Annotated in this window: 47 protein-coding genes and 1 pseudogene (2 of these 48 running past the window's edge); 22 read left to right on the top strand and 26 right to left on the bottom strand. The window is 73.3% G+C overall.

Translation table 11 applies throughout. The annotated features are described in order from the left end of the window. The 3 genes in view from OH807_RS21675 to pdhA are tightly spaced (at most 13 nt apart) and all read right to left on the bottom strand, a layout consistent with a single transcriptional unit that may run on beyond the window. A protein-coding gene (locus OH807_RS21675) for a dihydrolipoamide acetyltransferase family protein (protein ID WP_406201392.1) crosses the window boundary here: on the bottom strand, positions 1–425 show its beginning. Its footprint begins 1,000 nt before the window's first position; the window shows 425 of its 1,425 coding nt (coding positions 1–425); the start codon lies at positions 423–425; its stop codon lies beyond the left edge, outside the window. 13 nt (positions 426–438) lie between these two features. Then, positions 439–1,413, bottom strand: a complete 975-nt coding sequence (locus OH807_RS21670) for an alpha-ketoacid dehydrogenase subunit beta (RefSeq protein ID WP_406201389.1) — start codon at positions 1,411–1,413, stop codon at positions 439–441. Then, positions 1,413–2,567, bottom strand: coding sequence for a pyruvate dehydrogenase (acetyl-transferring) E1 component subunit alpha (gene pdhA, locus OH807_RS21665; protein ID WP_406201386.1), 1,155 nt, complete (start codon positions 2,565–2,567; stop codon positions 1,413–1,415). The genes OH807_RS21670 and pdhA overlap by 1 nt, the downstream gene beginning before the upstream one ends. A gap of 425 nt (positions 2,568–2,992) precedes the next feature. Between pdhA and OH807_RS21660 the strand changes: the two genes are divergently transcribed. Together OH807_RS21660 and OH807_RS21655 are read left to right on the top strand one after the other, a co-directional pair. Next, entirely contained in the window at positions 2,993–3,652 is a 660-nt protein-coding gene (locus tag OH807_RS21660; protein ID WP_406201384.1) for a response regulator, read from the top strand. 78 nt (positions 3,653–3,730) lie between these two features. Continuing rightward, the gene (locus OH807_RS21655) at positions 3,731–4,819 is read left to right on the top strand and encodes a phosphotransferase (RefSeq protein ID WP_406201381.1); all 1,089 of its coding nucleotides are present in this window, start codon (positions 3,731–3,733) and stop codon (positions 4,817–4,819) included. Between the two features lie 9 nt (positions 4,820–4,828). Here OH807_RS21655 and OH807_RS21650 read toward each other — a convergent pair whose 3' ends face one another. From OH807_RS21650 to OH807_RS21625, 6 genes are all read right to left on the bottom strand, one after another. Further along, positions 4,829–6,580 (bottom strand): protein kinase domain-containing protein, encoded by a 1,752-nt coding sequence (locus OH807_RS21650; protein ID WP_406201378.1) that lies wholly within the window; start codon positions 6,578–6,580, stop codon positions 4,829–4,831. A gap of 111 nt (positions 6,581–6,691) precedes the next feature. Then, entirely contained in the window at positions 6,692–8,107 is a 1,416-nt protein-coding gene (locus OH807_RS21645) for a protein kinase domain-containing protein (protein WP_406201375.1), read from the bottom strand. 383 nt (positions 8,108–8,490) lie between these two features. Beyond that, a complete protein-coding gene (locus OH807_RS21640; protein WP_406201373.1) occupies positions 8,491–9,096 on the bottom strand; it encodes a bacterial proteasome activator family protein in 606 nt (201 codons plus the stop codon). Positions 9,097–9,306: 210 nt separating this feature from the next. Further along, a complete protein-coding gene (locus OH807_RS21635) occupies positions 9,307–10,497 on the bottom strand; it encodes a hypothetical protein (protein WP_406201370.1) in 1,191 nt (396 codons plus the stop codon). Positions 10,498–10,692: 195 nt separating this feature from the next. Beyond that, the gene (locus tag OH807_RS21630) at positions 10,693–11,670 is read right to left on the bottom strand and encodes an NAD(P)H-quinone oxidoreductase (RefSeq protein ID WP_406201367.1); all 978 of its coding nucleotides are present in this window, start codon (positions 11,668–11,670) and stop codon (positions 10,693–10,695) included. Between the two features lie 106 nt (positions 11,671–11,776). Next, complete coding sequence (locus OH807_RS21625) at positions 11,777–12,340, bottom strand: YbaK/EbsC family protein (protein ID WP_406201365.1); 564 nt, start codon at positions 12,338–12,340, stop codon at positions 11,777–11,779. Between the two features lie 229 nt (positions 12,341–12,569). Here OH807_RS21625 and OH807_RS21620 point away from each other — a divergent pair, with 229 nt between their 5' ends. Continuing rightward, entirely contained in the window at positions 12,570–13,568 is a 999-nt protein-coding gene (locus tag OH807_RS21620) for a potassium channel family protein (protein WP_406211107.1), read from the top strand. Positions 13,569–13,625: 57 nt separating this feature from the next. Here the strand turns inward: OH807_RS21620 and OH807_RS21615 are convergent, their stop codons facing one another. The 4 genes and pseudogenes from OH807_RS21615 to OH807_RS21600 form a co-directional block, all read right to left on the bottom strand. Beyond that, positions 13,626–14,831, bottom strand: a complete 1,206-nt coding sequence (locus OH807_RS21615; protein WP_406211105.1) for a molybdopterin molybdotransferase MoeA — start codon at positions 14,829–14,831, stop codon at positions 13,626–13,628. Between the two features lie 5 nt (positions 14,832–14,836). Further along, positions 14,837–15,780: pseudogene (locus OH807_RS21610) on the bottom strand (NTP transferase domain-containing protein). 25 nt (positions 15,781–15,805) lie between these two features. Beyond that, positions 15,806–16,747 (bottom strand): MBL fold metallo-hydrolase, encoded by a 942-nt coding sequence (locus OH807_RS21605; RefSeq protein ID WP_406201363.1) that lies wholly within the window; start codon positions 16,745–16,747, stop codon positions 15,806–15,808. A gap of 158 nt (positions 16,748–16,905) precedes the next feature. Continuing rightward, entirely contained in the window at positions 16,906–17,541 is a 636-nt protein-coding gene (locus OH807_RS21600) for an FMN-dependent NADH-azoreductase (RefSeq protein ID WP_406201360.1), read from the bottom strand. A gap of 154 nt (positions 17,542–17,695) precedes the next feature. Here OH807_RS21600 and OH807_RS21595 point away from each other — a divergent pair, with 154 nt between their 5' ends. Next, the gene (locus OH807_RS21595; protein ID WP_406211104.1) at positions 17,696–18,055 is read left to right on the top strand and encodes a winged helix-turn-helix transcriptional regulator; all 360 of its coding nucleotides are present in this window, start codon (positions 17,696–17,698) and stop codon (positions 18,053–18,055) included. A gap of 151 nt (positions 18,056–18,206) precedes the next feature. On the opposite strand, the gene OH807_RS21590 is transcribed toward OH807_RS21595, so the two are convergent. Further along, on the bottom strand, positions 18,207–18,968 hold the full coding sequence (locus tag OH807_RS21590; RefSeq protein ID WP_406201357.1) for a polyprenol monophosphomannose synthase: 762 nt from the start codon (positions 18,966–18,968) through the stop codon (positions 18,207–18,209). A gap of 328 nt (positions 18,969–19,296) precedes the next feature. Between OH807_RS21590 and manA the strand changes: the two genes are divergently transcribed. Next, positions 19,297–20,496 (top strand): mannose-6-phosphate isomerase, class I, encoded by a 1,200-nt coding sequence (gene manA, locus OH807_RS21585; protein WP_406201355.1) that lies wholly within the window; start codon positions 19,297–19,299, stop codon positions 20,494–20,496. A gap of 127 nt (positions 20,497–20,623) precedes the next feature. Then, complete coding sequence (locus OH807_RS21580; protein WP_406201353.1) at positions 20,624–21,190, top strand: dihydrofolate reductase family protein; 567 nt, start codon at positions 20,624–20,626, stop codon at positions 21,188–21,190. Between the two features lie 72 nt (positions 21,191–21,262). Here OH807_RS21580 and dnaB read toward each other — a convergent pair whose 3' ends face one another. Further along, positions 21,263–24,115, bottom strand: a complete 2,853-nt coding sequence (gene dnaB, locus OH807_RS21575) for a replicative DNA helicase (RefSeq protein WP_406201350.1) — start codon at positions 24,113–24,115, stop codon at positions 21,263–21,265. Positions 24,116–24,585: 470 nt separating this feature from the next. On the opposite strand from dnaB, the gene OH807_RS21570 reads away from it, so the two are divergent. Beyond that, a complete protein-coding gene (locus OH807_RS21570; RefSeq protein WP_406201347.1) occupies positions 24,586–25,914 on the top strand; it encodes an MATE family efflux transporter in 1,329 nt (442 codons plus the stop codon). Between the two features lie 125 nt (positions 25,915–26,039). Here OH807_RS21570 and rplI read toward each other — a convergent pair whose 3' ends face one another. The 4 genes from rplI to rpsF all read right to left on the bottom strand — a co-directional run bounded on the left by rplI (position 26,040) and on the right by rpsF (position 27,809). Then, positions 26,040–26,486 (bottom strand): 50S ribosomal protein L9, encoded by a 447-nt coding sequence (rplI, locus tag OH807_RS21565; protein ID WP_406201344.1) that lies wholly within the window; start codon positions 26,484–26,486, stop codon positions 26,040–26,042. Between the two features lie 17 nt (positions 26,487–26,503). After that, positions 26,504–26,740 (bottom strand): 30S ribosomal protein S18, encoded by a 237-nt coding sequence (gene rpsR, locus OH807_RS21560; RefSeq protein ID WP_030304537.1) that lies wholly within the window; start codon positions 26,738–26,740, stop codon positions 26,504–26,506. Between the two features lie 79 nt (positions 26,741–26,819). Next, a complete protein-coding gene (locus OH807_RS21555; RefSeq protein WP_406201341.1) occupies positions 26,820–27,422 on the bottom strand; it encodes a single-stranded DNA-binding protein in 603 nt (200 codons plus the stop codon). 96 nt (positions 27,423–27,518) lie between these two features. Next, positions 27,519–27,809: a 30S ribosomal protein S6 gene (gene rpsF, locus OH807_RS21550; protein WP_406201339.1), complete on the bottom strand. Its 291-nt coding sequence runs from the start codon at positions 27,807–27,809 to the stop codon at positions 27,519–27,521. A gap of 300 nt (positions 27,810–28,109) precedes the next feature. Between rpsF and OH807_RS21545 the strand changes: the two genes are divergently transcribed. From OH807_RS21545 to OH807_RS21535, 3 genes are all read left to right on the top strand, one after another. Then, positions 28,110–28,409, top strand: a complete 300-nt coding sequence (locus tag OH807_RS21545; protein ID WP_406201336.1) for a hypothetical protein — start codon at positions 28,110–28,112, stop codon at positions 28,407–28,409. 217 nt (positions 28,410–28,626) lie between these two features. Further along, positions 28,627–29,745 (top strand): lipid II:glycine glycyltransferase FemX, encoded by a 1,119-nt coding sequence (locus tag OH807_RS21540; protein ID WP_406201333.1) that lies wholly within the window; start codon positions 28,627–28,629, stop codon positions 29,743–29,745. Positions 29,746–29,800: 55 nt separating this feature from the next. Beyond that, on the top strand, positions 29,801–30,835 hold the full coding sequence (locus OH807_RS21535; RefSeq protein WP_406201331.1) for an alanine racemase: 1,035 nt from the start codon (positions 29,801–29,803) through the stop codon (positions 30,833–30,835). A 6-nt stretch (positions 30,836–30,841) separates the two neighbouring features. On the opposite strand, the gene OH807_RS21530 is transcribed toward OH807_RS21535, so the two are convergent. Together OH807_RS21530 and OH807_RS21525 are read right to left on the bottom strand one after the other, a co-directional pair. Beyond that, positions 30,842–32,437 (bottom strand): glycosyltransferase family 87 protein, encoded by a 1,596-nt coding sequence (locus OH807_RS21530; RefSeq protein WP_406201328.1) that lies wholly within the window; start codon positions 32,435–32,437, stop codon positions 30,842–30,844. A gap of 192 nt (positions 32,438–32,629) precedes the next feature. Next, positions 32,630–35,254 carry a transglycosylase domain-containing protein gene (locus OH807_RS21525; protein WP_406201325.1) on the bottom strand — a complete coding sequence of 875 codons (2,625 nt, stop codon included), beginning with the start codon at positions 35,252–35,254 and terminating at the stop codon, positions 32,630–32,632. Between the two features lie 353 nt (positions 35,255–35,607). Here OH807_RS21525 and OH807_RS21520 point away from each other — a divergent pair, with 353 nt between their 5' ends. The 5 genes from OH807_RS21520 (at position 35,608) to OH807_RS21500 (ending at position 40,968) form a co-directional block, all read left to right on the top strand. Beyond that, entirely contained in the window at positions 35,608–36,309 is a 702-nt protein-coding gene (locus OH807_RS21520) for a PadR family transcriptional regulator (protein WP_406201322.1), read from the top strand. Positions 36,310–36,437: 128 nt separating this feature from the next. After that, a complete protein-coding gene (locus OH807_RS21515; RefSeq protein WP_406201320.1) occupies positions 36,438–37,520 on the top strand; it encodes an inositol-3-phosphate synthase in 1,083 nt (360 codons plus the stop codon). 261 nt (positions 37,521–37,781) lie between these two features. After that, complete coding sequence (locus tag OH807_RS21510) at positions 37,782–39,119, top strand: MFS transporter (protein WP_406201317.1); 1,338 nt, start codon at positions 37,782–37,784, stop codon at positions 39,117–39,119. 98 nt (positions 39,120–39,217) lie between these two features. Continuing rightward, positions 39,218–39,889 (top strand): hypothetical protein, encoded by a 672-nt coding sequence (locus OH807_RS21505; protein WP_406201314.1) that lies wholly within the window; start codon positions 39,218–39,220, stop codon positions 39,887–39,889. A 59-nt stretch (positions 39,890–39,948) separates the two neighbouring features. Next, positions 39,949–40,968, top strand: coding sequence for a hypothetical protein (locus OH807_RS21500; protein WP_406201312.1), 1,020 nt, complete (start codon positions 39,949–39,951; stop codon positions 40,966–40,968). Positions 40,969–41,052: 84 nt separating this feature from the next. On the opposite strand, the gene OH807_RS21495 is transcribed toward OH807_RS21500, so the two are convergent. Then, the gene (locus tag OH807_RS21495; protein ID WP_406211102.1) at positions 41,053–42,477 is read right to left on the bottom strand and encodes a CCA tRNA nucleotidyltransferase; all 1,425 of its coding nucleotides are present in this window, start codon (positions 42,475–42,477) and stop codon (positions 41,053–41,055) included. Positions 42,478–42,833: 356 nt separating this feature from the next. Between OH807_RS21495 and OH807_RS21490 the strand changes: the two genes are divergently transcribed. The 7 genes from OH807_RS21490 to trxA all read left to right on the top strand — a co-directional run bounded on the left by OH807_RS21490 (position 42,834) and on the right by trxA (position 54,075). After that, a complete protein-coding gene (locus OH807_RS21490) occupies positions 42,834–45,377 on the top strand; it encodes a DUF6049 family protein (RefSeq protein WP_406201309.1) in 2,544 nt (847 codons plus the stop codon). Positions 45,378–45,435: 58 nt separating this feature from the next. After that, positions 45,436–48,042: a murein biosynthesis integral membrane protein MurJ gene (gene murJ / locus OH807_RS21485; RefSeq protein WP_406201307.1), complete on the top strand. Its 2,607-nt coding sequence runs from the start codon at positions 45,436–45,438 to the stop codon at positions 48,040–48,042. 308 nt (positions 48,043–48,350) lie between these two features. Further along, positions 48,351–50,366: a protein kinase family protein gene (locus OH807_RS21480; protein ID WP_406201304.1), complete on the top strand. Its 2,016-nt coding sequence runs from the start codon at positions 48,351–48,353 to the stop codon at positions 50,364–50,366. Positions 50,367–50,458: 92 nt separating this feature from the next. After that, complete coding sequence (sigM, locus tag OH807_RS21475; RefSeq protein ID WP_406201302.1) at positions 50,459–51,259, top strand: RNA polymerase sigma factor SigM; 801 nt, start codon at positions 50,459–50,461, stop codon at positions 51,257–51,259. Further along, on the top strand, positions 51,256–52,329 hold the full coding sequence (locus tag OH807_RS21470) for a hypothetical protein (protein WP_406201300.1): 1,074 nt from the start codon (positions 51,256–51,258) through the stop codon (positions 52,327–52,329). The genes sigM and OH807_RS21470 overlap by 4 nt, the downstream gene beginning before the upstream one ends. 304 nt (positions 52,330–52,633) lie before the next feature. Continuing rightward, positions 52,634–53,599: a thioredoxin-disulfide reductase gene (trxB, locus tag OH807_RS21465; protein WP_406201297.1), complete on the top strand. Its 966-nt coding sequence runs from the start codon at positions 52,634–52,636 to the stop codon at positions 53,597–53,599. Positions 53,600–53,748: 149 nt separating this feature from the next. After that, positions 53,749–54,075 carry a thioredoxin gene (gene trxA / locus OH807_RS21460; protein WP_406201295.1) on the top strand — a complete coding sequence of 109 codons (327 nt, stop codon included), beginning with the start codon at positions 53,749–53,751 and terminating at the stop codon, positions 54,073–54,075. A gap of 130 nt (positions 54,076–54,205) precedes the next feature. Here trxA and OH807_RS21455 read toward each other — a convergent pair whose 3' ends face one another. The 4 genes from OH807_RS21455 to rsmG all read right to left on the bottom strand — a co-directional run. Further along, complete coding sequence (locus tag OH807_RS21455; RefSeq protein WP_406201293.1) at positions 54,206–54,823, bottom strand: GNAT family N-acetyltransferase; 618 nt, start codon at positions 54,821–54,823, stop codon at positions 54,206–54,208. Between the two features lie 128 nt (positions 54,824–54,951). Beyond that, positions 54,952–56,040: a ParB/RepB/Spo0J family partition protein gene (locus tag OH807_RS21450; protein WP_406201290.1), complete on the bottom strand. Its 1,089-nt coding sequence runs from the start codon at positions 56,038–56,040 to the stop codon at positions 54,952–54,954. After that, on the bottom strand, positions 56,037–56,987 hold the full coding sequence (locus tag OH807_RS21445) for a ParA family protein (protein WP_406211100.1): 951 nt from the start codon (positions 56,985–56,987) through the stop codon (positions 56,037–56,039). Before OH807_RS21445 ends, OH807_RS21450 begins: the two co-directional genes overlap by 4 nt. A gap of 370 nt (positions 56,988–57,357) precedes the next feature. Continuing rightward, positions 57,358–57,671, bottom strand: the 3' end of a protein-coding gene (gene rsmG / locus OH807_RS21440) for a 16S rRNA (guanine(527)-N(7))-methyltransferase RsmG (RefSeq protein WP_406201287.1). It continues 556 nt past the right edge of the window; 314 of the gene's 870 nt are visible here — the last part of the coding sequence; the start codon falls outside the window, past its right edge; it ends in the stop codon at positions 57,358–57,360.

The raw sequence follows: 57,671 nt of genomic DNA, 5'->3' as shown, positions 1-57,671 counted from the left end.
GCCGCGACGACCGTGGTGGTGGTCGTGCGGCGGGCCCGGCGCTGGGTGCCGCCGGTCCGCGGGCCGTAGCCGACCAGCACCTCGCGCCGCTCCGGCACGGCCGGCTCGGCCTTGGCGGGAGCGGCCGCGGGAGCCGCGACGGGGGCGGCCGGAGCCGCCGGGGCGGCGCCCTCGACGGCGACCGTGATGATCACGGTGCCGACGTCGACCGTCGCGCCCTCCGGGAAGAACAGCTGGTCGACCACCCCGTTGAAGGGGATCGGCAGCTCCACGGCGGCCTTCGCGGTCTCCACCTCGCAGACGACCTGGCCGTCCGTGACGGTGTCGCCGGGCTTGACGTACCAGCTGAGGATCTCGGCCTCGGTGAGGCCCTCGCCGACGTCGGGCATCCTGAACTCGCGGAGCGAGCGAACTTCGGTGGTCATCTTCGCTCCCCGTTCAGTACGCGAGCGCGCGGTCGACGGCGTCGAGCACGCGGTCCAGGTCCGGCAGGAAGGCTTCCTCGACCCGGGACGGCGGGTACGGCGCGTGGTAGCCGCCGACCCGCAGGATCGGTGCCTCCAGGTGGTAGAAGCACCGCTCGGTCAGTCGGGCGGCCAGCTCGGCGCCCATGCCCAGGAAGACCGGCGCCTCGTGCACCACGATGCCGCGGCCGGTCCGCTTGACCGACTCCTCCAGGGCGGCGAAGTCCACCGGGGAGAGCGAGCGCAGGTCCACGACCTCCAGCCGGCGGCCGTCCTCCTCCGCCGCCGCGGCGGCCTCCAGACAGACCTTGACCATCGGGCCGTAGGCGATCAGCGTCGCGTCGGTACCGGGGCGGACGATCCGGGCGTCGTAGAGGCCCAGGTCGGCGGCGTCGCCGACCTCGCCCTTGTCCCAGTAGCGCCGCTTGGGCTCCAGGAAGATCACCGGGTCGTCCGACTCGATGGCCTGGCGCAGCATCCAGTGCGCGTCGTGCGCGTTCGAGGGCGAGACCACGCGCAGGCCGGCGGTGTGCGCGAAGTACGCCTCGTGCGACTCGCTGTGGTGCTCGACCGCGCCGATGCCGCCCGCGTACGGGATGCGGATGGTGACCGGCATCTTGATGTGCCCGAGCGCGCGGGCGTGCATCTTGGCCAGCTGGGAGACGATCTGGTCGAAGGCCGGGTAGACGAAGCCGTCGAACTGGATCTCCACCACCGGGCGGTAGCCGCGCAGCGCCAGGCCGATCGCCGTACCGACGATGCCGGACTCGGCGAGCGGGGAGTCGATCACCCGGCTGTCGCCGAAGTCCTTCTGCAGGCCGTCGGTGATCCGGAAGACGCCACCGAGCTTGCCGATGTCCTCGCCCATGAGGAGCGTCTTCGGGTCGTTCTCCAGCGACTTGCGCAGCGCCTCGTTGAGCGCCTTGGCGATGCTGAGCTGACCGGCCATCAGAGGTTCTCCCCCGCCTCGAAGGAGGCCGCGTACGCGACGTACTCGGCCCGTTCCTCATCGACCAGCGTGTGCGGCTCGGCGTAGACGTGGTCGAAGATCAGGGTCGGGTCGGGGTCCGGCATGCTCCGCACGCCCTCGCGCACCCGCAGGCCCAGCTGCTCGCTCTCGGCCTCGATCGAGGCGAAGAACTCCTCGTCCGCCAGGCCCTGCTGGTCCAGGTGGGCCTTGAGCCGGCTGATCGGGTCCTTGGCCTTCCAGGACTCGGTCTCCTCGGTGGGCCGGTAGCGGGTCGGGTCGTCGGAGGTGGTGTGCGCGCCCATCCGGTAGGTGAACGCCTCGATCAGCACCGGACCGTTGCCGGTGCGGGCGTGGTCGAGCGCCCAGCGGGTGACCGCCAGGCAGGCCAGCACGTCGTTGCCGTCGACCCGGACGCCGGGGAAGCCGAAGCCGGAGGCGCGGCGGTACAGCGGGATCTTGGTCTGGGTGGTGGTGGGCTCGGAGATCGCCCACTGGTTGTTCTGGCAGAAGAACACGACCGGGGAGTTGTAGACCGAGGCGAAGGTGAAGGCCTCGTTGACGTCACCCTGACTGGAGGCGCCGTCGCCGAAGTACGCGATCACCGCGTCGTCGGCACCGTCCTTGGTGATGCCCATCGCGTAACCGGTGGCGTGCAGGGTCTGCGCGCCGATCACGATGGTGTAGAGGTGGAAGTTCTTCTCGTTCGGGTCCCAGCCGCCGTGGTTCACGCCGCGGAACATGCCGAGCAGGTTCAGCGGGTCGACGTCGCGGCACCAGGCCACGCCGTGCTCGCGGTAGGTCGGGAAGGCGTAGTCGCCGGTGCGCATGGCGCGCCCGGAGCCGACCTGGGCCGCCTCCTGGCCGAGCAGCGAGGCCCACAGGCCCAGCTCGCCCTGCCGCTGCAGCGCGGTCGCCTCGGCGTCGAACCGGCGCACCAGCACCAGGTCGCGGTAGAGGGCGCGCAGCTCCTCCGGAGTGACGGTGAGCGGGTAGTCCGGGTGCTCGACGCGCTCGCCTTCCGGGGTGAGCAGCTGTACGAGCTCCGGCTGGGCGTCCGTACCCGTGGCGCGGAGGGTGTCAGGGACGCCGGGGGCTGCCTTCTTGCGGGCCCTCGCCGTGCTTTTGACGGTCACGTTCACTCCTCGGTCTGTCCGGCCGCCCGGGGTCGCCGGTGACCGGTCCGGTCACCGCCTCGCGGGGCGCGCGTGGGTGTGCGCACCGGCTGCAAGGCAGGTGGTGATCCTGTTCCGACGGCGTCCCTCACGAGAACGTTACCCAGCGGCAGCCCTTGGCGCGCTTGCGCTAGGACGTCCTAGTTGTTCAGGGCCTACAAAGGGTGCCGCGCGCGGCTCGCCGTCGAAAGGGTGGTGGGGGGTGACGGACGGGCGTGGCGCAGCTCTCATTTCGGTCGCCTTCAGGACACCTGCGCACGCTATCCGGGCGGAGGCCCGCGCGTAAGGGGGTTACGGGCATCGGTTTGGTCTGCTCTGGCCGGATAACGATCCCGATCAGCGGCGGGCGATAGGTCTTTCGTACGGTGTTATGGGAGGCTTTGTACGTGACTGATAACGGGCAAATCAGGGTATTCCTTCTCGACGACCACGAGGTGGTCCGGCGGGGCGTGCACGACCTGCTCTCGGTCGAGGGGGACATCGAGGTGGTCGGCGAGGCCGGCACCGCCGCCGAGGCGATCACCCGGATCCCGGCCGTCCACCCCGACGTGGCCGTGCTCGACGTCCGGCTCCCGGACGGCAACGGCGTCGAGGTCTGCCGGGAGATCCGCTCCCGGCTGCCGGAGATCAAGTGCCTGATGCTGACGTCGTTCTCGGACGACGAGGCGCTGTTCGACTCGATCATGGCCGGCGCCTCCGGCTACGTCCTGAAGGCGATCCGCGGCACCGACCTGATCACCGCCGTCCGGGACGTCGCGGCCGGCAAGTCCCTGCTCGACCCGGTCGCCACCAGCCGGGTGCTGGCCCGGCTGCGCAACGGCGGCGAGAAGGAGGACGAGCGGCTCTCCCAGCTCACCAAGCAGGAGCGGCGCATCCTCGACCTGATCGGCGAGGGCATGACGAACCGTCAGATCGGCAACGAGCTGCACCTCGCGGAGAAGACGGTGAAGAACTACGTCTCCAGCCTGCTCGCCAAGATGGGCATGGAGCGGCGCACCCAGGCCGCCGCCTTCGTGGCCCGGCACCAGGCCGACCAGCAGCACTGAGCAGGCCCTGGATCCTGTCGCATACATACAACTGACGAGTTGTCAAGGGACCTCGCCGCGGGGCCCTAACCTCAGGCTGTGACTTTCAGCCAGACCCTTGCCTGCGCCCCGGCCCGCCCCGACCTCTCCGCACCCCCCATAGGGACCCTCAGCCCGCCCGTCCCGCACGCCGCCCTGGCGGAGGTCATCCGCCGCTACCGGATCGGGCGGCTGCTCACCGCCGAACCCGTCGCCGAGGGCCTGCTGAACCGGGGCTACCGCGTCTCGACCGAGGCCGGCACCTACTTCCTGAAGTGCTACGTCGACGCCGCCACCGCCAACCGCACCGCGATCGCCGACCACCACCGCGCGATGGCCGAGCTGTTCACCCTCGGCCTGCCGGTCGCTCCGCCGCTGGGCTGCGCCGAGCGGTCCGGCACGGTGGCCGTGTCCGGCGGCCGGCTGTTCGCGCTCTTCCCCTGGGTGGACGGCCGGCACCGGCACGGCAGCGAACTCTCCCTGCCGCAGTGCGACGCGCTCGGCGCGCTGCTCGGCAGACTGCACGGCGCACTGGACGACGTCTGCGCCCCGCTCGCACAACCGGCCGGCTACCGCACCGGCGACCCGCTGGACAGCGCCGCCCTCGCCCACGACCTGCGGCTGCGCGCCCGCGGCCACCGCCCGCACGGCGCCCTGGACACCCTGGTCGAACAGCGCCTCGGCGAACGGCTGGAGCTGCTCGCCGAGCACGCCCACCGGCGCCCGGCCCCCCAGGCCGCCCCGCCCACCGGCTGGACGCACGGCGACTTCCACGGGCTGAACCTGCTGTACCGGGAAGGCCGGATCTCGGCCGTCCTGGACTGGGACAAGCTGGGGCCGCAGCCGCGCGCCGAGGAGGCCGTCCGGGCGGCCACCCTGCTCTTCCACGACCGGTCGACGGGCGTGCTGGACCTCGTCCGGGTCCGGCACTACTCCCAGGCCTACCGCGCCACCGGGGCCGCCACCGCCGAGCACCTGGCGGCGGCCGTGCACCGGGTCTGGTGGGAGCGGCTCAACGACTTCTGGATGCTCCAGTGGCGCTACCAGCGGGCCGACCACCGGGCCGACCCGCTGTACCCAGCCTCGGCGGGCCAGTTGGCGTGGTGGTGCCAGGAGTACGAGCAGGTCCTGGACGCCTTCGCCAACTGACCCGGGCGGTCAGGGCATCGCAGGGGGGCTGACGGGCGGCTGGGTCACCGGCGGCTTCGGGGTACTGGACCCCTGCGACTGCGTCGAGGTCGGCTGCGCGGACTGCGTGGCCCCGGTCGGCGCCCCGCTCGAAGTCGGCGTGCCGGTGGCCGACTGCGTGGGCGTCGCCGACTTGGTGCCGGAAGGCGTCATGGTCGGGCTCATCGTGTGCTTGCCGGACGGCACCGTCGCCGGGGGGCTCTGGTTGTTGTTGTTGTCCGTCGGCTGCTGCGGCTTCCGGCTGGTGGTCTGCTGGGTCGGCACCACGGTGGAGGCCGGGCCGGTGGCCGGCGCGGTGGTCTCCGTGGCCACGGTCGTCGGGACGGTCGCGCTGGGCGTCGTCTTCGGGCCGTTCCCGCCGTCGCCGCCGCTGAGCGCGAACGCGATGCCGACACCGGACGCGACCAGCACCGCCACGATGCCGGCCACCCAGCCCCACGGCCCGCGCCGCCGGCCGTGACCGTGACCGTGGCCGCCGTCGTCGCCACCGCCCGTACCGTCGCCGCCGTACGGCCCACCGGCCCCGGGGTACGGCGCGGACGGCGTGTGCGGGCCGCCGGGCACCTGGTACGGCAGCATCGCCGTCGGGTCGCCCGGGGCGCCGAGGCCGCCGCCGAGCACCGCCGTCTCGTCCGTGCCGATCATCGGGGTGGCGCCGCTGTGGCCCTGGCCGGCGGCCGCCAGCCCGGCGGCCGCGGCGCCCGCCCACGTCCCGCCCGCCCCGTGCATCTCGCGCAGCGCGTGCTGGAGGTGGGCGCGGAACTCGTCGGCGTCCTGGAAGCGGTCGTCCGGGTTCTTCGCCAGCGAGCGCAGCACCAGCGGGTCGAGCGCGGCCGGCACCCGCGGATTGGCCTGCGAGGGCGGCACCGGCATGTCCTGCACGTGCTGGTAGACCACCGACAGCGGGGTGTCGCCGGTGAACGGCGGTCGCAGCGTCAGCAGTTCGTAGAGCATGCAGCCGGCCGCGTACAGGTCGGAGCGGTGGTCGACCGGCTTGCCGAGGGCCTGCTCGGGCGAGAGGTACTGCGGGGTGCCCATGACCATGCCGGTCTGGGTCATGGTGCTGGCGGTGCCGGTCAGCGCGCGGGCGATGCCGAAGTCCATCACCTTGACCGCGCCGGTGGTGGTGATGATGACGTTGGCGGGCTTGATGTCGCGGTGGACGATGCCGTGCCGGTGGCTGTAGGCGAGCGCCTCCAGCACCCCGGCGATGATGATCAGCGCCTGGTCGACCGGCGGCGCCTCCTCGTCCACCAGCAGCTCGCGGACGGTCCGGCCCTCGACCAGCTCCATCACGATGTACGGCGTCGACTCGTCGCCGACGTACTCCTCGCCCGTGTCGTAGACCGAGACGATCGAGTGGTGGTTGAGCGCCGCGACGGCGTGCGCCTCGCGGGTGAACCGCAGTCGGGCGATCTCGTCCTGGGCGAGCTCGCCACGGAGCAGCTTGACGGCGACGGTCCGGCCGAGCCGGATGTCCTGGGCGGCGAGCACCTCGGCCATCCCGCCCCGGCCGAGCCGGTGGGTCAGCCGGTAGCGGCCGTCGCCGACCGTGCCGAGCGGGGCCGCGGTGCCGCGGCCGGGCGTCTGCGGGCCGCCGCCGAACGGCGGGAGCGCGGTGGTGGCGGCGCCGTCGCCGCCGACGTCGGGCGTCCCGGGGACGCCGCCGCCCGGACCTGCCGTCCGGGCCCCCTCGTCGTCCGGCTGCTGCGTCTGTGCCATCGCTCCTCGCCCCGGGCCTTCGCTCGGATCGCGGTGCCCTGTCGCTTCGTGTCCCCGAACGCTACCGCCTCCGGCCATACCCCGTAGCACGCCCGATCCGGGCGGAAAGCATCAGAGCAGGCCATTCCGGTCGGCCGGGGTGTCCACCTGCAGGACGACGGCGCTACGACCGCTTCCGTACGTGGACTTGCTCGTGCTGGTGTTCTTCTCGGCCTTGGTCACGACGATCGCGATGATGATGATCGCGAGCACGATCACGCCGACGATGATGCCGACGATCACCAGCGCGGTGGAGCAGCCGCCGCTGTTCGAGGCCGGGACGGGCTGGAACGGCGGCATCGGCTGCGGCGGCGGGGTGTGCGCCTGCTGCGGGAAGGGCGGCGGGGTCTGGAACGCCGGCGGCGGGCTCTGGAAGGCCGGCGGCGGCGTCTGGTACTGCGGCGGCTGGGTCTGGTACTGCGGGGCCTGGAAGGCCGGCGGCGGCGTCCGGTACTGCGGCGGCGGGGTCTGGTACTGCTGCGGACCGCCCTGCTGGAGGTACTGCGGGTGCGGCGTCTGCGGGGCCTGCGGGGCGGCGTGCGCCGACCGCGGGCCGTCGGTGATCACCAGCGGCGTGCTGGCCTGCAGCGGGTTCCCGCCGCCGCCGCCCTTCTCCACCGCGATCAGCCGCTCGGCCTCGTCGCGCATCGCGGCCGCGCTGGCGAACCGGTGCGCCGGGTCCTTGCGCAGCGCCTGGGCGACGAAGGCGTCCACCGACGGGCTGACCGCCCGGTTGATGGCGGACGGCGCGGAGGGCTCCTCCTGCACGTGCTTGTAGGCGATCGAGAACGCCGAGTCGCCGTCGAAGACCAGCTGGCCGGTGAGCATCTCGAAGAGCATCACGCCGACCGAGTAGAGGTCGGAGCGGGCGTCCACCGGCTTGCCGAGCGCCTGCTCGGGCGAGAGGTACTGCGGGGTGCCGACCACCATGCCGGTCTGGGTCATCGAGGTGACCCCGCTGTCCAGCGCGCGGGCGATGCCGAAGTCCATCACCTTGACGGTGCCCTTGCGGTCGAACATGACGTTGCCGGGCTTGATGTCACGGTGGACCAGGCCCTGGTCGTGCGAGGCCTCCAGCGCGTTGAGTACGCCGACGGTGATCCGCAGCGCCTCCTCGACCGGCATCGCGCCGTACTGCGCGACGGCCTCGTTGATCGCGTCCCGCAGGCCCTTGCCGTCGACCAGCTGCATCACGATGAACGGCGTGCTGGAGCCGTCCGCGGCGATGTCCTCGCCGCTGTCGTAGACGGTGACGATGTTGGTGTGCTCCAGCCGGGCCACCGACTGGGCCTCGCGGCGGAACCGCTCCTTGAAGGTGTCGTCGCGGCCCAGCTCGGCGTGCATGCTCTTCAGCGCGACCTGGCGGTCCAGCACGTTGTCGTAGGCGAGGTGCACGGAAGCCATGCCGCCCTCGCCGAGCACCCGCTGAAGCACGTACCTGCCGTTGCCCAGGGAGTGGCCCTCGACCGCGTTGCCGTGCTCGCTCATGGTCCCCTGCTCCCCCTCGGCGCGGCGGTGCGGCCGCAGCCGTGACGTTCGGTCTCGTCCGTGCGTGGTCCGGGCCCGCGTTCTCCGCCTGCCCGCCCCTGTCGCGGCGCTCGCCCGGCCTGCGACAGGCGCTCAGGGTATCGGCTCACGACGACACCGATCGGCCCAGGGCCGACACTGTGTCCGAGCCGCGACCCGCTGCCCGGTGGTGCGGCGTGCGGCGCCGCCCCCCGGTGCCGGATCGTGGCGGTACGTCCGAAACCCGGGATTTCCTGCAGTTCCGGTACGTCCCGCACGTCCCGCACGTCCCACGGTTCCGGGACGTCCGGCGGCCCGGTGCGCGCCGCGGAGCCCCGGCCGGGGCCGGCCGGGGCCCGGCACTGCTACAGGTACGGACCGGAGCGGATCCCACGGCCCTCGCCCGGGTCGTCGCCCTCCTGCTCACTGCCGTGCAGGCCGGGCGGCAGCGCCCGGCGCATCTGCTCCAGCTGCGCCCGCGCCGCCATCTGCTGGGCGAACAGGGCGGTCTGGATGCCGTGGAACAGTCCCTCCAGCCAGCCGACCAGCTGCGCCTGCGCGATCCGCAGCTCGGCCTCGGTGGGGATCGAGTCCTCGGTGAACGGCAGCGACAACCGCTCCAGCTCGGCGACCAGTTCGGGGGCCAGGCCGAGCTCCAGCTCCTTGATGGAGCTGGCGTGGATGTCCTTCAGTCGCGCGCGGCTGGCCTCGTCGAGGGGGGCCGCCCGGACCTCCTCCAACAACTGCTTGATCATGCTGCCGATCCGCATGACCTTGGCGGGCTGCTCCACCATCTCGGTCACCGGGAGTTCACGCGGCACATCGCCCTCGTCCCCGGAGGAAACCGCGAAACCCTGGCCGACCGGCAGCCCGTCCGGTCCGACGATCAGCACCTTCTGGCCGTCCTGCGACTGCCCGCCCATGGCCTGGTACAGCTCCTGCGGCGAGCGCTCGTTCATCGGATTCGTCATGAACCACATTCTCCCTCACTGGGGTTGGTCGGGCGGCAGCCCCCGGCAGCAGCACCGCCCACCGGTTCCGCCCGCCCCGGGCAGGACGCTACGCCGCCGCCCGGCGGCCCGGTATCCGTACGGATACTCAGTTCGCGTGCGGCGAGGGGTGCGCGGCGGGGGCGCACCCGAGGGGCTGCCGCGCGGTGCGGGCGGTGCGGGCAGCGGGGCTCAGCCCTTGCGCAGGCGCAGCCCGATCAGGCCCAGGCCGCAGCCGATCAGCCCCAGGCCGGCGCCCAGCGGCAGCTGGAGCGTGGAGGCGTCGCCCCAGCGGGCGGGGACGGCGGCGGCCCCCGCCGCGATCGCCTGCCCGGCGGGCTGCCCGGCGGCCAGCGTCGCGGTGTCCGGGGCTGCGGCGTCCTCGGCCGGCCCGGAGGCCTCCGGGTCGGCGGTGCCCGTCCCCGGGGTGCCCGGCGCGGGCCGGTCCGCCGTGGCCGGCTGCCCGGGGGCCTGCACGGCTCCGGCGGGGATCTCCGCAGGCAGCCCGCCGGGGGCGGCGTCGGCGCGCTCGGGTGCCGAGGCAGGCCGGTGCCGGTGCCCGACCGCCGCCCACGCGGCCCGGGATCCGCCGAGGGCCGGCCCGGGCCCGGGGCGTCCGGCCTGGTGCTGCGGCGGGGCGGCGGCCGGTCCGGAGACGGCGGGCGAGGGCTGGGCGGCCGGGTCCGGTGCGGCCTCCGCGGCCCCGGCACCCGCCGGGGGTGCGGGCGGGCCGGCCGGCTCCGGGGCGGACGGTTCCGAAGCGGTCAACTCCGGGGCGGTCGGCTCCTGGGCGGTCGGCTCCGAGACGGTCGGCTCCGGGGCGGACGGGGACGGGGCGGACGGGGACGGCGGGGCTTCGGGGGACGGTCCGGCGGAGGGCGGCGGATCGGACGCGGGCCCGGCTGCGGGCCCGGCTGCGGGCCCGGTGGTGGACGGTGCCGCGGTCACTGCCGTCCCCACCCCCGCGGACGGCGAGCCGGACCTGCCGGGCCCGGTGGCCGGGGAGGCCGCGGGGGCCTCGGCCGGTTCGGCCGGTTCGGCCGGTTCGGCCGGGTCCGCGGGGCCAGCGGGGTCCGCGGCTTCGGCGGGTTCAACCGGTTCGGCGGGTTCAGCCGGTTCGGCCGCACCGGACGGCCCCGCCGGCACCGGGGCGGCGGGCGCGGCCGGGGCGCCGGACAGGAAAGTCCCCGCCGTTCCGCCCGGCGAGCCGGCGGGATCGGCCGGGGCGGCCACGGCGACCGGCACCACGCCGAGCGGTCCGGCGAGCCCGAGCGCCGCCACCGTGAGCAGCAGCCGCAGCCGGACGCAGGCCCGGTGACGGGGACGGCTGCGGGAGGGCACGGCGGGCAGCGGCCCGAGGGACGTCTTCGAAGGTGCGGCCACGGTCGAGGTCCTTCCGACGGCCGACCGCGCACGGGCGGGGTCGGCGGCGGGACAGCTCCCGACCAGATTCACACAATCCGGCATTTCGGGCATTTCGAACGGCTGTGCACCAACCGCCCGGCCGTCCCCCGCGCTCCGCCACCCCGTCCCCTGCGCTCCGCCGCCCCCCGCCCGCGCCGCTCCCCCGCAGCCGGCTCAGGCCCGCAGCACGACCTTGCCGACCTGCTCGCCGGCCTCCAGCGCCCGGTGCCCGTCGGCCGCCCCGGACAGCGGCAGCACCCGGTCGATCACCGGCCGGACCACCCCGGACTCCACCAGCGGCCAGACGTGCTCGCGCACCGCCGCCACGATCGCGGCCTTCTCCGCCAGCGGCCGGCCGCGCAGATTGGTGGCGATCACCGCGCCGCGCTTGCGCAGCAGGGCGTTGAGGTCGAGCTCGCCCTTGACCCCGCCCTGCAGGCCGATGATCACCAGCCGCCCGTTGACCGCCAGCGCGTCCACGTTCCGCTGCAGGTACTTGGCGCCCATGATGTCCAGGATCACGTCCGCCCCGGCACCACCGGTGGCCTCCCGGAGCACCTCGACGAAGTCCTGCTCGCGGTAGTTGATCGCGATGTCCGCACCCAGCTCGGTGCACCGGGCCAGCTTCTCGGCGCTGCCCGCCGTCACCGCCACCCGGGCGCCGACCGCCTTGGCCAGCTGGATCGCCATCGTCCCGATGCCGCTGGCCCCGCCGTGCAGCAGGACGGTCTCGCCGGGCCGCAGGTGGGCGGTGAGGAAGACGTTGGACCACACCGTCGAGACCACCTCAGGCAGCGCGGCGGCCTGCTCCACGGTGAGGCCCTTCGGGACGGGCAGCAGCTGGCCCGACGGCACCGCGACCAGCTGCGCGTAGCCGCCGCCGGACAGCAGCGCGCAGACCTCGTCGCCGACCGCCCAGCCGGCCACCCCGGGCCCGAGGGCGACGATCCGGCCCGCGCACTCCAGACCGGGGTAGGGGGAGGTGCCGGGCAGCGGGTTGTAGAAGCCCTGCCGCTGGAGCAGGTCGGCCCGGTTGACCGCGGTGGCCGCCACCTCGACCAGGACCTCGCCGTCGCCGGGCACCGGATCCGGCACCTCCGCCCAGACCAGTGCCTCGGGCCCGCCGGGTTCAGGAATCGTCATCGCATGCATGCCCCGAAGCTACTGCGTGCCGGCCGCCCCGCGGGGACGAACCGCGCCGCCCGCGCGGGCTCCGGCCGGGTACCGGCCCCGCCCCCGCCGCTGCGCCGGCGCGGCGTCAGGCAGCCGCCTCCGGCACCACCTCGGCGCCGGGCAGCCCCGCCAGCACGTGGCCCGGCAGGATCAGCTTGCCCCGCCGGCGCCCGCTGCCCACCAGCACGTGCGGCGTGGCGGCCACCGCCGCGTCGATCAGCAGCGGCCAGCCGGCCGGCAGCCCGAGCGGGGTGATCCCGCCGTACTCCATGCCGGTCTCCGCCACCGCGGTGTCCATCGGCGCGAACGAGGCCTTGCGCGCGTCCAGGCGCTTGCGGACCGTCCGGTTGACGTCGACCCGGGTGTGCGCGAGCGCCAGGCAGGCGGCGAGCGTGGTCTCCCCACCGCGCTTGGCGGCGACCACCACGCAGTTCGCCGAGGCCTCCAGCGGCACCCCGTAGGTCTCGCAGAACACCGCGGTGTCGGCCTTCTCCGGGTCGGTGTCCACGTACAGCACGGAACGGGCGGCCTCCTGGTCGTCCCAGTTCTTGAGGGCGTCCGCGACCGGCCCGGCGAGCAGTTCGCCGACGTCCAGGGCCCGGGCGACCGACGCGAACGTGCCGAAGGGAAGCTGTGGTTGCTCAGTCATGACACGAACCCTAAATCCCGGTGCGGCGGGCCCGGACGACAACGACCCGGTACCGACACGCCCGGGAACCCGCCGCCCCGGGCTCCGCCGGCCCCGCCGCCACGTCATCCTTGGACACGTGACCAACGGTGAGCGGCCCTCCGGGGCGAACCAGACCGGCCTCCGGCACCGGCTGTCGGAGCGCCGCGGCGGCCGGAGCGCGGCCGACGTCGAGGCCGGCGACCGGATCATGCTTCCCGCCCAGCGGCAACGGGCGCCGCTGAGCCAGGTGTCCGGGCGGCTGCTGGTGGCGCTCGGTGTCCTGGTGGCCACCACCGTGATCGTCTGGCTCGACCGCGACGGCTACAACGACAACGCCGGCGGGGGCCTGAGCTTCCTCGACGCGGCGTACTACGCCACCGTGACGCTCTCCACCACCGGGTACGGCGACATCACCCCGTTCAGTGACGGCGCCCGGCTCACCAACATCTTCGTGATCACCCCGCTGCGTGTGCTCTTCCTGATCATCCTGGTCGGCACCACGCTCGAAGTGCTCACCGAACGCACCCGCCGGCAGTGGCGGATCGGACGCTGGAGGTCCGCAGTGAGGGAACACACCGTCGTGATCGGCTACGGCACCAAGGGCCGCAGCGCCGTCGACACCCTGATCGTGCAGGGCGTCCGCCGGGACGAGATCGTGGTCGTCGACCCGCAGCGCAAGGTGATCGAGCAGGCCACCCTGGACGGCCTGACCGGCGTGGTCGGTGACGCCACCCGCACCGAGACCCTGCTGCGGGCCGAACTCCCCCGGGCCGCCCGGGTGGTGGTCGCCCCCGAGCGCGACGACACCGCCGTGCTGATCACCCTGACCGCCCGCCAGCTCAACAAGGGCGCCACCGTGGTCGCCGCCGTGCGGGAGGACGAGAACGCCCCGCTGCTGCGCCAGAGCGGCGCCGACGTCGTGGTGACCAGCTCCAGTTCGGCGGGCCGGCTGCTCGGCATGTCGATGCTCAGCCCGCACGCCGGCGCGGTGATGGAGGACCTGCTCACCTACGGCACCGGCCTGGACGTGTACGAGCGCCCGGTCACCCGGGCCGAGGCCGGGCGCAGCCCGCGCGAGTGCGCCGACCTCGTGGTCGCCGTGGTCCGCGGCCGCCGGGTGCTCAACTACACCGACCCGGAGGCCGCCATCCTCCAGCTCACCGACCGGATCATCACCATCAGGCCGGCCGTCACGCCGGGCGGCTGAGGGCTCCGCCGCCCCGCACCGCACCGAGGGCGCCGGACCGCCCGCCGCGGCCGCGGCTCACGGGGCCTCCAGCAGCTCGACCGCGGCACCGGCCGCCACCCCGCCGGGCGGCACCACCGCGAGCGCCTCGGCGCGGGCCAAGCCCCGCAGCATCGCCGGGCCGTCGAAGGCCAGCGGGACGACACCGCGCGCCGTCCGGCGGACCGGCAGCAGCCGGGTGTCGGCGGGGTGGCCGGGCAGCCCGACGGCGGCGGGCGCGAGCGCCGGTTCACCGGCCGAGCGGCCGCCCCGGGCGTGCAGCAGTGGCAGCGCCAGCGTGACCGTCCCGGCCACCGCGGCCAGCGGATTGCCGGGCAGGCCGACCAGGTGGCGCCCGCCGGGGAGCTCGGCGAGCAGCATCGGGTGGCCCGGGCGGACGGCGACCCCGTCCACCAGCAGCCGGGCACCGACCTCGGCGAGCGCCCGGTGGAGGTAGTCCACCGGGCCGGCGGCCGTCCCGCCGGTGGTCACCACCACGTCGGCCGCGGAGTCCCGGACGGCGTCCCGGAGCAGGCCGAAGTCGTCCCGGACCGCCCGCACCCCGCTCACCTCGGCCCCGGCCGCGCGCAGCCAGGGCGGCAGCAGCGGCCCCAGTGCGTCCCGGACCAGGCCCGGCCGCGGCAGGCCGGATCCGAGCAGTTCGTCACCCAGTACCAACAGCTCGACCACCGGCCGGCGGCGGACGGCCAGCCGGTCGTGGCCGCAGGCCGCGGCCAGCCCCAGCACCGCCGGACCGACCCGGGTACCGGCGGCGAGCAGCGCCTCGCCCCGGCGGCACTCCTGGCCGCGCGGGCGGACGTCCTGGCCGGTGGTCAGCGAGCCCGGGGTGCGGTCGTGCAGCAGCGTCCCGGCCAGCCCGCCGTGCTCGCGGCGGAGCACCGCCGTCGCACCGGGCGGCAGCTGCGCCCCGGTGGCGATCTCCACGGCGGCGCCGTCGGCCAGCGGCTCCCCGGCCTCCCGGCCGGCCAGCAGCCGGCCGGCCACCCGCCAGGGGCCCGGCCCGGAGACCGCCCAGCCGTCCATCGCCGAGGTGTCGAAGGCGGGCAGGTCGGTGAGCGCGGTGAGCGGTTCGGCGAGCGTCCGGCCGAGCGTCCCGGCGAGGTCGAGGAGCTGCGGCGGCAGTGGGTGCAGCCCGGCCCGGCGGGCGGCCTCCCGGGCCTGCCCCCAGGTGAGCGCGGCCGGGCCGTCGGCCGGGGCGTACCCGAGCAAGGGCTCCTCCTCCACCGTGCTCACGGCTGCTCCGGCCGGTCCGCCGCCCAGCGTTCGGCCAGCTCGGCGGTGCGCCGGGACGCCTCGGCGACCGCCTCCGGGCCACCGCCCCGCTGCGCGGCCGCGTAGCCGATCAGGAAGGCGGTCAGCGGCGCGGCGGGCCTGGCCACCCCGTGCGCGACCACCCGGGCGAGGTCGAGCAGTCCACGGACGTCGACGTCCAGGTCGATCCCCAGCTCGGCCCCGACCTCGGCCACCCAGTCATCCAGCGTGCGCTCCATGCGCCCATGCTGCCTGATCACCGGTTTCCCCGGGGTGTTCGGCCGGTGAGCGCCGCGCGTCATTTCGCTCACTCGGCCCGCGCGGCGCCGTGCGCGGACGGCTGCCCGCCCGCGCGCTCGCGGGCGCGCTCCAGGTCCTCCCAGGTGTCGCAGTCGTACGTGACGTCGTCGGTGTCGGCCAGCCGCAGGGTGGGCAGGCCGCCGGTCAGGCGGCGCAGCGGGAGGCCGGCCGGGTCCCCGAGGGCGGCCAGCGCGCTGCGCAGCGGGTCGGTGCGGTAGGCGGCGGCGAGCGGCTGGTCCCGCCCGGCGGCGTCGACCAGGACGACGGCCGCGGTCTCCTGGCCCGCCCCGGCCAGGGCGGTGACGAGCCGGCGGACGGTGCGCCCGTCGAGGAACGGCAGGTCGGCGGCGAGCAGCAGGACGACGGGCGCGGTCACCCCGGCCAGGCCCGCGGCGACGGCCGCCACCGGCCCGCCGCCGGGCGGCTGCTCGCGGGTCAGGCGGACGCCGCTGCGGGCGGTCGGCCGGGCCGGGCCGACCACCACGGTGGTGCGGGCCCCCGCGCAGGCGGCGAGCACCCGGTCCAGCAGCGTCGTCCCGCCGACGGTCAGACCCGGCTTGTCCTGCCCGCCGAGCCGCCGGGCGGCCCCACCGGCGGGCACGATCACGTCGTACGGCGTCATGCCGCCAGTATCCGCCCCGGCCGGTTCAGTCCTCGTCGTCCACGATCTCCGCGTCGACGATCCCGTCCTCGTCGGCCGCGGGCGGCTGCCGGGCGGTGTTGGCGGCGGCGCTGAGCTCCAGGATGACCGGCAGGGTGAGCTCGCCGTACCGCTCGTTCATCGCGGTGGCCAGCGCCTCCGGGTCGCCCGGGTGCCGGGCCAGCATCCGGTCGAAGTCCTGGAGGTACTCCCCGGTGAAGGCGAGCACCCGGGCCGCCTCGTCGCCCTGGCCGGGCGCCCGGTGGCCGGCGATGACCCGCTCGGGGCCGAGTTCGGCGATCCGGCCGAGGTTGCGCGCCCACGCGGTGCGCTGCCCGGGGGTGGTGTCGGCGGTCCAGACGTGGGTGCCGTTGTAGACGAAGTCCCCCGCGATCACGGTGCGGATGCTGGGCACGTGCACCACGGTGGAGCCGTCGCAGTCCGCCTGGCCGAGCAGCAGCACCGGGATCACCTGGCGATCGACCATCAGCGGCTGGGGCAGCAGCGGGGCGGGCACCAGCGGGTGGTCGGGGATGTCGTCGCCGTACACCGGCTTCCACTGGGCGACCTTGGCGGCAGCCGTGCGCAGGATGCCGTCCACCACCGGCGGCGCGGCGAGCAGCTGCGCCTCCGGGAAGAGCTTCAGCACCTCCTCGGCGCCGAAGTAGTGGTCGGGGTGCTGGTGGGTGATGACGATGGCCAGCAGCCGGCGGCCCTTCCCGGCGACCCACTCCGCCAGCTCGCGGCCGGCGCTCCGGGTGAGCTGGGCGTCGACCAGGATCGCGGTGTGCTCGCCGAGGATCAGGGTGGAGGTGGCGAAGAACGCCGACTCGGGGCCGGTGAAGACCGCGACCTCCAGCGGCCGGGCCCCGGCGCTCCCGCGGCCGGTGCCGTCCACGGCGTCCGCACGCTCCGCGCCGGCGCTCTCCTCGGGCGGGGACGACGTCACGGGCTGCTCCCTCTGGTCGGCGGTCGGACTCCCTGCGCCCTACAGCATGGGAGTACGGGCCGGTGAATGCCGGGAAGGCGCGCCCGGCGGGCGCGCCTTCCCGGTGACGTCCGGGCCCGGTGACCGCCACGGCCGGCGGCGGGCTCCCGGCCCCGTGCTCAGACGGCGAGCGCCTTGGCCCTGCGCGCCGCGTCCTCCAGCGCGCGGGCCTTGGACTCCGCGGCCTGCTCGACGAAGTCGGCCATCGCCGGGACGGTCGCCGCCAGGGTGAACTCGGGGACGATGAAGTCGACCTCCAGCCCGAGCATCCCGGTCAGCACCTTCTCCAGGTAGGTGGTGACGAACTCGAACGGCTCGCGCGGGGCGCCGGGCGCGTACGAGCCGCCGCGCGCCGCGACCACGGTGACGGGCGTGCCGGCCGCCGAAGGGCTCTCCCCCGCCGTCCGGCCGACCAGGATCACCTGGTCCAGCCAGGCCTTGAGGCTGGACGGGATCGTGAAGTTGTACATCGGCGTGCCGATCACCACGGCGTCCGCCTGCTCCAGCTCCGCCATCAGCTCCTCGCGCAGCGCGAAGGCGGCGGCCTGCTCGGGGCTGCGCCCGCCGGCCGGGGCGAACCCGGCGGTGATGCCGTGGACGTCCAGGTGCGGCACCGGCCGGACGGCGAGGTCCCGGTGGATCACGGTGCCGTCCGGGTGCTGGGCCTGCCAGGCGGCGCGGAAGGCGGCCGAGACCTCCCGGGAGACGGAGCCGTCGGTGAAGGCGGACGAGTCGATGTGCAGCAGGGTGGGCATGGCGAACCTCCATCGGATAAGTAGCTGCTCTTTCCGCCGCAGCTGCAAGTACCGTAGCAGCTTACTTTTCTATAGTCACTAGGGATCGGCGGGGTACGCTGTACGCATGGCCCAGCACGAGGTAGTGACCGACGAGGCCCACACCGTTCCCGAGATGTGCGGAACACCGCAGGCCTGCACCGGCGCCGAGGTGGCACTCACCCGGGTGTTCACCCTGCTCGGCAAGCGCTGGACCGGCCTGATCGTCGCCGTGCTCACCAACAACGGCCCGGCCTACTTCTCCGAGCTGCGCCGCACCGTGCCGGGCATCAGCGAACGGATGCTCTCCGACCGCCTCACCGAGCTGGCCGATGCCGGTCTCGTCCTGCGCGAGGTGGACGAAGGCCCCCCGCTGCGGGTCAGCTACCGCCTCACCGAGGCCGGCGCCGCACTGCGCCCCGCCCTCACCGAGCTCGCGGTCTGGGCCGACCGGCACCTGCCGGCCAGCGCGCTCAGGCCGCCGGGCAGCTGCTGAGCCGCACCCCGACAGCCGAAAGCGCTCGGGCCCGCCTGTGGGTACAGGCGGGCCCGAGCGCTTCTACGTTTCTTCTGTCCCGGAGCTTCTTCTGTCCCGGAGCTTCTTCTGCCCGGGCGCTTCCGTCCGCCCCGGCCCTGCGGCCGGGCGATCAGGCCTTGCGACCGGTCAGCTTGGCGACCCGGTCGGCAACGCCCCAAGAGGTGACGCGCCAGAGCGCCTCGATCACGATGTGCCGGCTCATCTTCGACGCGCCCAGCTCGCGCTCGACGAAGGTGATCGGCACCTCGGCCACCTTGAATCCGGCCTTCACCGTCCGCCAGGCCAGGTCGACCTGGAAGCAGTACCCGGCCGAGGCGACCTCGTCCATGCCCAGGCCCAGCAGCGTCTCCTTGCGGAACGCGCGGTAGCCGCCGGTGACGTCCCGGATCGGCACGTTCAGCATCAGCCGCGAGTAGGTCGAACCACCGCGGGAGAGCAGCAGCCTGGACTTCGGCCAGTTCACCACCCGGCCGCCCGGCACCCAGCGCGAGCCGAGCACGAGGTCCGCGCCGCGCAGTGCGCCCAGCAGCCGGTCCAGCTCCTCGGGCTGGTGCGAGCCGTCCGCGTCCATCTCGACCAGGACGTCGTAGCCGTTGTCGATGCCCCAGCGGAAGCCGGCCAGGTAGGCGGCGCCCAGCCCCTCCTTGCCCCGGCGGTGCATCACGTGCACGTTCGGGTCCTCGGCGGCCAGCTTGTCGGCGAGCTCGCCGGTGCCGTCCGGGCTGTTGTCATCGGCGACCAGGACGTGGGCCTCGGGCACCGCGGCACGGACCCGGCCGACGATCCGCTCGACGTTCTCTGCCTCGTTGAACGTCGGGATGATCACCAGCACCCTGCCGAGATCAGCAAAACTCTGCTGGTTCACGGTCACGTACAAACCTCTCGGCCGGTGGCGGGAAGTGCCAGTCACCGTTGCCCGCACTCTGAACGCAGCCCCCGCCGGCGTCCCGCCGGCCTGGAAACCACTGTGGAAACCACTGCGTCCTGGCATCCTACTACCGCGTTCCCGGACCACCGGAACGCCTCCGCCGCTCCGGACCGGCACTTCCCCGCACCCCCGGCCGTTTCCCCGGCGGCGGCGCCGGTCGGCTAGGGTCGATGCCCGGCCCTGGCCCGGGTCGCCCGCACCCCGGGCCCGCCCCCGGCGAACCGGCGATCCGGCACACCAGCCACTGCAGCAGAGGAGCAGGACCGCGCGCATGGACAGGCTCGTCAACACTGTCCGCCCGTACGCCTGGGGGTCGGTCACCGCACTCCCCGAGCTGCTCGGGCAGGAACCCACCGGTGACCCGCAGGCCGAGCTGTGGATGGGTGCCCACCCCGGGGCCCCGTCCCGCACCGACCGGGGGGCCGGACCGCGCCCGCTGGACGAGCTGATCGCCGCCGATCCCGAGGGCGAGCTGGGTGCCGCCACCGTGGCTCGGTTCGGCCCCACCCTCCCGTTCCTGTTCAAGGTGCTGGCCGCCGGCATCCCGCTCTCCATCCAGGCCCACCCGACGCTCGAACAGGCCCGGGCCGGGTACGCCGCGGAGAACGCCCTGGGGATTGCGCCCGACGCCCCGCACCGCAGCTACCGCGATGCCAACCACAAGCCCGAACTCATCTGCGCACTGGACGAGTTCGACGGCCTCTGCGGCTTCCGCAGGCCCGCCGACGCGGCCGCCCTGATGGCCGCTCTCCGGGTGCCCGCACTCGACCCGCTGATCGCCCTGCTGCACGGCGAGGACGAGTCCGAGGCCCTGCGCAGCACCCTGGCCGCCGTCCTCACCATGGACGCGGCCGCCGTCGCCACGACCGTCCGGGACACCGCGGAGGCCGTCGACAAGGCGGCCGCCGGCGACCCGGACGGCCCGTACGCGCTGTACACCCGGATCACCCGCGAATTCCCCGGCGACCGCGGCCTGATCGCCGGGCTGCTGCTCAACGCCGTCCGGCTCCGGCCCGGCCAGGCGCTCTACCTGGGCGCCGGGGTGCCGCACGCCTATCTGCACGGCGTCTGCGTCGAGCTGCAGGCCAACTCCGACAACGTGCTGCGGGCCGGGCTCACCCCCAAGCACATCGACCTGCCCGAGCTGCTCAAGGTGGTCAGGTTCGCCCCGGGCGCACCGGAGCCGCTGGCCCCGACCCCCGTCGAGGGCACCCCCGGCGAGGAGCTCTACCCCGTCCCGATCGACGAGTTCCGGCTCTCCCGGTTCACCCTGGACGGCCGGGAGCGCGAGATCGACGGCCGTACCCCGCAGATCCTGTTCTGCACCGCGGGCACCGCCCGGCTCACCGCCGCCGACGGCACCACCCTGGACCTCGCCCGCGGCGAGTCCGTCTTCCTCCCCGCGACCGGCACCGGCACCCGGCTCGTTGGCACCGGGGCCACCGTCTTCCGCGCGACCGTCACCCTCTGACCGCCGCGCCCCCGGGGCATCCGGGCCCGCCTCCCTGCCGGGGAGGCGGGCCCGCACCGCGCACAGACGGGTTTCCCGCGCCACGCTGGGTCCGTACGCCGAACACCCACGGACGGAAGGCTGGGCCATGCGGAAACTGGTCTACGGCATGAACCTGACCCTGGACGGCTACATCGCCGCGGCCGGCGACGACATCGGCTGGAGCGGACCGCCGAGCGACGAGCTGTTCCGGTGGTGGCTCGACCACGAGCGGGCGAGTGGCCTGTCGCTGTACGGGCGCAAGCTGTGGGAGACGATGAGCTCCTACTGGCCGACCGGCGACCAGCGGCCCGACGCCACCCCGGCGGAGGCCGAGTTCGCGCGGAACTGGCGGGACACGCCGAAGGTGGTGTTCTCCTCGACGATCGACGAGGTCGGCTGGAACGCCCGCCTGGTCACCGGCGACGCGATCGCCGAGATCACCCGGCTCAAGGCCGGGGAGGGCGGCCCGATGACCATCGGCGGCGCGACGCTCGCCGGGGCGGCCATGCGCGCCGGGCTGATCGACGAGTACGTGATCGCCACCCATCCGGTCCTGGTGGGCAGCGGCACGCCGTTCTTCACCGCGCTGGACGGCCGGGTGAGCCTGGACCTGCTGGAGACGCGGACGTTCCCCGGCGGCGTCGTCCTGACCAGGTACGGGACGAGGCGCTGAGCAGCACCCGCGCGCCGGTCCCGCGGCCGATGTCGTGCGCGCCGCCGGCCGCGGGGCCCTGGACCGGCGCCGTCAGTCGCGCGTCATGTCGACGAAGCGCGAGTAGTGGCCCTGGAAGGCCACGGTGATGGTGGCGGTCGGGCCGTTACGGTGCTTGGCCACGATCAGGTCGGCCTCGCCGGCGCGCGGGGACTCCTTCTCGTACGCGTCCTCGCGGTGGAGCAGGATGACCATGTCGGCGTCCTGCTCGATCGAGCCGGACTCACGCAGGTCGGAGACCATCGGCCGCTTGTCGGTCCGCTGCTCGGGGCCACGGTTCAGCTGGGAGAGCGCGATCACCGGGACCTCCAGCTCCTTGGCCAGCAGCTTCAGGTTCCGGGACATGTCCGAGACCTCCTGCTGACGGTTCTCGGCCCGGCGGGAGCCGCCGGACTGCATCAGCTGGAGGTAGTCGATGACGACCAGCTTGATGTCGTTGCGCTGCTTGAGCCGGCGGCACTTGGCGCGGATCTCCATCATCGACAGGTTCGGCGAGTCGTCGATGAACAGCGGCGCCTCGCTGACGTCCGGCATCCGGCGGGCGACCCGCGTCCAGTCGTCGTCCGTCATGTTCCCGGAGCGCATGTGGTGCAGCGCCACCCGGGCCTCGGCGGAGAGCAGACGCATGGCGATCTCGTTGCGGCCCATTTCGAGCGAGAAGATCACGCTCGGCAGCTTGTTCTGGATCGAGCAGGCCCGCGCGAAATCCAGCGCGAGCGTGGAGTTGTGCGTGGGAACCATCGCCCGGGTGGCCAGGTAGAGGTGATCCGGGTTGTCCACCTCGACACAGCGGACCGGGACACTCTCGACCTCGCGGACATCCACGATGTATCGCCGCTCCAGCCTCGCCGTGGCGGGGCGGCGGCGCTCCTCGTGCACGGTCCGCTTCCGCTCCAGGCCGAAGACCTCACCCCTCGGGGTGAACGTGACCACGTAGGTGGTGGAGGTCTCCTCGGAACGCCCCTTGACCGGCTTGGTGCTCATGCCGCATCGGTGGCCGAGACCGACCACGAGCTCACGGAAGTCCTCGGCCAACGCCTTGCTGGTGGCGGCGAACTGCACCGACCCCGTGTTCGTGACGGTTCCGTCGGTGTCCAGGAGTCCCGCCAGGAGGGCGCGGCGCTGGGCCACGGAGGCCCGCAGGTACTGCACGGGGATGTGCTTGTCCCCCAGGACACCCATGGTCCGCAGGACCACGAGGAGGCTGCCGTGGCTCCTGCTGCAGGGGGCGCAGCGGGGTTCGGAGAAGGCCGAGGAGCAGGGGTTGCCGCACTCCACGCACGTGGGCACGGGGACCGGGGCCGAGACGAAGCGGGCCTTGCCACCACACGACTGCCCACAGGTCCGCACCTGGGCGAGCTTGGCCACGAAGGTCTTCCCGCAGACGACGCAGGACCGCTCCGGGGACACCGGCTGTGCCACCGCGAACCTCAGGGCGTGGGTCAGCGATTCACCCACCCGGCGGACCTCGAAGCCGTCGTCCTCGATGCGACGGACGATCTCGGGGTCCGCCGACGTGATCCGCGCGGCGTCGCTGTGGCCGTCCCCCAGCCAGGCGCCCAGCGTGTACGGCGGGACGGGCAGCTCACGGTCCGGAAGGTCGAGGGCCGCGGTGTTCCGCACCGAGTGGTTCGCGCGCGCGTCGGCGGTCTCGCAGCGGAGGGTCTCGACGATCTCCTTGGTCGTCCTGACCGAGGCCGCGGCACCGACCCCGCCGGCGGACCTGCGCGAGGCCCTGGTCTCGGTCAGCCACTGGTGATCCGCATCGGCGATCACGGAGGTGCCGTCGTCGAACAGGACCTCGAAGCACGGCCGGTCCGTCATCACCTCCGTGGCGGCCACGACGCGGGTCGGCCTTCCGGAGGCGTCGAGCAGGAGGTCGCCCGTCCGGACCTCCCCCATGGTGGTCCAGCCGCCCGGGGTGGGCAGCGGGGTGTCGAGCGCCAGGGCCTTGCCCATGGCCGGGCGGGCCGCGATGACGATCATCTGGCCGGGGTGCAGGCCGTTGGTCAGCTGGTCGAAGTCGGCGAAGCCGGTGGGGACGCCGGACATCTGGCCGTTGCGGGAACCGATCGCCTCGATCTCGTCGAGGGCCCCCTCCATGATGTCGGCGAGCGGGGCGTAGTCCTCGTTGGTCCGCTGCTCGGTGACGGCGTAGATCTCCGCCTGGGCCGCGTTGACGATCTCGTCCACGTCGCCCTCGGCGGCGTAGCCCATGCCGGCGATCCGGGTGCCGGCCTCGACCAGGCGGCGCAGGACGGCGCGCTCGTGGACGATCTCGGCGTAGTACTCGGCGTTGGCGGCGGTCGGGACGGAGTTGACCAGGGTGTGCAGGTAGCCCGGTCCGCCGACCCGGGTGAGCTCGCCGCGCTTGGTGAGCTCACCGGCGACGGTGATCGGGTCGGCCGGCTCGCCGCGGGCGTAGAGGTCGAGGATCGCCCCGTGGATCAGCTCGTGGGCGGGGCGGTAGTAGTCGGCCGGCTTGAGCACCTCGACGACGTCGGCGATGGCGTCCTTGGAGAGCAGCATGCCGCCGAGGACGGACTGCTCGGCGGCGAGGTCCTGGGGCGGGACCCGCTCGAAGCCGTCGGCGCCCCCGGAGCGCTCGTCCTCGTCCCGACCGCCCTGGCCCCCCTGGCCGCGCTTGCCGTCGCGCTGGAACCCCCCGGAGCCCTTGCCGCCCTTCTGGAAGCCGCCGCCCTGGGACCCGCCCTGGGACCCACCGCCCGAGCCCTGCCCACCGCGGCCGCGCGAGACCGGCAGCCGGTCCCCCGGACCGTCCGGGAACGGCGCGTCGGCGAAGGCACCGGCCGGGAACGGGTCGTCGGCCGGCCAGTCCTCCTCCGGCGGCGGGGCGTCGTGGTCGTCGTACTGGGGGCCGGTCACGCGTGTTCCCCGATCAGCGAGTGGTGCGAGTTGGAGCGGGCCTTGCCGGTGGCCTGGCCGAGCGGAGCCGCGCTGCTCATACCGGGCCACCGCATTTCTACGCCACCGCACCGACAAATCGGGCGTCGCGGCGGATGGGAGTGTCGGACGGAGGGCCCACGCTAAGGCGCCGGACGCCCTTCAGCCAAGGCGGTTATCCACAGGGGGTGTGGATGACGGGGCCCCGACTGTGGAGAACTGCCGCAATCCTGTGGACGCCCCTGTGGAAAGCCCTGTGGATAACCAGACCATCGATCCACCGTCAACCTACTGACCTGGGATTACCTCTCCGTGGGGCTGTGCATGAGAAATTCTTCACACACAGCCGAGTGGCCGTGGACACAGACCGCGGCACGGCTGTCGCTCACGATTGCGAGTAATACCCCTAACCCACTGGCAGCCATTACCTGTGGATGAGTAGCCTTGACCCCATGACCGCCCCCTCCACCGCCCGCCGCCGGCACGACCGGGAGATCCTCGCCCTCGCCGTCCCGGCCTTCGGCGCCCTGGTCGCCGAGCCGCTGTTCCTGATGGCCGACTCGGCCATCGTGGGCCACCTCGGCACGCCGCAACTGGCCGGCGTCGGCGTCGCCTCGGCCGCCCTCACCACCGCCACCGGGGTCTTCGTCTTCCTCGCCTACGCCACCACGGCCGCGGTCGCCCGCCGGATCGGTGCCGGCGACCGCCGGGCCGCCGTCCAGCAGGGCCTCGACGGCATCTGGCTGGCCCTGGCGCTCTCCACCGGCGTGGTCGCCCTGACCCTGCTGCTGGCCCCCTGGGCGGCCGACGTCCTGGGCGCCTCGGCCACCGCCGCGCCGTACGCCGTGACGTACCTGCGGATCAGCGCGCTGGGCATCCCGGCGATGCTGATGGTGATGGCCGCCACCGGCGTGCTGCGCGGCCTCCAGGACACCCGCACGCCGCTGGTGGTGGCCGTCGCCGGCTTCGCCGCCAACCTCGGGCTGAACGTCGGCCTGGTGTACGGCGCCGGGCTCGGCGTGGCCGGCTCGGCCTGGGGCACCGTGCTCGCGCAGACCGGGATGGCCGCCGCCTACCTGGTCGTGGTGGTGCGCGGGGCCCGCCGCGAGCGCGCCTCGCTCCGGCCCGACCCGGCCGGCATCCGGGCCTGCGCGAAGGCCGGCGGCCCGCTGATGGTCCGCACCCTGAGCCTGCGGGCGATCCTGATGATCGCCACCGCGGTGGCCGCCGGGCTGGGCGACGACGAAATAGCCGCGCACCAGATCGCGATGACCGTCTTCCTGTTCATCGCCTTCGCCCTGGACGCCGTCGCGATCGCCGGACAGGCCATCATCGGCCGGTACCTGGGCGCCGAGGACGTACCCGGCGCCCGGGCGGCGACCCGGCGGATGATCGAGTGGGGGGTCGGCGCCGGCCTGGTGCTCGGCCTGCTGGTGGTGCTGGCCCGGCCGCTGTACGTACCGCTGTTCACCCCGGACCCGACGGTCCGGGCCCAGCTCGACACCGTCCTGCTGCTGCTCGCGCTCTGCCAGCCGGTCGCCGGCCTGGTGTTCGTGCTGGACGGCGTGCTGATGGGCGCCGGCGACGGGCCGTTCCTGGCCTGGGCGATGGTCGGCACGCTGGCCGTGTTCGCCCCGGTGGCCCTGGCCGTGCCGGCGAGCGGCACCGGGCTCGCCGGGCTCTGGTGGGCGATGAACCTGTTCATGCTGGTCCGCGGGGGCTTCCTGGCCCTGCGGGCCCGCGGCGGCCGCTGGCTGGTGACGGGAGCCGTCCGGGCCTGAGCCGGACGCCCCCCGGCTCCCGGCTCCCGGCCGGGGGGCGTCCACCGGCCGGCCGCGGCCCCGAAACGACCGAGGGCCGGCCTCCCCGAGTGGGGAGACCGGCCCTCGGGCCACTGCTACGGAGCTCAGGCAGCGACGACGGCGACGTCGAGGTTGGCCTGGACGTCGGCGTGCAGCTTGACCGAGACCTTGTGGGTGCCCACGGTCTTGATCGGCGAGCCGATCGCGACGGCGCGCTTGTCCACGGCCGGGCCGCCGGCGGCCTTGATGGCCTCCACGACGTCGGCCTGGGTGACCGAGCCGAACAGGCGGCCGGCCTCGCCGGAACGAACGGCCAGCTTGACCTGGACGCCCTCCAGCTTGCCCTTGACCTCGTTGGCGGCCTCAAGGGTCTGGATCTCGTGGATCTTGCGGGCGCGACGGATGGCGTCGACGTCCTTCTGGCCACCCTTGGTCCAGCGGATGGCGAAGCCACGCGGGACCAGGAAGTTGCGGGCGTAGCCGTCCTTGACCTCGACGACCTCGCCGGCAGAGCCGAGACCCGGCACCTCGTGAGTGAGGATGATCTTCATTATTCGGTCACCCTCTCTTAGCGCGCGGTGCTGGTGTAGGGCAGCAGCGCCATCTCACGGCTGTTCTTCACGGCCGTGGCGACGTCGCGCTGGTGCTGGGTGCAGTTGCCGGTGACCCGGCGGGCACGGATCTTGCCACGGTCGGAGATGAACTTCCGCAGCAGGTTCGTGTCCTTGTAGTCAACGTAGTTGACCTTGTCCTTGCAGAAGACGCAAACCTTCTTCTTCGGCTTGCGAGCAGGCGGCTTCGCCATTGTGCGCTCCATTTGGGGTTCACGGCCCGGCAGGCGTCTCGCGACGCCGGCCGCCGGGCCGCACGAAATCTGTCAGCTCTTAGAACGGGGGCTCTTCCGTGAAGCCGCCACCGGACGGGGCGCCCCAGCTGCCGCCACCCTGGTTTCCACCAGAGGGAGCGCTGGAGGCCCAGGGGTCGTCGGACGGGCCGGACTGGCCGCCGGAGTTTCCACTCCAGCCGCCGCCCTGCTGACCGCCACCGCCGCCCCAGTTACCACCCTGGCCGCCGCCGCCCTGCTGGCCGCCGCCGAAGCTGCCGCCGCCGGGAGCACCGGACCGGTTGGCCCGGGTGACCTTCGCGGTCGCCGAACGCAGGCTCGGGCCCACCTCGTCGACCTCGACCTCGAAGACCGTCCGCTTCTCGCCTTCCTTGGTCTCGTAAGACCGCTGGCGCAGTCGGCCCTGCACGATGACGCGCATGCCGCGCTGCAGCGACTCGGCCACGTTCTCCGCCGGCTGACGCCAGACGTTGCACGTGAGGAAGAGGCTCTCGCCGTCCTTCCACTCGTTCGTCTGACGGTCGAAGGTGCGGGGAGTGGACGCGATGCGGAACTTCGCGACCGCCGCACCCGACGGGGTGAAGCGCAGCTCGGGGTCGTCGACGAGATTGCCGACGAGGGTGATGACGGTCTCGCCTGCCATGGTGGTGATGACCTCTCCGGAAGAGTTCCGTTCACCGCTGTTTCACGTGAAACAGCGGACGCGAGCCACCCGAGACCCGAAGGTCTCAGCGGTGACTCAGTGGGTGTCCGGGCGCAGGACCTTGGTCCGCAGAACCGACTCGCTCAGGCCAAGCTGGCGGTCGAGCTCCTTGACGACCTCAGGCGTGGCCTTGAGGTCGATGACCGAGTAGATGCCCTCGGACTGCTTGTTGATCTCGTAAGCCAGACGACGACGGCCCCAGGTGTCGATCTTCTCCACCTTGCCGCCGCCGTTGCGGACGACGGTGAGGAAGTTCTCGATCAGGGGGGCGACAGCGCGCTCCTCGACCGAGGGGTCGAGGATGACCATCAGCTCGTAGTGACGCATGAGTAACCCACCTCCTTTGGACTCAGCGGCCACGGTCTCTCCGTGGCAGGAGGGTTGTGCAGCGTCGGCACCGGAGTAGTGACGACACCGGCCACCGTAGTGGTCGGGTCCGACACTCGGGCCCCGCCGGCCCGGAAGAGGGCACAAGGGGGCACAACTACACCAGTGCAGATGGCACAGCCTACCTGCACTCGGACGGCCGAACAAAACGCATAGGGGTTGTGATCCACGACCCAACCGCCGCAATCTGGACGGAACGGGTTTCCTGCTCGTTCGTCTCCCCGCCAGGAGGTGGGATTCATGGCCCAGTCCATCCACCGGCTCCCCGCCCTCACCCTGAACACCGACGGCCACCGGCACCCCCGCGAGAACGCGCTGGTCGGCATCACCGTCGTGCTGGGCCTGCTGGCCTTCACGACCTCGTTCTTCCACAACCTCCATCTGCTGAGCTCGTGGAGCGGGCTCCTCGGCATCGTCACCGGTCTCTGGGGACAGTTCATCTCCGTCACCACGGCCGAGCGGTTCGTCATGGTGATCGCACTCGGCGCCTCGGCGTTCGGCTTCTACCTCGGCATCGCCCGCGGCGGGCTCTGGGGCTGACCCCCCCGGCCCGTCCGGCACCGGAGCTGACGGAAGGCCCCGCCGGTCGCCCCGGCAGCCCCGTCAGGAACCCTCGGCGCCCCCGCCGCGTACCTACCTCCAGGAGACGGGTACGCGACGGGGGCGCTGCCGTGCCCGCGGCCGACCGGGCCCCGGGCGATAAAGTCACCCCGAGAACCTGGGGCCCACCGAGCCCGACCGACGAGGAGCACCGAGCATGAGCCTGCGCCTGAGGACGATCACCCGCGAGGAGCACCTCGCCTTCATCAGGAGCCGCGCCTCGGCGAGCCACATGCAGGTGCCGTCCTGGGGTGATGTGAAGGCCGAGTGGCGTTCGGAGTCGATCGGCTGGATCGACGACTCGAACCAGATCGTCGGCGCCGGCCTGGTGCTCTACCGGCAGCTGCCGAAGCTCAAGCGCTACCTGGCCTACCTGCCCGAGGGCCCGGTGATCGACTGGTTCGACCGCGACCTCGACCGCTGGCTGTCCCCGATGCTGGCGCACCTGAAGTCGCAGGGCGCCTTCTCGGTGAAGATGGGCCCGCCGGTGGTGATCCGGCGCTGGAACGCGCCGACCATCAAGGAGGCGATCGCCGCCAAGCAGGCCAAGCGCCTGCGCGACATCGAGGCCGACTGGTACGAGCCGCGCGCCTTCGAGGTGGCCGACCGGCTGCGCAAGGCCGGCTGGCTGCAGGGCGAGGACGGCGGCGCCGGCTTCGGCGACGTCCAGCCGCGCTACGTCTTCCAGGTGCCGCTGGCCAACCGCTCGCTGGACGACATCCAGAAGGGCTTCAACCAGCTCTGGCGCCGCAACATCAAGAAGGCCGAGAAGAGCGGCGTCGAGGTGGTCCAGGGCGGCTACGACGAGCTGCCGATCTTCCACCAGCTGTACCTGGTGACCGCCGAGCGCGACCGGTTCACCCCGCGCCCGCTGGCGTACTTCCAGCGGATGTGGAAGGCGCTCACCGCCGAGGACCCGAACCGCATGCGGCTCTACATCGCCTACCACGAGGGCGAGCCGCTGGCCGCGACCACGATGCTGGTGGTCGGCGAGCACGTCTGGTACTCCTACGGCGCCTCGGCCAACCACAAGCGCGAGGTCAAGCCGTCCAACGCGATCCAGTGGCGGATGATGCGCGACTCGTACGCGCTCGGCGGCGGGGTCTACGACCTGCGCGGCATCTCCGACACGCTGGACGAGAACGACCACCTGTTCGGCCTGATCCAGTTCAAGGTCGGCACCGGCGGCCAGGCCGCCGAGTACCTCGGCGAGTGGGACTTCCCGCTCAACAAGCTGCTGCACAAGGCACTCGACCTCTACATGTCGCGCCGCTGAGCCGCCCGCCGAGCCGCCCGCCCCGCCGTGACCGACACCCCCTGGAGATGACCCGATGACGCTGTCGCTCTACCTCGACACCGAACGCTGGCGCACCCACCAGCGCTCCGTGCTGGCCGAGTTCCCCGGCCTGGTGCCGGTGGCGAAGGGCAACGGCTACGGCCTGGGCAACCACCGGCTCGCCGAGGAGGCGACCCTGCTCGGCACCGGCATGCTGGCGGTCGGCACCGCCTACGAGGCCGCCGACGCGGCCGACTGGTACGGCGGCGAGCTGCTGGTGCTCACCCCGTACCGGGTCGGCGAGGAGGTCCTGCCGCTGCCGCACGCCCGGGTGATCCGGACGGTGGCGAACCTCGACGGGCTGCGCGCGCTGCGCGGCGCCCGGGTCGTCCTGGAGTGCATGACCACCATGCGCCGGCACGGCGTCTCGGCCGCCGACCTGACGACGGTCGCCGCCGAGCTGGACGGCATCTCCTTCGAGGGCCTGGCCCTGCACCTGCCGATGGACCGGCCGGACGGCTCCAGCCCGGTCGAGGAGGTCGCCCACTGGGTGGACACCGCCCGGGCCGCCGGGGTGCCGGTGCACACCGTGTTCGTCAGTCACCTCGGTGCGGCGGGCATGGAGCAGCTGGCCCAGCGCTACCCGGAGACCGTCTTCCGGGCCCGGATCGGCACCCGGCTCTGGCTCGGCGACCACGGCGCGCTGGAGGTCCGGGCGACGGTGCTGGACGTCACCCCGGTGGCCAAGGGCGACCGCTACGGCTACCGCCAGCACCCGGCGCCCACCGACGGCCACCTGCTGGTGGTCGCCGGTGGCACCGCGCACGGCATCGGCCTGGAGGCGCCCAAGTACGTGCAGGGCATGTCCTCGCGGGCCAAGGGGATCGCCCGGGCCGGCCTGGCGACGGTCAACAAGACCAAGTCGCCGTTCAACTGGGCCGGCAAGCAGCTCTGGTTCGCCGAGCCGCCGCACATGCAGGTCTCGCTGCTCCTGCTGGACAACGAGACCAAGCCGCCGGTGGTCGGCGACGAGCTGACCCTCCAGGTCCGGCACACCACCACCCACTTCGACCGGGTGGTGGACCGCTAGCCGCCGCTACGGCCTGGTGCTCCCGGCCGGTTCCGGCGCGTGCGGCTCGTCGAGCCACTGCTCCGGGCCGGCCGGCGCGTATCCGGCGTAGGTCGCCTCCTCGCGCAGCCGACGGGCGGTGCCGAGCACGAAGACGTCCGGGGCCCGGTCGAGCACCCCTCCGGACGGGTCGTCGCTGCCGTCCCAGCGCACCGGGTCGCGCTCCGGGAGGAGGATGTCCCGGACCACCAGGGCGACCAGGTAGAGCGTGCCGAGCAGGTGCAGCGCGATCGCGAAGTCGTACCAGGAATCGCCGATCCCGTGCTGCTTGGGCCCGGTGACGAAGCCCAGGTGCGACCAGATGCCCAGGGTGTAGAGCACCTCGCAGGCCTGCCAGACCAGGAAGTCCCGCCAGCGCGGCCGGGCCAGCACCGCGAGCGGGATCAGCCAGAGCACGTACTGCGGCGAGTACACCTTGTTGACCAGGACGAACGCGGCCACCACCAGGAAGGCCAGCTGGGCGACCCGCGGCCGGCGGGGCGCCGCGAGGGCGAGCCAGCCGATCCCCGCGCAGCTGAGCACCATCAGCGCCGCGATGAGGACGTCGAGGTTGTCCAGCGCCACGCCACGGGTCTGCATGAGGATCAGCCAGAACGAGCCGTAGTCCTCCTTGCGGTGCTTGCTGAACACGTAGAAGGTCGACCAGCCCTGCCAGTTGGCCACCATGATCGGCAGGTTGACCAGCAGCCAGGCACCGACCGCGCCGCCCAGCACCGTCCGGAACTCGCGCCACTTCCCGGCCCGCCAGCCGAGCAGCAGCAGCGGGCCGAGCAGCAGCAGCGGGTAGAGCTTGGCGGCGGTGGCCAGGCCGATGAAGACGCCGGCCCAGAACGGCCGCGAGCCGGCCCACCAGGCCATCGCGACGGCGGCCAGGGCCACCGCCAGCAGGTCCCAGTTGACGGTGGAGTTGAGCAGCAGGCCGGGGGCGAGCGCGAACAGCAGGGCGTCCCAGGGGCGGCGCCGGTGCGTCCGGGAGACGGCCACCACGGCGACCACCGCGCAGGCCATCAGGAGGCCCGCGTTGATCGCCCAGAACCACTGCTCCTGGCTCTGGGTGGTGCCGCCGCCGGGCGTCAGCCAGGCCGCGACCTGCATGAAGAGGCCGGTCAGCACGGGGTATTCCAGGTACTGGAGATCGCCGGTGCTGCCCGGGATCCGGTCCACGTACGGGTGCAGTCCGGCCGAGAAGCCGCGCCCCGAGAACAGGTGCGGGATGTCGCTGTAACAGGCGTGGATGTACTGCGGCGACCCCGGCTGGAACCAGGCCTCGTTGTAGCAGGGCAGCTTCTGCGCCATGCCCAGCGCCGAGACCAGGATGACCACCAGGGCCAGGAAGCGCGCCGGGATCCACCAGGAGACGCCCAGCAGGGCGCGCCGGCCGGGCGGGCCGCCGATCACCTCACTGCCGGCCGCCGCGACCGGGTCCTCGTCCGCCGGGACGACCACGGTGTTGGCCGGGGGCGCGGGCGCGGCCACCACGGCGGCGGGTGCCTCCGGGGCCGGTCCGGAGGCCTCTACGGGCCCGATCCGGCCGGCGGATTCGTCACGAGCGCTCGACGTCATGCCGGACATCCTGCCGCACCCGTCCGTGCTGGACGAGGAGGCCCCCTGGGCGGCTTTCGGCCCGGTCCGGCCAATCGTGACGAAACGGCGGTGGCGGCCCTCCGAGGAGGACCGCCACCGCCGTTCACGCGCTCGCACCGGGGCGCCGGGTCAGGGCACCCGGGTCAGGGCACCCGGGTCAGGGCACCCGGGTCAGGGCGCCGCCTGTGCTCCGCCGGTCGGCGAGGGCGAGGTGCCCGGCCTGGTCGGCTTGCCGGTCGGGCTGACCGGATCGGTGGCCGTCGAGCTCGGCGTCGGCTGGGAGGACCCGCACAGGGCGGGGATCAGGCAGGTGGGAGAGGAGCCGCCACCGCCGCCACCGGTCGGGTGGGGCTTGGTCGGCGGCGGCGTGGTGGGCACCGTGCCCGGGCAGTCCACTCCGGGCACGCAGGCCGGGCCCTGGGTCTGGGTCGGGACCGGCTGCTGCGGAACGCCCGGGTCCGGGGCGGTGGTGGCCATCGTCTCGGTCGCCGTGGGCGTGGGCGTCGCGGTCGCCGTGCTCGGTGCGCCGGACGAGTCGACCTGGCTGCCGACCGGCTGCGGGGTCGGGAAGTCCATCTTCTTCTCGTTGGCCAGCGCCGCCTTCATGTACCGGGTGAAGACGTCGGTCGGGGTGTCACCACCGTGCACCGAGTCCTTGCCGCCGGTGCCGTTGAGCGAGAGCCGCTCGTGCTTGGCCGGGTCCTCGCGCCACATCGCGACGCTGGTGGACAGCTGCGGGGTGTAGCCGACCCACCAGGCCGACTTGTTCTGGTCGGTGGTACCGGTCTTGCCGGCCACCGGGCGGCCCAGCGCGTTGCTCTTGGAGCCGGTACCGTTCTTCGCCACGTTCACCAGCACGTCGGTGACGTTGTCGGCGACGGCGGGCTCCAGCGCCTGCTTCGGCTCCACCTTGGCGAAGGCCGGGCGGGCCGCGCCCTTCCACTCGACCTTGGTCACCGAGTACGGGTCGGCCTGCTTGCCGCTGGCCGCGAGGGTCGCGTAGGCGTCGGCCATCCGGATCGGGCTGATGGTCGAGGTGCCGAGCGCGAAGGTCGGGGTCTTCGGGTCGGCGAAGCTCTCCTTGCGGACGCCCATCTGCTCGGCGATGTTGGCCACGTTCTGGCCGCCGACGTCCTGGTTCAGCTGGACGAAGGGCACGTTGTACGACCACTGCATGGCCGACCGCAGCGAGACGTAGCCGCGCTTGCCGCTGTCCTCGTTCTTCTGCCGGTAGGGCTTGCCGTCGTCGCCGATCACCAGCGAGCCGTCGGGCTTGCGGATCTCGGACATGTCGTCGGAGAGGTAGCGGCTGTCCGCGTTGATCCGCTTGGGCTTGCCGCTGTCGTCCTTCTGGGTCTGGACGCCCACCTGCATCGCGGTGGCGAGCACGAAGGGCTTGAAGGTCGAGCCGACCTGGACGCCCTGGGCGTCGGCGTTGTTGTCGAAGTGCTGGTTCTCCACGCCGTCACCGCCGTAGATCGCCACCAGCGCGCCGTCGCCGGGCCTGATGCTGGCCGCGCCGAACTGCACCCAGTTGTCCTTGTCGGGGCGCTTCTGCACGTTGAGCGTCTCGGCCTTGACGTCGTCCACGGCCTTCTTGAGGGCCTCGACCTTGTCCTTCTCGAAGGTCGTGTAGATCTTGAAGCCGCCCTTGTCCAGCGCCTGGAGGCTGAGCGAGGGGTCCTTGGAGACGACGTACTTGTTGGCGACGTCGACCAGGTAGCTGATCTGGCCGTTCATGTTGGATGCCGGGACGGGCTTGATCGGCTCGGGGAAGGCCGTGCACTTGGCAGCCTCCTCCGCGGTGGTGTTCTTGGTCTCCACCATCCGCTGGAGGATCCACTTCCAGCGGCCCTCGGCGCGCTCCTGGTTGCCCTTGATGCTCGGGTCGTAGAGCCCCGCGCCCTTGAGCAGACCGGCCAGCATCGCGCTCTGGCAGAGGTTCAGGTCCTTCGCGTCGACGCCGTAGTACGCCTGCGCGGCGGCCTGGGCGCCGGTGCCCCGGCCGAACCAGCTGGTGTTCAGGTAGCCCTTCAGGATGTCCTCCTTGGTGGAGTCCTGATTGAGCTTCAGCGTGATGAAGAACTCCTTCACCTTGCGGTCCAGGGTCTGCTCCTGGCTCAGGTAGGCGTTCTTCACGTACTGCTGGGTGATCGTCGAGGCGCCCTGCGTCTGACCGCCCTTGGCCATGTTGTAGACCGCGCGCAGCATGCCCATCGGGTCGACGCCGCTGTCCGTGCGGAAGGTCTCGTTCTCCGCCGCGATGACCGCGTTCTGCAGGTTGGGGTTGATGTCCTTGAGCTCGATGATCTGACGGTTGGTCTCGCCCTTGCGGGTCATCTCCGTGCCGTCGGCCCAGTAGTAGATGTTGTTCTGCTCGTTCACCAGATCCTTCAACGGCGGGATCGTGGTGGTCTCGTAGAGGTAGAACACGCCGCCGACGCAGGCCGCGAAGAGGATGAGGAACGAGCTCAGCCAGAGCCGCCAGGACGGCACCCAGCGACGGAAGCCCTGCTTGCCGAAGCGCGGGTAGTCGATGAACCGCTTCTTGCCGGGCTTGCCGCCCGGGGCGGCTCCGCCCGGGGCGTCGCCGCGTCGGCCGCCGCCCTTCTGGCCGGCCTTGCGCAGCTCGGCGCGGGTCATCCGGGGTTGCTGAGCGGTCTCCCGGTTGCCCGGGAGGCGCCGTCGCCGGATGCCGTCCGAGCTGAGCTCGTCGCCTCCGCTTCCGCTCGGCAGGCCGTCGTCACCGGGGGGCTGCCCACCGCCGTTGGCCGACCTGCGCCGTCGTTCGCTCATGTTCCAGCTACTCCTCGCCAGGCGGTCGAGCCTGAAGGCAGGGTTCACGTCCGATGCCCGTAACCGCCCTAACCCCGGAGGTGGTCCTCGTGCACACGCGACAGCGTACGCAGCCCTGAAATGCAACTAATCGGGCATCAGGTACCAATGCCCGCAAAAGGGCAGCAGATCATTACACGCCCGTTGCCAAGCACACCCGCGCGTCGCCTTGTGATCACATTCACGCGTGCCCCCCTTGCTCGACCGGGGGCCCCGGTTTACTGTTCTCGATATATCGAGCCGATACATCGGCACGGCATACTGCCGGAGACGGCAGGCCGTGGACCTGGTCGCGAGGAAGGAGGACGACAGCAGTGAGCAGGCGCTCAGGAGTGCTGGAGTTCGCCGTTCTCGGCCTGCTCCACGATGCCCCGATGCACGGGTACGAGCTGCGCAAGCGGCTCAACGTCCTGCTCGGCTCGTTCCGCGCGTTCTCCTACGGAACGCTCTACCCCTGCCTGAAGAGCCTGGTGGCCCAGGGTTTCCTGGTCGAGGACAACCCGGACGTCGAGTACGTCCCGGCCACCGCGCTCAACGGCAAGCGGTCCAAGATCGTCTACCGGCTCTCCCCGGAGGGCAAGGAGCGCTTCGAGGAGCTGCTCGCCGACTCCGGCCCCGACGCCTGGGAGGACGAGCACTTCGGCGTCCACTTCGCGTTCTTCGGCCAGACCGACCGGGCCGTGCGCATGCGCGTCCTGGAGGGGCGCCGCAGCCGGCTGGAGGAGCGCCTGGAGCGGATGCGCAACTCGCTCGCCAGAGCACGCGAGCGGTTCGACGACTACACCGTCGAACTGCAGCGGCACGGCCTGGAGTCGGTCGAGCGCGAGGTCCGGTGGCTCAACGAGCTGATCGAGACCGAGCGGGCCAACCGCACCGGCCGCACCGGCCCGGCCGCCGGCGGACCGGGCACCGCAGTACCCGAAAAGACTTCGGACGGCCGTGGCCAGGAGGCCGGATCCCCGGATCCGCCCGGGCCACCGTACGACCGCCCGGGGCGCTCCGCCCAGGAGCGCTGACACCGCGTCAGCCCTGTGCCACGCGGCAGGAGTGGGCGCCTCGCGCGCCCGTCAAAGCAGTCATCGAAAATGCAGGACGAGTACCGCCCACCCCGGCGGTGCTCATGAGATCACAGGGAGCAACCGGAATGGGTTCGGTTCGCGTAGCCATCGTGGGCGTGGGCAACTGCGCCGCGTCGCTGGTGCAGGGTGTCGAGTACTACAAGGACGCCGACCCGGCCGGCAAGGTCCCCGGCCTGATGCACGTCCAGTTCGGTGAGTACCACGTCCGTGACGTGGAGTTCGTCGCCGCCTTCGACGTCGACGCCAAGAAGGTCGGCTTCGACCTGGCCGACGCCATCGGCAGCAGCGAGAACAACACCATCAAGATCTGCGACGTGCCGCCGACCGGCGTCACCGTCCAGCGCGGTCACACCCTCGACGGCCTCGGTAAGTACTACCGGGAGACCATCGAGGAGTCCGACGAGACCCCGGTCGACGTCGTCCAGATCCTCAAGGACCAGCAGGTCGACGTGCTCGTCTGCTACCTGCCCGTCGGTTCCGAGAGCGCGGCGAAGTTCTACGCCCAGTGCGCCATCGACGCCAAGGTCGCCTTCGTGAACGCCCTCCCGGTGTTCATCGCCGGCACCAAGGAGTGGGCCGACAAGTTCACCGAGGCCGGCGTGCCGATCGTCGGTGACGACATCAAGTCCCAGGTCGGCGCGACCATCACGCACCGCGTGATGGCGAAGCTGTTCGAGGACCGCGGTGTCATCCTCGAGCGCACCATGCAGCTGAACGTCGGCGGCAACATGGACTTCAAGAACATGCTCGAGCGCGAGCGCCTGGAGTCCAAGAAGATCTCCAAGACGCAGGCCGTCACCTCGCAGATCCGTGACCGCGAGCTGGGCGCCAAGAACGTCCACATCGGTCCCTCGGACTACGTGGCCTGGCTGGACGACCGCAAGTGGGCCTACGTCCGCCTGGAGGGTCGTGCGTTCGGCGACGTCCCGCTGAACCTCGAGTACAAGCTCGAGGTCTGGGACTCCCCGAACTCGGCCGGTGTCATCATCGACGCCGTGCGCGCCGCGAAGATCGCCAAGGACCGCGGCATCGGCGGCCCGATCCTCTCCGCGTCCTCGTACTTCATGAAGTCCCCGCCGGTCCAGTACTTCGACGACGAGGCCCGCGAGAACGTCGAGAAGTTCATCAGCGGCGAGGTCGAGCGCTGAGCGCAGCGAAGTCCGCGACTGTCGGGCGCTGAGCGCTGAGCGCAGCGAAGTCCGCGACTGTCGGGCACTGAGCGCTGAGCATTGAGCGCTGAGCGCCGGGGCACTGAACACCAGGCACTGGGCGTCCGACGCTCCGGGCCGACGGTGCACGCGCCTTGTAGGCTCTGAACGGGTCCATGGTCTCCGACCGTGGGCCCGTTCACCGTTTCCCGGCGAATGTTTCACGTGAAACACAGGCCGGTTCCATGGCAGTCTGGGCGGGTGGCGATCACGGAGAACGGCAGCACCCACCAGACCGCGCACCGCGCCACGCTCGCCGACCTGCTCCATGGGCGGGACTTCCGCCACCTGCTGACCGCCCGGGTGCTCTCCCAGCTGTCCGACGGCGTCTTCCAGGTCTCGCTCGCCGCCTACGTGGTCTTCTCCCCGGAGAAGCAGTCCTCCCCCGCCGACATCGCCTCGGTGCTGGCCGTGATGCTGCTGCCGTTCTCGGTGATCGGCCCGTTCGCCGGCGTCCTGCTGGACCGCTGGCGCCGCCGCCAGGTGCTCTTCTTCGGCAACCTGGCCCGGTTCGGGCTCGGCCTGGTCACCGGGGGGCTGCTCCTCGCCGAGGCGCCGACCTGGCTCTTCTTCGCCTCCGCACTGCTGGTCACCGCGCTCAACCGGTTCATCCTGGCCGGGCTCTCCGCCGCCCTGCCCCGGGTGGTGGATCAGCGCCAGCTGGTCACCGCCAACGCGCTCTCCCCCACCCTGGGGACGGTCGCGGCGGCCACCGGCGGCCTGCTGGGCTTCCTGCTGCACCAGGTGATGACGCCCGGGCCACGGGCCGACGCCGCGCTGGTCACCGTCGCCGCGCTGCTCTACCTCTCGGCGGCGCTGGCCGCCCGGCAGATGCACCGGGACCTGCTCGGCCCCGAGCACCGACCGGACCGCCCCGCGCTCGGCCGGGCCCTCGTGCTGGCCGCCCAGGACCTCGGCTCGGCCGTCACCCACCTGGTCCGGGACTGCCGTCCGGCCGTCCACGCGCTGGCCGCCGTCACCGCCGCGCGGTTCTGCTACGGCGTGCTGATCGTCATGGTGGTGATGCTCGCCCGCTACACCTTCAACGACCCGGCCGACAGCGCGGGCGGGCTGGCCACCCTGGGGAAGGCGGTCGGCCTCTCCGCGGCCGGGTTCTTCCTGGCGGCGCTGATCAGCCCGTGGTGCACCCGGCGGCTGGGGCTGGCCGGCTGGATGACGCTCTGCCTGGCGGCGCCGGTCGCCTTCGTGCCCGCGCTCGGCCTGGGCTTCTCGCTGGTGCCGTGCCTGATCGCGGCGCTGCTGCTCGGGGTGGTCACCCAGGGCACCAAGATCTGTGCCGACACCGTGGTCCAGGAGTCCGTCGAGGACGACTACCGCGGCCGGGTCTTCGCCATCTACGACGTGCTGTTCAACGTCGCCTTCGTGGCCGCCGCCCTGGTGACCGCACTGGTGCTGCCGCTCTCCGGCCGCTCGGTCGCCGTGGTCGGCGGTGTCGCCCTGGTGTACGCGCTGGCCGCCGTCCTCTACCTGCGGGCGGCCCGGCGGACCGGCCCGCTCCCCGGCGACCAGGCGCTCTGACCCCCCGCGCCCCCTCCGCTCCGGCGACGTCCTGGGGAGTCGCTAAGGTACGTCAGATCTGTCGGAGCGACAGCACTCTTTGTTCGGGGGACAACCTGATGAGCACACCGCACAGTCCTTACGGGCCGCCGCCGCAGTACGGCTATCCGCAGGCACCCCCGGGACACCCCGGGCCGCCGCCGGCCCCGCAGGCGTACGGTGCGCCGCCCCCGCCGTACGGTGCTCCGCAGCCGGCCCCCGGCGGTTACGGTCAGCCCCCGGCGTACGGCTACCCGGCCGCGCCGGCGCCCGGCCAACCCGCGCCGGGCTACGGGCAGCAGCCGCCGTACGGGCAGCAGGCACCGTACGGGCAGCAGCCGCCGTACGGCCAGCAGCCCCCGTACGGACAGCAGCCGACGGCACCGCTGCCCGCCGGCCCGCCGAAGCGCAGCGGCAAGGCCAAGCTGAAGATCGTCGGCGGTGTGCTCGGCGGCGGCGCCCTGATCGTCGGCTACTTCGTCGCCGGACCGAGCGTCAGCAGCGCCAAGGCCGGCGACTGCGTCCGGGCCGCCGGCTCGCGCGACGTCGAGATCGTCAAGTGCACCGACGCCAAGGCGAACTACAAGGTACTGGCCGCCTACTCGGGCACCACCGACACCGCCCGCTGCAAGCAGACCACCGGGACCACCAGCACGGTCTCGGGCAAGAGCGGCCGCCGCTGGAACAAGAAGCGGTACGTCCTCTGCCTCGGCCCGCTGGCGCCCGCGGTGCCGCCGGCCAAGAAGTCCTGACCCGTTCCACCGCAATCCGACCTTCCCCGGGGGATCCCTTGTCCGTTCCGCCTCCCCAGATGCCGTACGGTGCGCCACCGCCGGCCGACAGCACCAACCCCTACGCCACCGGCAACCCGTACGGCGGCGCGCCGGCGGCCCCGCCCGGCTACGGCTACCCGGCCGCCCCGCCGCCGGCCGCACCGGGCTACGGCGTGCCACCGCAGGCCGCCCCGCCCGGCTACGGCTACCCGCAGCAGGCCGGCTACGCCCAGCAGGCACCGCACGGCGGACCGGTCTGCCGGTTCTGCGGCGGGTTCCCGGCCGTGGACACCACCGTCCGCGGGCACCAGGGCATCATCATCATCATGCGGTTCCTGAAGCAGCCGGGACCGTTCTGCCGCACCTGCGGCACCGCGACGGTCCGCGACATGTCGGCCCGCACGATGGTCCAGGGCTGGTGGAGCTACCTGGGCTCGATCTTCACGCTGGCCACCCTGCTGCGGAACCTCGCCGCGCACAACAAGATCAAGCAGCTGCCGCCGCCGGCGCCCGGCACCCACGGACCGCAGCTCGACCCCGGCGTCCCGCTGACCAAGCGGCCGCACATGCTGATGCTGCTGCTGCCGGTCTTCTCGATCATCACGACGGTGATCCTGATCGCCACCGGCGCCCTGCTCACCGCCACCGACCGGAACGAGCCGTACCACCCGCTGGTGCTGCCCACGCCGTCGGCGATCACCATGCCCCCGATGCCGTCGTTCTCGCTGCCGCCGATCCCGGACATCACCACCCCGGGCGCGGCGAAGCCCTCCGCCCCGGCCGGGGCGAGCACCGTGCCGAGCGACATCGACCGGGCCAAGGTCGGCGACTGCCTGCGCAACGAGAACGGCACCTCCGCCACCCATGACCCCAACCCGCGGATCACCATGCTGCCCTGCAGCGACTCACGGGCCCAGTACAAGGTGCTCCGCAAGGTGCTCGCCACCAGTGACGACAAGACGTGCGACAGCGTGCCCGAGTCGGACAGCAGCTACACCCGGTCGGCCTCCACCGCCGCCCTGAGCTACGTGCTCTGCCTCAAGGGGATCAACGGCTGACGGCCCCGCGCAGCGACGCGGAAGGGGTGGCCCCGGGCTCCGGGACCACCCCTTCCGGCGCGTCCGCGCCGGTACCGCCGCCGCTCAGCCCTGCTGCGCGGCCCACCAGGCACGGAGGGCGGCGACCGCCTCGTCGTGCTCCAGCGGGCCGTGCTCCAGGCGCAGCTCCAGCATGTGCTTGTACGCCTTGCCGACCGCCGGTCCCGGCTTCAGCTCCAGCAGCTGCATGATCTGGTTGCCGTCCAGCGCCGGGCGCACGGCGTCCAGCTCCTCCTTCGCCTTCAGCTCGTCGATCCGCTGCTCCAGGCCGTCGTAGGTGCGGGAGAGCGCGGCCGCCTTCTTCCGGTTCCGGGTGGTGCAGTCGGAGCGGGTCAGCTTGTGCAGGCGCTCCAGCAGCGGCCCGGCGTCGGTGACGTAGCGGCGCACCGCCGAGTCGGTCCACTCGCCGCCGCCGTAGCCGTGGAAGCGCAGGTGCAGCTCGACCAGGCGCGAGACGTCCTCGGTGAGCTCCTTGGAGTACTTCAGCTCGCGCATCCGCTTGCGGGTCATCTTGGCGCCGACCACCTCGTGGTGGTGGAACGACACCCGGCCGTCCGACTCGAAGCGGCGGGTGCGCGGCTTGCCGATGTCGTGCAGCAGCGCCGCCAGCCGCAGGGCCAGGTCCGGGCCGTCCTGCTCCAGGTCGACGGCCTGCTCCAGGACGGTCAGCGAGTGCTCGTAGACGTCCTTGTGCCGGTGGTGCTCGTCGCTCTCCAGCCGCAGGGCCGGCAGCTCGGGCAGCACGTGGTCGGCCAGCCCGGTGTCGACCAGCAGCCGCAGGCCCTTCACCGGGTGGTCGGAGAGCAGCAGCTTGTTGAGCTCGGCCTGGACGCGCTCGGCCGAGACGATGGTGATCCGCTCGGCCATCGCCGTCATCGCCGCGACCACCCCGGGGGCCGGGTCGAAGTCCAGCTGGGCGGCGAAGCGGGCGGCCCGCATCATCCGCAGCGGGTCGTCGGAGAAGGACTCCTCGGGGGTGGCGGGGGTGCGCAGCACCCGGGCCTCCAGGTCCTCCAGCCCGCGGTGCGGGTCGACGAAGCCGCGGCCGGGCAGGTCGACGGCCATCGCGTTGACGGTGAAGTCGCGTCGGACGAGGTCCTGCTCGATGGTGTCGCCGTAGGTGACCTCGGGCTTGCGGGACGTCCGGTCGTAGGCCTCGGAGCGGTAGGTGGTGATCTCGATCAGGAAGGACCCGTCCGGGGTGTCCTTGCGGGCGCCCACGGTACCGAAGGCGATGCCGACGTCCCAGACCGCGTCCGCCCAGCCCTTGACCAGCTTGAGGACCTGCTGCGGACGGGCGTCGGTGGTGAAGTCCAGGTCGTTGCCCAGGCGGCCCAGCAGTGCGTCCCGGACCGAGCCGCCGACCAGCGCGAGCCGGTGACCGGCCGCCTGGAAGCGGGCGGCGATCTCGTCGGCGACCGGGGACACCCGCAGCAGCTCCTGCAGCCCGAGGGTCTGCGCCTCGCTCAGGCCTGGGACGACCTGGGTCGCGGTGCTGGAATGATGGACGCCGGACGTGTGGGACTCATTGGCAGTGGACACGGCTCACAAGGGTACGTGCCCGGGCGGGCCCGCCGCCCGCGCCTTTTCCGGCGCTCACCCCAAGGCCCGCAACACTGCACCCCCCGCTGCATCGTTACCATGCCGGTGGAGCGAGTGCCGGGCACCGACGGGGGCCCGCGGTGCCGCGTGCCTGCACGGCCTGCCGGACACGGCCGGTCGCAGTCTTCACCGCTGGTCCCCACGGCCGGTCCGCCGGCGGGCGGGGGATCAGCAGCATCCCAGCAGCAAGCAGCGAGCAATCGAGAACGGCGAGGGCGAAGCGCGTGGTCGAGCCGGCACGGCACTCGGGCCTGGAGGCGTACGGACCCCCTGGGCGTACCCCGGAACGCACCGCCGAGGGCATGCCCGAACGGGCCCGGCCCGGCCGCGCCGGGCGCGCCGCACGGCGGTTCGCGGCCGGGCTGGGCGCCGTCCTGGCCCTGCTGCCCGCGCTGCCGGCCGCGGCGCTGCCCGCCGGCGGGGCCGTCCCGGGCGCCGGCTCCGGAGCCTCCGCCGAGTACCCGGTGGTGCTGACCATCGACACGGTGAACAAACCGGTGGCCGTCCAGAACGGCACGGTGACGATCTCCGGCCAGATCACCAACGGCGGCAGGTCGGTGCTGAAGTCCGCCCACGCGGCGGTGCGCAAGCCGGCGCTGGGCAAGCCGCTGACCAACCGCAGCGACCTGGCCTCGGTGGTCACCCGGACCGGCCCGACCGGCTCGGACGGCATCGACCTGGAGAGCCCGCAGTACGCGCTGAACGAGCTGGGCCCGGGCCAGAGCCAGCCCTACACCCTCAGCGTCGCGGTGAGCGACCTCCAGCTGTCCTCCGAGGGCGTCTACGAGCTGGCGGTCGACGTCTGGGGCTCGACGGCGGACAACCAGCACGACCGCGCGCTGGGGATCGCCCGGACCTTCCTGCCGTACAGCACGTCGTCGACCGAGGCGCAGCCGTCCAAGGTCACCACCCTGTGGCCGCTGGTGCACGCGCCGGTGCTGGCCGCGCAGACCATGTCGGACAACGACCAGACCGTCCCGGTGCTGCGCGACGACAGCCTGGCCACCGAGTTCGCGCCGGGCGGCCGGCTCTACGAGCTGGTCGAGACCGGCTCCTCGCTGACCGGCCTGACCTGGGTGATCGACCCGGACCTGCTGGACACCGCGTTCGCGATGACCAAGCAGTACCGGGTGCAGAAGCCCGGCACCGGGACCAAGAACGACAACAAGAAGAAGAAGGTCGCGGCGAAGGAGGAGAACACCGTCGCGGGCAACGGCTCCGCCGCCGCCTCGGCCTGGCTGGAGAAGCTGCGGGCCGCGGTGGCCCGGAACGGCAGCCAGGTCGTCGCGCTCCCCTACGCCGACCCGGACCTCGCCTCGATCGCGCACAACGCCGCCGAGGCCGACGGCGTGGACGCCGCGCTCGGCAAGGCGGCCACCGCGGGCCGGCTGACCGTCGAGGGCCGGCTGGCCGTGGACACCCGCTCCGACGTGGCCTGGCCGTACCAGGGCTACCTGGACCAGCAGGTCGCGGGCCTGACGCAGCGGGTCGGCGACCGGCTGGTGCTGGTGAACGGCGCGAGCCTGCCCGAGCCGGACGCCCTGAAGTACACGCCGACCGCCGCCCGGCCGATCGGCGACGGGCAGACCGCCGTGGTGGCCGACGAGGAGGTCTCGGCCCTGTTCGCGGGGGACCTGGGCACGCCGCAGGCACAGACCCTCGCGGTGCAGCGCTTCCTCGCCGAGACCTACGTGATCTCCCGGCAGGAGCCGCAGAACCCGCGCGGCCTGCTGGTGATGCCGCCGCGCGAGCTGAGCGCCACCACCGCCAAGGTGCTGGCCACCGCCCTGCAGGCGGCGCAGGCCGGCAAGTGGGTGGAGCCGGTCAAGCTGGACGTGCTCGCCCAGGGCCCGGCCGACCCGAAGGCCAACGGCGGCGTCCCCGCGGCCACCGACTACCCGGCCCAGGTGCGCTCCTCCGAGCTGCCGTCCTCGGCCCTGACCGACACCTTCGCCATCCAGGAGGACCTGGACCTGCTGATGCGGGTGCTCACCCTGCCGCAGCGGGTGCGCGGCCCGTTCAGCGCGGCGATGCTGCGCTCGATGTCGACCTCCTGGCGCTCCGAGCCGCCGGCCGGCTCGCTCTACCGGGCCGGGGTGAAGGACTACCTCACCGAACTGCGGGACGCGGTGAACGTCCCCAAGAAGACGTCGATCACCTTCGCCGGCGACACCGGCGTGCTCCAGGTCAGCGTCCGCAACGACCTCACCCAGCCGGTCACCAACCTCAAGCTGGTGCTGACCCCGAGCCAGGCCAACCGGCTGCAGATCCGCCCGGCGGAGGAGCTGGTGCTGCCCGCCTCGCAGAGCGTCACGCTGCGGTTCCCCGCCCAGGCGCACAACAACGGCCCGGTGTCGGTGACCGCCCGGCTCTACACCACCGGCCCGGACTCCCGGCCGTACGGCGAGCCGCAGACCTTCAACGTCGAGGTCACCTCGGTGACCAACGGGGTGCTCTACGTCTTCGGCGGCGGCCTGGTGCTGCTCCTGCTCGCGGCGCTGCGCTTCGTCCGCCAGCGCAAGCGGCGGGTGGCCAACGGCGACGAGGGCGACGCACCGCTGGCCGACGGGCCGCAGGACGGGCCCGGCGCGCCGGGCCCCGCCACGGACCGGGCCCCGGACGGGGAGACCGGCCCGGCCGGGCGCCCCGACCCGGCCGGGGACGCCGCAGTCGACGACGGCGAGGACGCCGGCCCCGGGCAGACACCGCGCGGCAGCACCCGAGATGGCCGGGATCGGACCACCAGTGATGAGAAGGTTGGTCCTTGATACCGCCGACACCCGCCCGACACCGGGTCGGCCTCCCCCACGACATCGAAGAGGTGACATGACCGGGCGCAGCGAGGAGCGGCCGCCGGGCCGCGGTGAGAGCCGGCCGGGCGCCGAGTCGCCGTCCGGCGACTGGTACGTGGCCGACACCTACGCCCAGGACCCGTACGCGGCCGACGCGTACCGGGGCCCCGAGGACGGCCAGGACCCGTACGGCCTGCGGGGCGGCGGGCCCGCCGCGCAGCAGCAGGCCGCGGCGTACGACGTGCCGCCGCAGCTGCCGCCGCAGGGCGGCGGCTACCCGGTGCCCGTCCCGGCGGCGCAGTTCGCCCCGCCCGTCCCGCCGGTCCAGCCCGGCTGGGACACCCCGGTGCACCAGCCGCCCGCCCAGCCTCCGGTCCAGTCGCAGTCGCAGCCCGCCACGGGCTGGCCGGCCGAGGCGTCCGGCTGGGAGCGGCCGGCACCGGTCGGCGGCCAGTGGGGCGGGCCGCAGCAGGAGCAGGAGCAGCAGTGGCAGCCCGGCCCGGCGCACTCGGCGTGGGACTCCGAGTCCACCGAGTACGTCGGTGTGGACGCGCTGTTCGGCGGCGCCCAGGCCGGTCAGGGCGGTCAGGCGGCCCCGGTCGCCCCCGTCGCCCCGGCGGCCGAGGCCCGCCGGCCGGCCCAGCAGCCCCCGGCCGGGCCGGTGCAGCCGCTGCTCGCCCAGCCGCCGGCCGCGGCAGCCGCACCGTTCGCCCCGGCCGCACCGTTCGCCCCGGCCGCGCCGTTCCCCCCGGGCAACGGCGGGTACCAGGGCCAGCCCGGCCGGCCCGGTCACCCGGGGCCGCACGGCCACCGGGGCGGCCCGCACGGCACCGACGGGGAGCGCCCATTCGTGCCCCCGATCGAGTTCGACCCGCCACTCTCCGAGGAGGAGGCCACCATGCAGGTGGCCGCGGTCCAGATCCCGCCCGCGGTGGAGCCGCTGGACGAACTGGCCGCCGAGGGCCCGGCCCCCCAGGCGCCTCCGGCGGCCGGCGGCGGCAAGGCCTCCAGCCTGCTCAACTCCAGCGCGATCATGGCGGCCGGCACCCTCGTCTCCCGCGGCACCGGGTTCGTCCGCACCATGGTGATCACGACCGCGATCGGCGTCGGCCTCATGGGTGACTCCTACAACGCGGCGTACACCCTGCCCACCCTGCTCTACATCCTGATCGGCGGCGGCGCGCTCAACGCGGTGTTCGTCCCGCAGCTGGTCCGCAGCATGAAGAACGACGAGGACGGTGGCACCGCCTACGCCAGCCGGCTGCTCACCCTGGTGATGGTGGGCCTCGGCGCCGTGGTGCTGCTGGCCGTCGCCGGGGCCCCGCTGCTGGTGCAGCTGATCTCGCACTCGATGATGGAGACCCCGGCCCGGGCGGACACCACCGTGGCGCTGGCCCGGTACTGCCTGCCGACGATCTTCTTCATGGGCATCCACGTGGTGATGGGCCAGGTGCTCAACGCCCGCGGCCGCTTCGGCGCGATGATGTGGACCCCGGTCCTCAACAACATCGTGGTGATCTTCACCTTCGCCGCCTACATCTGGGTCTTCGGCGGCTTCGGCACCACCGGTGTCACCCCGGAGAACATCAGCCCCGAGGGCGTCCGGCTGCTCGGCATCGGCACCCTGGTCGGCCTGGTCGTCCAGGCGCTGGCGATGATCCCCTACCTGCGGGCGGCGGACTTCCACTACCGGCCGCGGTTCGACTGGCGCGGCCACGGCCTCGGCAAGGCCGCCCGGCTGGCCAAGTGGACGTTCTTCTTCGTGCTCGCCAACCAGGCCGGCTTCCTGGTCATCACCCAGCTGGCGACCGCGGCCGGCAGCGCCGCCGCCGACGACGGCCACAACGGCGTCGGCCTGGCCGCCTTCTCCAACGCGCTGCTGATCTGGCAGCTCCCGCAGGCCGTCATCGTCGTCTCGCTGATGAGCGCGGTGCTCCCGCGGCTCTCCCGGGCCGCCGCCGACGAGGACGCCGGCGCGGTGCGCGACGACATCTCGTACGGGCTGCGGACCACCGCGGTGGCGGTCGTCCCGGGCGCCTTCCTGTTCCTGTCGCTCGGGCCGGCGATCGGCCGCGCGATCTACGGGGTGGGCGGCAGCCAGACCGACCTCGACAGCGCGACCAACGTGGGTCTGATGCTCTCGGCCTTCGCCCTGGGCCTGATCCCGTACTCGGCGCAGTACGTGATGCTGCGCGGCTTCTACGCGTACGAGGACACCCGGACGCCGTTCTCCAACACCGTCTGGGTGGCGGTCTGCCAGGCCACCTTCTCCGTCCTCTGCTGGTTCCTGCTGCCCGCCGAATGGGCGGTGGTCGGGATGTCCTTCGGCTACGGCGTCGCCTACGCCGTCGGAGTGACGGTGGCGGTGCCCAAGCTGAAGCGGAAGATCGGCGGCCTGGACACCAAGCGGATCGGCAAGACCTACACTCGCCTGATCACCGCCTCGGTGCCGGCCGCGCTGGTCGGCGTGGGCGTCAGCCTCGCGGTCCAGCAGGTCGTCGGTGGCTGGCTGGGCAGTGTGCTGACCATCGTCGTGGCCGGCGGCCTCCAGCTCGCCGTCTTCGTGCTGATCGCGAAGAAGCTGCGGATCGAGGAGCTGAACGCCATGCTGGGCATGGTCCGCGGCCGACTGGGCCGCTGACCCGTCGCACCAACCGGCCGGACCGGCCGCCGCCCTGACCGGGCGTCAACCGGACGGACGGGATTCTCCGCCCTATCGGGGCAGGTGCTGGGCCGCCCTCCGCACCCCGGGTCCTCCCGGGCCCGGAGTGGCGGCCCAGTGCCGGATCTGCACCACATCTCTCCACCGTCACGCAACCGTGCGGACGTTTCAGCGGTCGTACCCGGTGGAGAAGAGTGGGCACAATTGTCCTGGAGCACCGGGCCTCGGCCCGGGCCGCTCCAGCGACTCTCTCAGGCCGGGGCGACACAAGGGGAGGCAGGACCACGGTGGCTGATGGCACCAAGGCGGTCGTCGACACGTCAGCAGCTGACGGGGCGGCGGACGAAGCCGCACTGGCCGCGGCGATCGACGAACTCGCCGACGGGGCGGCCCGCGCCGCAGGCACCGGCGACGCCGGCACCGCAGCGGACGCCGGGAAGGCCGGTGACTCCGGTGGCTCCGGTGACGCCCGCACCGGCGACGCCGGCGAGCACGACGGGGACGGGACGGACGGCGACGCCGGCCCCGACGCCGACGAGCCCACTCCCGGGGCGCCCTCCGGCAGCGAGGAGACCTCCGAGATCACCGCGCCGCTGTCGGCCGCGGAGATCCGCGCCGAGCTGAGCTCCGGCGGCGCCGCCGCACGCAAGGCGGCCGGCGCCGCGGCGGCCCGCCCCGCCCGACCGCCGCAGGACCCGCAGCCCACCCACGACCCGCGCGCCACCGGCACCCTCCCGCGGACCCTCCCGGCCCCGCTGCGGCACAGCGGCGACATGATCGGCCACCGGTACCGGCTGGAGGAGTGCATCTCCCACACCGAGACCTTCAGCAGCTGGCGCGCGGTCGACGAGAAGCTCCGCCGCGCCGTCGGCGTCCACCTGATGGCCTCCGGCCACCAGCGCGCCCGCAAGGTGCTGGCCGCCGCCAAGTCCGCGGCACTGCTCGGCGACCCGCGCTTCGTGCAGGTACTGGACGCCGTCCAGGAGGGCGAGCTGGTCTACGTCGTGCGGGAGTGGCTGCCGCACGCCTCCGACCTCGCCAAGCTGCTCGCCGACGGCCCGATGGAGCCGCACGAGGCGTACCAGATGGTCCGCCAGGTCACCGACGCGGTCGCCGCCGCGCACCGGCGCGGGCAGGCCCACCTGCGGCTCACCCCGCGCTGCGTGCTGCGCACCGACAGCGGCCAGTACCGGATCAACGGCATCGCGGTCGACGCCGCGCTGCGCGGCCTGCCCACCGAGGGCTCCGACGCGGACGCCGACCGGACGGACACCCGGGCCATCGGCGCCCTGCTGTTCGCCGCGCTCACCCACCGCTGGCCCTTCCCGGAGGACCGCTACGACCTCCAGGGCCTGCCGAAGGACCTCCGCGACGTCCCGCCGGACCAGGTCCGGGCCGGCGTCCACAAGGGCCTCTCCGAGCTGACCGCCCGCGCCCTGTTCGACCGGCCGCCGCACCACGCCGAGCCGTTCCGCTCCCCCGAGGAGCTGGCCAAGGCGATCGCGCTCATGCCGCGGATCCGCCAGCCCGAGCCGGAGCTGCCCGCCTTCCCCGTCCCGCCGCGGCACATCACCCACGCGCTGCCCACCGCGCCCAACCCGACCCGGGTGGTCGCCGCCCCCGGCACCGCCCCGGCCCCGATGTCGGCGGCCCCGGCACGGCGCCCCGGCCGGCGGCTGCGCCGGGTGGTCAAGGTGACCGCCTGGACGGTCGCGCTCGGCGCGATCGGGGTCGCCTCCTGGCAGCTGGTCGACCAGCTGCGGACCGGCAGCCACGCGGGCGCGGCGCCGCAGCCGAGCAGCACCAGCGCCACCCCGAGCACCCACGCCGTGCCCCGCACCCCGGTGCCGATCCCGGTCAAGGAGGCCTTCGACTACAACCCGCTGGGCGACTCCCGGCAGGGCGCGTACTCGCTCCCCAACGCCATCGACGGCAAGACCGAGACCGAGTGGACCACCGGCTGGTACAACGACCCGTTCGGCCCCAAGCCGCCGGCCAAGGAGGGCATCGGGCTGCTGCTCGACCTCGGCACGCCGCAGCCGGTCTCGTCGGTGAACGTGCAGTTCACCACCACGACCTCGGCCGAACTGCGGGTCCCGGGCACGGCCGCCGTCGGCGACCCGCAGAACGCCAAGCCCGGCGACTTCTCGATCGTCGCCGGCAAGAAGACCGGGACCGCGATCGAGTACACCCTGGACAACCCCGTCCCCACCCGCTACCTCTTGATCTGGCTGACCGGCCTGTCGAAGGACCCGGACGGCAAGTACCGCGGCCACGTCGCCGAGGTGAAGGTCTCGGGCTGAGCCGGCCCACCGCCGCAGCAGCGGTGGTGGCGGACGCAGGGGCGGACGCGGCGGCGCGGCCGGTGGAACGGCACGAACGGCGAGGGGTGACAGTGGCGGACGACGGACCCGGACGGACCGACGACGCGGCGCTCCTCGCCCGGCACGTCGCGGGCGACCGGGAGGCCTTCGGCCTGCTGGTCGACCGCCACCGGGACCGGCTCTGGGCGGTCGCCCTGCGCACCCTCGGCGACCGCGAGGAGGCCGCCGACGCGCTCCAGGACGCCCTGGTCTCGGCCTTCCGGTCGGCGCACACCTTCCAGGGCCGCTCGGCCGTCACCACCTGGCTGCACCGGATCGTGGTCAACGCCTGCCTGGACCGCGCCCGGCGCGCCGCCACCCGACGCACCAAGCCGCTGGACGACGACCCGCAGCGACTCGACGCGATGGTCGGCTCCGCCGAACCGGCCGACTCCCCGGTGGTCCGGGCGGAGGTGCACCGCGAGGTGACCGCCGCACTGGCCGAGCTGGCGCCCGAGCAGCGGGCCGCCCTCGTCCTGGTCGACATGCAGGGCTACCCGGTCGCCGAGGCGGCCGAGCTGCTGGGCGTACCCGTCGGGACGGTCAAGAGCCGTTGCGCCCGGGGCCGGGCCCGGCTGCTGCCGCTGGTCCGCCACCTCCGCGAGGGGGGCGCGGAGCCGGCCGCGGACGGTGTTCCACGTGGAACCGGGCCGGCCTCGCCCGCCCCGGGCCCCGGGCGGCCGGCCCCGGGACCACCGCCCGCCGCCACCGCGGCGGCCCCGCCGGGGAAGACCGGCGGGGCGCCGGGGAACCCGTCCGGGCCCCGCACCGTCACAAGGACAGGCCCGGACACCGGCCGGCCGATTCTGGAAGGAGACGTGAGCACGCGATGACGGCCCCCCTCTCCTCCCCCGACCCCGCCGACGGCCGGCACGACCCGCACAGCCCGCACGACCCGCACAGCCTGCTCGGGCCGCATCCCGAGGTCGACGAGCTGGCCGACCTCGCCGAGGGGCTGGTCGAGCCCGCCGCCGCCGAGGCCCTGCACGCCCACCTGACGGACTGCGCCGAATGCCGGGAGACCGCCGAGGCCCTCGCCGAGGTGCAGGCGCTGCTGGGCGCCGCCGAGCCGCCGGCCATGCCCGCCGACGTCGCCGCCCGGCTGGACGCCGCCCTGGCGGCGGCCGCGGCCGAGCTGCCTTCCGCACCCGTCGCCGAGCCGTCCACCGAGGGCCCTGGCGCCCCGCAGAAGGCCCCCGCGGGCCCCGGCCGGGCCACCGCCCCGGCCGGGCCGTCCCGCCCCTCCTCCGGCCCCGCCACGGCGCCCGGCGGCCCGCCACGGCGCCCCGCCACGGCCCCGGCCGCCACCGGACCGGGCCGCCACCGGCGGCGCCGCCTCGCCCTGCTGGTCGGCGCGGCCGCCGTGCTGCTCGCCGCCGGGCTCGGCGGCTCCCTGCTCCTCCCGTCGGGGGACCACCGGGCCGCGGACACCACCGCCGCCTCGGCCGGCACCCCCGCCGCCGGGGTCCTGCCGGGCAACCCGCCCAGGTCGGCCAAGGCCGAGACGGGCGCGGGCGCCGATGCCGGGGCCAGTGCCGGTGCGGGCGCCGACACCGGCACCACCGCGTACCAGGAGAGCCGGCTGGCGGAGCAGGTCCAGCAGCTGCTGGCGCGCACCGGCGCGACCACGGACGGCTCCGCCGACCCCGCCCGGCCGTCCGTCGGCCCGTCGGCGGCGCCGCCCGCCGAGAGCCAGCAGGGCATCGCCGGCGGCCACGGCGCCACCGCCTGCCCGGCGCTCGCGCCGGGGCGGCTGCTCGCCACCGGCTCCGGCAGCTACGCCGGCAGCCCGGCCGAGATCCTGGTGTACGCCGAGCCGGGGCGGACCGACCGGCTCGACGTCTTCCTCCGCGCGCCCGACTGCGGCCCGGTCCTGCTGCAGCGCACCGTCCCGGCCCACTGACCCCGCCGGCCGGGCGGAACGCACCCACCACCCGCCGCCGGGCCGGCCGTGCTCGCCGCCCGGCTCGCGCCCGCCGCCAGAAGACCCAGCCACCCGAAGACCCCGCCACCCGAGGGACCTGTGCCTGTCGGCGGGCACCGCCCCGACGATCGACGCCCGGGGCGGTGCGACGCTCCCACCCTGTGGGCACCTGGTACGGATCCGCCTGGGAATGCGAGAGACTGGTCAGTCGTTGTCCCGGGCGGCGGAGCAGGACCGCCCTCCCCGCACCTAGCGCGGGTCGCGATGCGAACCAGGAGATGCAGTGAGCGACGTCCGTAACGTGATCATCATCGGTTCCGGCCCGGCCGGCTACACGGCCGCGCTCTACACCGCCCGAGCCTCCCTGAAGCCGCTGGTCTTCGAGGGTGCCGTCACGGCCGGTGGCGCGCTGATGAACACCACCGAGGTGGAGAACTTCCCCGGTTTCCGGGACGGCATCATGGGCCCCGAGCTGATGGACAACATGCGGGCGCAGGCCGAGCGCTTCGGCGCCGAGCTGATCCCGGACGACATCGTCGCGGTCGACCTCACCGGCGACATCAAGACCGTCACCGACTCCGAGGGCAACGTCCACCGGGCCCGCGCCGTGATCGTCACCACCGGCTCCCAGCACCGCAAGCTCGGCCTCCCGCGCGAGGACGCGCTCTCCGGGCGCGGTGTCTCCTGGTGCGCCACCTGCGACGGCTTCTTCTTCCGCGACCAGGACATCGCGGTGGTCGGCGGCGGTGACACCGCCCTGGAGGAGGCGACCTTCCTCTCCCGCTTCGCCCGCAGCGTCACGATCGTCCACCGCCGGGACACCCTGCGCGCCTCCAAGGCGATGCAGGAGCGCGCCTTCGCCGACGAGAAGATCCGCTTCGAGTGGAACAGCGCCATCGAGGCCGTCCACGGCGACCCGAAGCTGACCGGCGTCACCCTGCGGGACACCGCCACCGGCGAGACCCGCGAGCTGCCGGTCACCGGCCTGTTCATCGCCATCGGCCACGACCCGCGCACCGAGCTCTTCAAGGGCCAGCTGGACCTCGACGCCGAGGGCTACCTGAACGTCGAGGCCCCCTCGACCCGGACCAACATCCCGGGCGTCTTCGGCGCCGGCGACGTCGTCGACCACACCTACCGCCAGGCCATCACGGCCGCCGGCACCGGCTGCTCCGCCGCGCTGGACGCCGAGCGCTACCTGGCCTCGCTGGCCGACCTGGAGGCCCAGGCCGCCACCGTCGCGGTCTGAGCCGGACGGCCTGATCCACGCAGCACCCGCTCGACCCGCGTGGGGGTGTTCCACGTGAAACACCCCCGCCCTGCCAGGTACGAAACAGAACGGGCCCGCCCGTTGTTCACCTGACAGCAGCCCTCTCCGTTTGACCCCGAGGAGTCCCCGTGGCCGGCGCCACCACCACCGTCACCGACGCGACGTTCAAGGCCGATGTCCTGGACAGCGAGAAGCCCGTACTGGTCGACTTCTGGGCCACCTGGTGCGGCCCGTGCCGCCAGGTCGCCCCGATCCTGGACGAGATCGCGGCCGAGCACGGCGACAAGCTGACGATCGCCAAGCTCGACGTCGACAACAACCAGCAGACCGCCGCGACGTACAACGTGATCTCCATCCCGACCCTGATCGTCTACAAGGGCGGCGAGCCGGTGAAGCAGATCACCGGTGCCCGTCCGAAGGCCGCGCTGCTGCGCGAGCTGGCCGAGTTCATCTAGGTCCGGCCCGCACGACGCCACGAGGGCGGGGCTCCCCCATCGGGAGCCCCGCCCTCGTCGTTTCCCGCACCGCTGTCGGTGCGGCCCCCGTGCCACCCCCGCACCGCTGCGGACTCCGCACCGCCACCGGCTAGAACGGACGCAGCGCCGGTTCCTTCCGCGCCCCGCCGAGCAGCCGCTCCAGCGCGACCTCCACGTCGCCGCGCCAGGAGAGCGTGGTCCGGGCCTCCAGCCGCAGCCGCGGGTACCGGTGGTGCGGCCGGACGGTCTTGAAGCCGACCGCGAGCAGGTGGTCCGCCGGCAGGACGCAGCTCGGCGGCCGGCGGCCGGTCGCACCGAACGCCTCGATCGCCTTCACCCCGCGCCCCAGCAGGTCCTTGGCCACCGTCTGCACCAGCACCCGGCCCAGCCCCTGTCGCTGGTAGCCCGGCAGCACCCGGCTGATCATCAGCTGAACGGCGTCCGGCGACACCGGGCTGGTCGGGAAGGACTGCGACCGCGGGACGTACGCGGGCGGAGCGTAGAGGACGAAGCCCGCGGGGTTGCCGTCCACGTAGACGATCCGGCCGCAGGAGCCCCACTCCAGCAGGACCGCGGAGATCCACCCCTCCTTCTCCAGCTCCGGCTTCCCGGACTCCACCGCGGCGCGGCCGCTCACCGGGTCCAGCTCCCAGAACACGCAGGACCGGCAGGTCGTCGGCAGGTCCGTGAGGTTGTCCAGCGTCAGCGGAGCGATCCGGCGTCCCATCCCCCGCACCTCCTCGTCCACGTCCACGTCACAGTCGAGCCTTCCCCCCGAACGCCGATGGGTGCATGTTCCACGTGGAACACCGCCCACGTGAAGCATGCACCCATCGGGTCGCGTCCTCGGCGTGATCAGCCCTGCGACAGCCGGAGACCGTCCTCACCCGGGGCCAGGCTGTCCAGGATCCGGTTGAGGTCCTCCACCGAGCCGAACTCCAGGACGACCTTGCCCTTGCCGAGCTTTCCGCCGCGCTGCGAGACCTCGACCTTGACCCGGGTGTCGAAGCGGTCCGAGAGCCGGCTCGCCAGGTCGTTGAAGGCCGGCGAGAGCAGCTTGCCGGCCTGCGGGCCCGCCGGGCGCTTGGGCTTCTGCTCCGGGTTCATCAGCTTGACGATCTCCTCGGTGGTCCGCACCGAGAGGCCCTCCGCGATGATCCGCTTCGCCAGCTCCTCCTGCCGCTCCGCGTCCGGCACACTCACCAGTGCCTTGGCGTGCCCCGCGGTCAGCGTCCCGGCGGCGACCCGGCGCTGCACCGACGGCGGGAGCTTCAGCAGCCGCAGCGTGTTGGTCACGTGCGGACGCGAGCGGCCGACCCGGTCGGCCAGGCCGTCGTGGGTGCAGGAGAAGTCCCGCAGCAGCTGGTCGTAGGCGGCGGCCTCCTCCAGCGGGTTCAGCTCCGCCCGGTGGAGGTTCTCCAGCAGCGCGTCCAGCAGCAGCTTGTCGTCCTCGGTGGCCCGGACGATCGCCGGGATCTGCTCCAGCCCCGCCTCCCGGGAGGCCCGCCAGCGGCGCTCGCCCATGATGAGCTCGAAGCGCTCGGGCGCGACCTGGCGCACCACCACCGGCTGGAGCAGGCCCACCTCCTTGATGGAGGCGACCAGCTCGGCCAGCTTGTCCTCGTCGAAGACCTCACGCGGCTGGCGCGGGTTCGGCGTGATCGAGTCCAGCGGCAGCTCGGCGAAGCGCGCCCCCGCCACCTCCACCAGCTCCGACTCGGCCGCCGCGCGCTCCCGGTCGGCCTGCTCGCGCAGGCTCTCCGCCGCCGCCCTGGCCGCCACCGTGCCGCGCCCGGTCGGCAGCACCGGCACCGCGGCCGGTGAGACCACGCCGGTCGCCGCCACCGGGGCCGGTGCGAACTCCGCCACCGTCACACCGGAGGCCGATGTGTCGGCCGGGATCAGCGCCCCGATCCCTCGTCCCAGACCCCTGCGCACACTCACCGATTGCCCTCCGTCGTACTGTGCTCCGCGACCGGGGCGCCCTGCCCCGGCTCGCCGTCCCGCTGCTGCCCCACCAACGAGCCGTTGCGTCCCGCGGAAACCGCCCGCATCGCCAGCTCCCGGGCGGCCTCCAGGTAGGAGAGCGCACCGGTCGAACCCGGGTCGTAGGTGAGCACCGTCTGACCGTAGCTGGGCGCCTCCGAGATGCGGACCGAGCGCGGGATCGCCGTGCCCAGCACCTCCTGCGGGAAGTGCGTCCGGACCTCCTCGGCGACCTGCGCGGCCAGCCTGGTCCGGGCGTCGTACATCGTGAGCAGGATGGTGGAGACGTGCAGGGTGGGGTTCAGGTGGGCCCGGACCAGCTCGACGTTGCGCAGCAGCTGGCCGAGGCCCTCCAGCGCGTAGTACTCGCACTGGATCGGGATCAGCACCTCCTGGCCGGCCACCAGGGCGTTCACCGTGAGCAGGCCGAGCGAGGGCGGGCAGTCGATCAGGATGTAGTCCAGCGGCTGCTCGTACGCGGCGATGGCGCGCTGGAGCCGGCTCTCCCGGGCGACCAGCGAGACCAGCTCGATCTCCGCACCGGCCAGGTCGATGGTGGCGGGGACGCAGAAGAGCCCCTCGACGTCCACCACCGGCTGCACCACGTCGGCCAGCGGCTTGCCCTCCACCAGGACGTCGTAGATCGACGGCACCTCGGCGTGGTGGTCGATGCCGAGCGCCGTGGAGGCGTTGCCCTGCGGGTCGAGGTCGACCACCAGGACGCGCAGTCCGTGCATGGCGAGCGAGGCGGCCATGTTGACGGTCGAGGTGGTCTTGCCCACCCCGCCCTTCTGGTTGGCCACCACGATCACCCGGGTGGCCGCGGGCCGGGGCAGCCCTTCGCCCGCTCGGCCGATCGCCTGGACCGCAGCCTGGGCAGCACGCGCGATGGGCGTGTCATCGATCTGGTCGATGGTCTCCGAGTCCTGCATGGAGGTCAGTGTTTCACGTGGAACCGGAGCGGCAACAGTCGCCGCCCGGAAGAGGCCGAGCCCGCGGCGGAGCCGCAGGTCGAGACTGTCGGTGAGCAGGGAGCGACGTTTCACGTGAAACACCATGCCCGCAATGTCGGAATTCTGACGGTGCGACACTCCGGTGTTCCGGTGTCATCCGGACGGTCCCCCGCCCGTCACCCGGGCGTCACCGGGGCGCCGGCGGGGCCAGGACGGAACGCAACGGGCGGGTGGTCCGAGGACCACCCGCCCGTTCGCCTGCATCACCGCCGGCCCTCGCCGACCCCGTGCGACCGCGTGCGACCGCGTGCGACCGCGTGGATCAGCGGCTGCGACGCCGCCCGCTGCGACCGCTCGCGGTGCCGCGCACGACACCGGCGGTACGCCCCGCCCGGGCCGCCTTGGCCCGCCGGGTGGCCGCCTTCACCCCGCCGGGGCTCTCCCCCGCCTTCACCTGGATCACCCGGGTCGAGGTCTCCAGGGTGCCCTCGCCGACCGAGATCACCGTCCACTCGACGGCCCCCAGCTTGGCCAGGCCGGCCCGCGAGTCCGCCAGCTCCTGCTCGGCGCTGTCGCCCTTGAGGGCCAGCATCTGGCCGTGCGGGCGGAGCAGCGGCAGGCCCCAGCCGGCCAGCC

Origin of the sequence: Kitasatospora sp. NBC_01560 (assembly GCF_045208415.1) — a bacterium.
Taxonomy (GTDB): Bacteria; Actinomycetota; Actinomycetes; order Streptomycetales; family Streptomycetaceae; genus Kitasatospora.
The sequence above is the reverse complement of the archived record's forward strand: the minus strand, read 5'-3'. Positions and strand labels throughout refer to the sequence as shown.

Excerpts from the sequence above, each read along its gene's own strand:
- OH807_RS21670 (WP_406201389.1), bottom strand. The coding sequence starts at position 1,413 with ATGGCCGGTCAGCTCAGCATCGCCAAGGCGCTCAACGAGGCGCTGCGC.
- OH807_RS21650 (WP_406201378.1), bottom strand. The coding sequence starts at position 6,580 with ATGGCACAGACGCAGCAGCCGGACGACGAGGGGGCCCGGACGGCAGGT.
- OH807_RS21645 (WP_406201375.1), bottom strand. The coding sequence starts at position 8,107 with ATGAGCGAGCACGGCAACGCGGTCGAGGGCCACTCCCTGGGCAACGGC.
- OH807_RS21640 (WP_406201373.1), bottom strand. The coding sequence starts at position 9,096 with ATGACGAATCCGATGAACGAGCGCTCGCCGCAGGAGCTGTACCAGGCC.
- OH807_RS21630 (WP_406201367.1), bottom strand. The coding sequence starts at position 11,670 with ATGCATGCGATGACGATTCCTGAACCCGGCGGGCCCGAGGCACTGGTC.
- OH807_RS21625 (WP_406201365.1), bottom strand. The coding sequence starts at position 12,340 with ATGACTGAGCAACCACAGCTTCCCTTCGGCACGTTCGCGTCGGTCGCC.
- OH807_RS21620 (WP_406211107.1), top strand. The coding sequence starts at position 12,570 with ATGCTTCCCGCCCAGCGGCAACGGGCGCCGCTGAGCCAGGTGTCCGGG.
- OH807_RS21600 (WP_406201360.1), bottom strand. The coding sequence starts at position 17,541 with ATGCCCACCCTGCTGCACATCGACTCGTCCGCCTTCACCGACGGCTCC.
- OH807_RS21595 (WP_406211104.1), top strand. The coding sequence starts at position 17,696 with ATGTGCGGAACACCGCAGGCCTGCACCGGCGCCGAGGTGGCACTCACC.
- manA (WP_406201355.1), top strand. The coding sequence starts at position 19,297 with ATGGACAGGCTCGTCAACACTGTCCGCCCGTACGCCTGGGGGTCGGTC.
- OH807_RS21580 (WP_406201353.1), top strand. The coding sequence starts at position 20,624 with ATGCGGAAACTGGTCTACGGCATGAACCTGACCCTGGACGGCTACATC.
- OH807_RS21570 (WP_406201347.1), top strand. The coding sequence starts at position 24,586 with ATGACCGCCCCCTCCACCGCCCGCCGCCGGCACGACCGGGAGATCCTC.
- rplI (WP_406201344.1), bottom strand. The coding sequence starts at position 26,486 with ATGAAGATCATCCTCACTCACGAGGTGCCGGGTCTCGGCTCTGCCGGC.
- rpsR (WP_030304537.1), bottom strand. The coding sequence starts at position 26,740 with ATGGCGAAGCCGCCTGCTCGCAAGCCGAAGAAGAAGGTTTGCGTCTTC.
- OH807_RS21555 (WP_406201341.1), bottom strand. The coding sequence starts at position 27,422 with ATGGCAGGCGAGACCGTCATCACCCTCGTCGGCAATCTCGTCGACGAC.
- rpsF (WP_406201339.1), bottom strand. The coding sequence starts at position 27,809 with ATGCGTCACTACGAGCTGATGGTCATCCTCGACCCCTCGGTCGAGGAG.
- OH807_RS21545 (WP_406201336.1), top strand. The coding sequence starts at position 28,110 with ATGGCCCAGTCCATCCACCGGCTCCCCGCCCTCACCCTGAACACCGAC.
- OH807_RS21540 (WP_406201333.1), top strand. The coding sequence starts at position 28,627 with ATGAGCCTGCGCCTGAGGACGATCACCCGCGAGGAGCACCTCGCCTTC.
- OH807_RS21535 (WP_406201331.1), top strand. The coding sequence starts at position 29,801 with ATGACGCTGTCGCTCTACCTCGACACCGAACGCTGGCGCACCCACCAG.
- OH807_RS21530 (WP_406201328.1), bottom strand. The coding sequence starts at position 32,437 with ATGACGTCGAGCGCTCGTGACGAATCCGCCGGCCGGATCGGGCCCGTA.
- OH807_RS21525 (WP_406201325.1), bottom strand. The coding sequence starts at position 35,254 with ATGAGCGAACGACGGCGCAGGTCGGCCAACGGCGGTGGGCAGCCCCCC.
- OH807_RS21515 (WP_406201320.1), top strand. The coding sequence starts at position 36,438 with ATGGGTTCGGTTCGCGTAGCCATCGTGGGCGTGGGCAACTGCGCCGCG.
- OH807_RS21505 (WP_406201314.1), top strand. The coding sequence starts at position 39,218 with ATGAGCACACCGCACAGTCCTTACGGGCCGCCGCCGCAGTACGGCTAT.
- OH807_RS21500 (WP_406201312.1), top strand. The coding sequence starts at position 39,949 with ATGCCGTACGGTGCGCCACCGCCGGCCGACAGCACCAACCCCTACGCC.
- murJ (WP_406201307.1), top strand. The coding sequence starts at position 45,436 with ATGACCGGGCGCAGCGAGGAGCGGCCGCCGGGCCGCGGTGAGAGCCGG.
- OH807_RS21470 (WP_406201300.1), top strand. The coding sequence starts at position 51,256 with ATGACGGCCCCCCTCTCCTCCCCCGACCCCGCCGACGGCCGGCACGAC.
- OH807_RS21455 (WP_406201293.1), bottom strand. The coding sequence starts at position 54,823 with ATGGGACGCCGGATCGCTCCGCTGACGCTGGACAACCTCACGGACCTG.